Source organism: Streptomyces sp. NPDC005728, from assembly GCF_040630895.1.
Classification (GTDB): Bacteria; Actinomycetota; Actinomycetes; order Streptomycetales; family Streptomycetaceae; genus Streptomyces.
The window spans coordinates 1-55,995 of record NZ_JBEXYL010000056.1 but is presented as its reverse complement, the minus strand read 5'-3'; the positions used below and the strand labels follow the sequence as shown (position 1 = coordinate 55,995).

Genomic DNA, 55,995 nt, shown 5'->3' with positions numbered 1-55,995 from the left:
CGAACCCCACCCCGCACCCCCGCACGACAATCCTGAGGAGCGACCATGATCGCCCGTTCCGTCACCAAGACCGTGAGCATCGACCGCCCCGTCGCCGAGGTCTTCGCCTTCCTGGCCGACCCGGCCAACTGGTCGAAGTGGGCCGTCGTCAACATCCAGTCGATCGAGTCCACCGACGACCCCGACTGGTGGGCCATGTCGACCCCGGTGGGCCCGGCGAGGCTCCGCCTGCGCCCCGACGCCGAGTTGGGCGTCCTGGACCACGACTACGTGGACGACACCGCGTCCTGGCGTGTCCCCGCCCGCGTCGTCCCCAACGGCGACGGCGCCGAGTTCATGATCACCTTCTGTCAGCCGCCGACGTTCGAGGACCGGTTCTTCGACGAGCAGACAGCCCTGGTCGACACCGAGCTGTCCGCCCTCAAGGAGATCCTCGAAACGCAGGCGTGACGCTGTGGGGGGAGTGCCGACGGTCACCAATAGTGTCGTCGGCCGGCGACCGCGTGCCCCATGGACCCCATGATCCACAGGACCGCGCCGACCACCAGGAGGATGACTCCGATGGTCCACAGGATCGAAATGCCGGTCAGGAAGCCGATGATGAGCAGAATGACGCCGATGGCGATCATGGTTTGCCTCCCGCTGGTAGCAGAGTTCTTGGCGTCCGAGTGCCCCGAACCGGCGGGATATCCCATGCGCGGCTCCGAAACTTCGCGGTCACCCCAGCGGCCGGTCAACGGCTGCGGCCGTCCGGCCGCGGAACGAGCCGCAGCGCGTGCAGGGCGGTGCCGAGGTCGGCGAGTGCCGCGGGGTCGGTGAGCGAGCGCCCCGTCAGCTTCTCGACCCGCCGGAGCCGGTAGCGCACCGTGTTCGGGTGGATGAAGAGCCGGTTCGCCGTCTCGGCGGCGACGCCACCTGCCGTGAACCAGCGCCCGAGCGTCTGCAGGAGCCGCGCCCGCTCGGCCGCCGGCAGTTCCAGCACCGGCCCCAGCACGACCTCGACCAGGCGTGCCGCCTCGGCAGGAGCGGCGGCCACCAGCATGGCGAGCGGGCTGTCGTCGAAGCGGGCCACACCCGGCCCGTCGCCCGGCAGTCCGGCCAGCGCCAGCCGGGCGAACCGCAACGCCTCGGGGGTGTCGCGCAACGAGTCGAACCGCGGGCTGATCCCCACCCGCGCCGAACGGTGCCGCAGCGCCCGGCGGATCACCGTCTCGGCATCGGGGTGGGTCAGCGAGAGCAGCCCGATCTGCTGGTCGGGCAGCAGCCGCCAGGCCGACGGCACACCGGTCTGCCGCAGGGCGGCCTCGATGCCGGGCAGCGGATCTCCGCCCGGATCCGGCACGGAGGCGGCCACGACCGCGTACGGTCCCCGCTCCGGCAGGCCGAGTTGCCGCGCTGTCTCCCACAGGGTCGTCCGGTCCGCGAGCGCGCCGGTGAACAGCGCCTCCACCAGCGCCGAGCGGCGCGCCTCGCGCCGCAGGGCCAGCTCGGCGCTGGCCTCGCGGTAGGCCGCCGCGACGGCCTCCGCGTACCGGCCGAACTGCGCCCAGATCTCCGACGAACCCGCCACCAGGAGGGCGTCGGTGACTTCCGGATGCCGCTGGGCCTCGTCGACCATCTGCGCCCAGAGGTACTCGAAGCCGATCCGGTAGGCGTGCAGGGTGTCCGCGAGCGGCACACCCTGCTCGGCCCGGAGACGACCGGTCCGCTCCGCCGGCCGCACATCGGGTTCCGCGTCGAGCGCGAACCGCCCGAGCAACTGGTCGGCGTTGGCCGTGCAGGACTCCCGCAGCGACGCGAACGGGATCAGCGAGTCGTCGGCGTACGACTCGACCTCCGCGCGGATGCGCAGGGCCATCCGCTCACCCAGTTCCGGCAGGCGTACCCGCAAGGCCGCGCTCACCTCGGACAGACTCATCTGTGCAGCGTACGACGTGGACTTTGTCTCCCAGAACAATCCGCGTGCCGGTGAGCTGTCCGTCCGGCCATGGACGGCCCACAACACGGACGCCACGATGCCGTGAGCGTCGGCGGGGACGGCCGGCGCAGCGAGCATGCACGCAAGGAGGCATCATGGCCAATCTGGCGGAATTCCTGGCGGAGACGGCGGGCCGGCACCCCGAGAGCACCGCATTGCGGCTGGGGACGGCGACCACCACCTACGCCGAGCTGGACCGGCTGAGCGCCCAGGCCGCCGCCCTGCTGCGCACCGAGGGCCTGCGGGCCGGCGACAGGGTCGCGCTGATGCTGCCGAACGTGCCCGAGTTCGTCGTCCTGTACTACGGCATCCTGCGCGCCGGCGGGATCGTGGTGCCGATGAACCCGCTGCTCAAGACGCGGGAGACCGAGTACCACCTGCGGGACTCCGGCAGCGTGCTGCTCTTCGAGTGGCACCAGGCGCCCGGGGAGGGTGCCCAGGGCGCGGCCGCGGCCGGGGTACGGCACATGGCCGTCGAACCGGCCGCCTTCTCCGCCGAACTGGCCCGGCTGGACCCGCACGACGAGATCGCCACCGTCGCCGGTGACGACGTGGCCGTCCTGCTCTACACCTCCGGCACCACCGGCCGGCCCAAGGGCGCCGCGCTGACCCACGCGGGACTTCGCCACAACACCGAGGTCAACGTCGTCCATGTGCAGCGGATGACGCCCGAGGACGTCATCGTGGGCTGCCTGCCGCTGTTCCACATCTTCGGACAGACCTGCACCATGAACGTGGCCGTGCGCAGCGGCGCCGCGCTCACCCTCGTTCCCCGGTTCGATCCGCAGACCGTGCTCGACGCCATCGCCCGCGACCGCGCGACCGTCTTCGAGGGCGTGCCCACCATGTACGCGGCCCTGCTCCAGCACCCGGGCGCGGCCGAGGCCGACGTGTCGACCCTGCGCATGTGCGTCTCGGGCGGCGCGTCCCTGCCGGTGGAGATCCTGCACGGATTCGAGCGCCGCTTCGGCTGCATGGTGCTGGAAGGCTTCGGCATGTCCGAGACCAGCCCGGTCGTCTCCTTCAACCACCCCGACCGCCCGCGCAAGGCCGGATCCATCGGCACGCCCATCCGTGACGTCGAGGTGCGGCTGGTCGACGACCACGGCCGGGACGTGGTCGCGGGCGAGGTCGGCGAACTCGCCGTGCGCGGACCGAATGTGATGAAGGGCTACTGGAACCGCCCCGAGGAGACCGCGGCCGCCATTCCCGACGGCTGGCTGCGCACCGGCGACCTGGGCCGCCAGGACGAGGACGGCTACCTGTACATCGTCGACCGCAAGAAGGACCTCATCATCCGCGGCGGCTACAACGTCTATCCGCGTGAGATCGAGGAGGTCCTGCACGAGCACCCCGCCGTCGCCCTCGCGGCGGTCCTCGGCGTGCCCGACGAACGGCTCGGCGAGGAGGTGGCGGCGGCGGTCGTCCTGCGTCCGGGAACCGAGGCGAGCTCCACGGAACTCCAGGAGTACGTGCGGGAGCGGGTGGCGGCCTACAAGTACCCGCGCCAGGTGTGGCTGGTGGACGCCCTGCCCATGGGCCCGAGCGGGAAGATCCTGAAGCGGGAGATCTCGGCTCCCGCGCACTGAGCGTGCGCCACGCCGTGGTGCTCGCCGGACCGAGGCGGCCCACCGGCTCGCAGCGCCCTCATGACGGGGGAGGGGGCTGGTTCCCGGGCGCGCCGGTTGCGAAGATGTGCCCATGACCATGTCCCACGGCCCCCGCCGGCCCACCATCGCCGATGTGGCCCAGGCGGCGGGGGTCTCGCGGACCACGGTCTCCCATGCCCTCAACGGCATCGGCAAGGTCGATCCGCGGACCCGCGAGCGCATCAGGACGGTCGCCGCCGAACTGGGCTACCGGCCCAACCTGCGCGCCCAGCGCCTGCGCCGGGGCGAGGCCAGGGCGATCGCGCTGGTCTCCTCCATGCCCTTCGCGGTGGCAGGCGGCCCCTCGCGGCTCGGCTTCTACATGGAGGTGGCCGCCGCCGCGGCCGAGCGTGCGCTCGTCCACGAGTACGCGCTGGTGCTGATCCCGCCCGTGCAGTCCGGATCACCTCTGTACTCCGTCGACGTCGACGGCGCGATCGTCGTCGAACCCGAGGCGGACGACCCGGCCGTGGCCCAGCTGCGGGAGCGCGGGCTGCCCTATGTCGCGCTGGGCCGGCCCACCGCACCCGACGACGACGCCCCGTACGTCGACCTGCACGGGGGCCGTGTCGCCGAACTGCTCCTGGAACACCTGCGGGACCAGGGGGCCCGGCGCCCGGCGCTCGTCGTCGGCGAGGGCGCCCGCCACTCCTCGCTCGACGCCCGCGCGGCCTACGAACGGGCGGCGGTCGCCCACGGCTGGACGCCGCTCGTCGCCACCGCGCCCGAGGCCGGAGGCGAGCAGGCGGGGTACGACCGGTGCGCCGCGCTGCTGGCACAGCACCCCGGCATCGACGCGCTGTGCGTGCTCGTCGACGCCTTCGCTGTCGGCGCGGTACGTGCGCTGCGGGAGGCGGGCCGGCGCATCCCCGACGACGTGATGGTCGTCACCCGCTACGACGGCCTGCGCGCCCGGACCTGCGAACCACCGCTCACCGCGGTCGATCTGCGCCTGGACCGGGCCGCAGCGGACGCGGTGGAGTTGTTGCTGGCACGGCTCGCCGGCCGACCGGCGCCGGCGGCCACGGGAGCCACCTCACCGGCGGAGCCCGGGCGCAGGGTGCCCGCCCCCGAGCCCCGGCTCGTCCTGCGCGCCTCGTCCCTGCGCCGTCCGCCGACGACAACGGATACCGTCGACGGGCAGCGGACGGGCGCGGAATCCGTCAACGGTCCGCGGACAACCGCCGACTGAGACCGCCGGCACCCGCGGCCCCGGTCCCCGACACCGCGTCAGGCACCCGTCATCAGCACCACCCCCGACACCAGCGCGAAGACCAGGACGAAACCGCGCATCCTCCGCGCGTCGACGCGCCGGTGCACCAGGCGGCTCAGCCACGCCCCCGCCGCCAGGGCAGGCAGGAGCAGCACCGCCCGGCCGGCCTCCGCCGCCTCTCCCCGGCCGGTGCCGAACAGCAGGGCGAGCGAGGCGACTTCGCCGACGAGGAAGCAGACGGCGACCGTGGCGCGCAGCTCGTCCGGCGGCCGGTGCTGGTAGACGAGGGCGAGCGGCGGGCCGCCCACCCCGGTCGCCGTCTCCGTCAGCCCCGTGAGGACTCCCGCGCCCAGATAGGCACCGCGGCCCGGCGTGAAGGCGGGCGCGACGAGACTCACCAGCGCCGCCAGCACCGTCGACGCACCGACGACGACCCCGAGATCCCCGGCGGGGATCACCCACAGCAGGGCCAGCCCCGCCGGTGTCGCCGCAAGCCGCGCCGCCGTGATCCACCCGGCACCCCGCACATCGAGGCTGTGCCGCTCCCGCCAGGCGACGTACAGATTGAGCGGGATCATCGCGGTCAGGACGAACACGGGCAGCAGCCCCGGATCGAGCAGCCCCGCGACAGGAGCCACGATCAACGCGAACCCGAGGCCGCTGGTGCCCTGCACGAACGCGGCCGCCGCCACGGTCAGCGCCAGCACCGTCAGCGCGGCGCCGCTCATCGCCCACCGTCCCCGGCCGGAGCCGCGCCCCGCTCGCCCGGCCACCCCGCCGCACGGCTGCGCGCCACCACCGACGTCGGATGGGCCCGGGTCACCTGGGCCCGCCGTACCACGTGCGGGGCCAGCTCCGCGGCCTGCCGGACCAGCGCCGGCCCGTCCCAGTCCAGCGGCTGCCCCTGCCACAACCGGAGCCGCCCGGCGACGAACACGGCGCCGATCTGGTCCCGGTTGCCCCGTCTGACCAGCTCCCACGGCCGGTCCCAGGACGGTTGCATCTCCGGCCCGGTCACGTCCACCAGCAGGAAGTCGGCCGCGGCACCGGCCGCCACCCGTCCGGTGAGCCGCCCCAGACCGGCCGCGTCCGCGCCGCCCGCGGTGGCCCGGTCCAGCCAGGTCCAGCCGGCACCGCACGAGGAGTCGCCGATGGCCAGGCCGTGCCCGAGCCGCTGCGCGAACTCCGCCGCGTCGGCGAGCCGGAAGCCGTCGCCCCGGGTCGCGTCGGTGCCCAGCCCGAAGCGGACGCCGCGCTCGGCGAACGTCGTGGCCGGGGCGACCGCGTTGCCCTTCCAGGCACTGGCGACCGGGTTGTAGCTCACCGCCGCACCACTGTCGGCGAGCAGCGTGACCTCGGAAGGAGTGAGCAGCGTCGCGTGCGCGGCCAGCAACTGCGGGCCCAGCGCGCCCACATGGTGCAGATACTCCAGGGGCCGCAGCCCGTGCCGTTCCAGAGAGCGTTCGACGGCGACGAGGTGTTCGTTCACATGGATCTGTACGACGGTGCCCGCCTCGGCGGCGAGGCGCGCGGTGGCCGCCAGGGTGCGTGCGGTCGCGGCCTCCGGCACCGACACGGCCAGCGACGGGTGGACGAGGTCGTCGCCGCCGTAGCGCGCCAGATGCTTCTCGGCGGCGGCGAGCACGGCATGCGGGTCGGCGTCCTCGCCGGTTCCGTCGGAGGAGTCGTTGCAGACGATCCCCAGCACACAGCGGACTCCCGCATCACGCGCCGCCGAGGCCACCACGTCCACGTCGACCGGGGCACGGGTGCCCGCCTCGGCGACCGTCGTGAACCCGCCCCGCAGCGACTCCCACGCGGCCAGTTTCGCGGCCACGTAGGCCGATTCCTCGTCGAGCGCGTCTTCCAGCGGCACCCACACCCGGCGGAAGATCTCCGACGGCTCCCCGAAGGCGAGAGCGCCGCCGAAACTCTGCGTCAGATGGTGGTGGGTGTCGACGAAACCGGGCATCAGCACGTGTCCGGGCAGCGGGACGGGCGTCAGCGACGGGTGCGTGCGCACGATGCGCTCGGCGGGGCCGACATCGAGGAACACGCCGTCCCGCACCACTACCGCGTGCAGGCCCATGGGCCCCTCGGGGGTCAGTGTCTCGTCGGGGACCAGCAGCAGCGCCTCGTCGCGGAGTCGGTCGGGGGACAGGTCGGTCATGGTGCTCCGGGTGTCGGTCGGGCAGAGGGGCCGGCGGGGGAGGCCGGTCATGCGCGGGCCGCCGAAGAAGGCTCCTCGGCGGTCGGCACCCCGACGCCCGGAGTGCGCCGCCCCACGTGGTGGAAGAGGAAGTTGAGGACGGCCGCGACGAGAGCGCCCACGGCCACCCCGCTCTCCAGCAGGATCCGCACGCCGGACGGGAAGCCGGTGTACGCACCGGGAACGAGGATCGGAAGCAGGCCGAGCGCGAGCGCGACCGCGCACGTCACCATGGACGTGTGGTTCTCCAGCTGGGCCCGGCCCAGCATCTGCACGCCCAGTACGGTGATCACCGCGAAGACGACCATCGCGGCGCCCCCGACCACGGCCGACGGCATCACACTGATCGCCCGCGCGACGGGGGGGAGGAAGCCCAGCACGACGAGGACGACGCCGGCGGCCGCGGTGACGTACCTGCTGCGTACTCCGGTGACCCGTACGATGCCGATGTTCTCGCCGCTCGTGACCATCAGAGGCAGCCCGAGGAAGCCGCCGAGCAGCGACGTCAGGGCGTCCCCGCGTACCGTGCGCGGCACGTCGGACCGGATGTCGATGTCCTTGCCCACCGCCTCGGCGTTGATGACGGTCTGCCCCGTCGCCTCCGCCATGGACGCCAGGCTGTACAGCATCAGCGGCAGCGCGGCGAGGACGTCGAAGACCGGCGCGCCGAAGGGCAGCGGCCTCGGCACCCCGACCAGTTGACCGGTCAGCAGCCCCACCGGACGGACCTGGCCGACGGCGAAGGCCAGGGCCGTGCCCGCGATCAGGCCCAGCAGGACGGCGAGTTGCCGCAGGACCCCGCGCAACAGCCGGGTGAAGGCGACGATCAGGCCGATCGTGGCGAACGCCAGCCCCAGCCGCACCGGATCGCCGAACCCCGGTGTGCCGGGCTGACCGGTGACCAGCAGCGCTCCGACCCGCACCAGATTCACCCCGACGATCACGATCATCGTGCCGATGACCAGGGGCGGGAAGAACCTGAGCAACCGTGAGAACAGCGGCAGCACCAGGAAGGTGAAGGCCGCGGTCAGGATCACCGCGCCGGTGGCCGTCGGCAGTCCGTGCTGCTGCGCGATGGCCATGAACAGGATCAGCGGCGCACCGCCGGGCAGCATCACGAACGGCAGCCGCGGCCCGAACTTCCAGGGGCCGAGGGACTGCACGAGCGAGCCGATCCCCGACAGCAGCAGCGCCGCCGAGAGCAGGTCGACGGTGAGGTGCGGACTCAGCCGGAGGGTGGCGCTCATCAGGAAGATCGCGGAGATCGGCGTCGCCGCCATGACGAGGACGTGCTGGACGCCGAAGAGAAGGATCCGTCCGAGGGGGCGGGACTCGTCGACGGGATGTACGGGACTGGACACGCGCGGGCTCCGATCGGCTCGCTCGGCTCAGGCCTCGACGATCCGGCCGTGGACGGCGGCCAAATCGATTTGGCCATATCGATTTGGCCGTCAGTATGGCGGTGCGGAACGAGGGTTGGTCAAGAGTCCGGACGGAGTCAGCCGGACACGGCTCCCGTTCGCCCGGTCGGCACGGCGACCTCCTCTCGCGTGGTGGCCGGGCGTCCGAACAGCACCGCCGCAGCGCCCAGCCCGATTCCGGTCCCGAGCAGCTGGGCCGCGACGAACGGCACGAGAGAGGCGGGGGCGATCCCGGCAGCGGTGTCGGTGACGGTACGGCCGATGGTCATCGCGGGGTTGGCGAAGGAGGTGGAGGAGGTGAACCAGTAGGCCGATCCGATGTACGAGGCCACGGCGACCGGGGTCAGCCGGGCGCGGCCGGTGCGCTCCAGACCGAGGACGAGGAGGATCAGCCCTGCGGTGGCGACGACCTCGCCCAGCCACAGGTGTCCGGCATTCCGCTCGTGGGTGGAGAGCCTCACCAGCGGCCTCGCGAACATGGCGTCGGCCAGGACGGCGCCGCCGAGCGCGCCGGCCACCTGCGCCGGTATGTACGCGGCGACCTCCCGCAGGGCCGGTCCGGTGCCGTGGCGGCGGCCGACGTACCAAGCGGACAGCGTGACGGCGGGGTTGAGGTGCCCGCCGGACACCGGTCCCAGCAGCGTGAGCAGCACGCCCAGGCCGAAGACCGCGGCGAGCGAGCAGGCCAGCAGCTGCACACCGGCGTCGTGCGACAGCCGGGTGGCCTGGACCCCGGAGCCGACGGCCACGGCCACGAGGAGCCCGGTCCCGACGGCCTCGGCGGCGACCCGGCGGGCGAGGGTGCCGGTCATGCGGCGGGCGCTTGCTTCGTCATGAGAGGCAGTCTCGGATCCGCCACGGGTCCAAGGACACTGGAGGAACACCCCATCTTGTCCGGGATTTCCCGTCGGTCGCACGGAGGCCTCGCGCCTTCCGGCGGGCGGGAGCAGGGCGGCGGGGGCCGCTTCGGGATGCGGACCCCGAACGGCTCCCGGAGGATGAGGACCGATGAGGTGCCACCAGGTCTCCCCTGTTCGGCGCGAGAGGAGAGGCGATGGCAACGGTGTCCCGACCAGCGGCGGTCCGCGACCGGTGCCCAGGCATCTCGGTGACGTGAAAGGTGACCCGACGCGGCAACAGGTCCGCATCGCGCTCGTCCTGTTCGCGCTGACGGTCACGGCCGGCGCCGTCGACGCCGTCACCTTTCTCGCCCTCGGGCACGCCTTCGCCGCACTCGCGACGGGCAACGTCCTGCTGCTCGGGTTCGGGGCGGCCCGGGCGGCAACCCCGGTCGCCCGCCCCGCCGAGGCCCTGGCCGCCTTCACGGTCGGGATCGCGGCCGCCCACTGCGTCATCACCCGACTGGAGCGCCGCGGACGACGCTGGTTCGTGCGCGCCCTCGTCGTGGAGGCGGGAACGATGCTGCTCGCCGGACTGGTCGTCATCGGTACGAGCGGGACACGGGCGCCGGCCGAACCGGTCACGGCCGTGGCCGTCGTGCTGCTCGCGGCGGCAATGGGGTGGCGCAACCGTGTGATGCTGGAGGCCCGCATCCCGGACATGCCCACCACCATCATGCAGGTCACCCTGGTCAAGGCGGTCATGGACGTCCTGCCGCCACGCCCGGCCGGCGCCGCCGAACCCGTGCTGCCGCGGGCGCGACGTCTTGCCACCGTCCTCGGCATCTTCGTCGGTGGACTCGCCGGAGCCCTGCTCCTCCGGCTCGGTCCCGGACCCGCCCTGGTGTGCATCGCGGGTCTGTCGGGCTGCGCTGCGGTCTTCTACGCGCGCGATCCCCGTCTCCACCCCCTGCCCGCGGGGCACGCCGAAAAGGAACCGTGAGCCGGGGAACCGGCTGCCGGTGCGGAGGCCTCACGGACGGGGGGTCAGGACGTCCTGCAGGAGGGCGCCGTAGCGGGTGATGAGTTCCTTGCGGTCGGTCCGCAGCAGGACCTCGTCCCGCGCCACCCACAGGGCGTACAGCAGTCCGCCGGACATCGAGGCCGCAAGCCGTGCGCGCAGGTCGGCGTCGGGACCGGACAGACGGCCCCGCAAGGGCTCGATGAACAGGTGCTCGTGAGTCTCCCGGAGGCGGTCGAGGATCTGCGCCTCGTTGCTGCCGTGCACCAGCGCCAGGAAGATGCCCCGGGCGGATCCGTCGAGATCGAGGAGGAGTTCGGCGAGTCGTTCTCCCAGCTGCTCCAACGGGACGTCGAGCAGGGGTGCGTCATCGATGGTCAGGTGCATCGTCTCCAGGAACAGCAGCTCTTTGCTCTTGAAGTGACGGATCACCAGCGCCGGGTCGGTCCCGGCGTCCGCTGCGATCCGGCGGACGGTGGTCCGGGCGAACCCCTGGTCCCGGAACAACCGGGCGGCGGCGGTGTGGATGGCATCGCGGGTGGTGGAACCGGGTCCGGTCTGCAGCATGCGGCACAGCATAGGTGGCTCTCTGCCCGGCTTCGGGGACAGTCAGCGTTTCAAGAAGTTCGGTCAACAATGTTGACTCGATGGTCCGGCGCCCGCACATTACCTAGCAGTAGAACCCCGCGGTAATCCCGCGACCGGTCCTTCACGGCCGTCGACGTGCGCCTTCGCGCCCAATCCCCGCCGGCCGGCACGTCCCCCTGCTCGAGCCGCCGCATTCTCGCGCACCAGCGCGCCCGCGGGCATCGCCCTGCCCGCCTGCCTTGTGTACCCGCCCCGAGAAGAGAGAGCACCATGCCTCTGCATGCCCTGAGTCGTGTCATGACCGCGACAGCCGCCACCGTCGGTGCGCTGGCCCTCAGTTTCACCGGAACCACCGCCCACGCCACCGCACCCCTCGACTACGCCGCCCTGGGGGACAGTTACAGCGCCGCCTCGGGTGTTCTCCCCGTCGACCTGAGCAACCTGCTCTGCCTGCGCTCCACCGCCAACTACCCCCACGTCATCGCCTCCCGCACGCAGGCCCGTCTGACGGACGTCACCTGCGGAGCCGCCCAGACCAAGGACTTCACCGCGGCCCAGTACCCCGGCGTCGCGCCTCAGACGGACGCGGTCACCGCCGGCACCGACCTGGTGACGCTGACGATCGGCGGCAACGACAACGGCACCTTCATCAACGCCATGCTCGCCTGCGGCACCGCGGGCATCTTCAGCGGCGGCAGGGGCAGCCCCTGCAAGGACACGTACGGCACCTCCTTCGACGACGCGATCGACACGAACACCTACCCCGCGCTCAAAGCGGCTCTGCGCAGTGTCCGCGCCAAGGCGCCCGACGCCCGCGTGGCGGTGCTCGGTTACCCCTGGATCACGCCTGCCACGGCCGACCCGTCGTGCTTCGCGAAGCTGCCGATCGCGTCGGGCGACGTGCCGTACCTGCGCGCCCTGCAGGTGCACCTCAACGCCGTCGTCGAGCGTGCCGCCGGGGAGACCGGGGCCACCTACGTGGACTTCGCCCGGGTCTCCGAGGGCCACGATGCGTGCCAGGCCGCCGGCACCCGCTGGATCGAGCCGCTTCTCTTCGGGCAGAACATCGTCCCGGTCCACCCCAACGCCCTCGGCGAGCAGCGCATGGCCGAGCGCACGATGTCGGTACTCGGCCTCGGCTGACCGCGCACCTTCGTGAGGGACCGGGGATGCCGGTCACCTCGGCCAGGCCATCACACGACACGCGTGATGGCCTGCTGCCCTACGGCTCAACGGCTCGACTGCTGCGCCGCCACGATCGACTTCACGGTCTGGTCGGCACCGGCCAGCCGTTGCACCCGCTCGGCGAAGCCGGGGAACTGCGAAGCGATCTTGGTGAGGAACTTCAGCTCCACGGGCGCCACATTGATCTCGGCGACATCGCGCTCGATCGCCCGCGTCACGCCCTTGACGACCCGCTCCGGCGCGACGGTACGCACGCCGCCGGGCGTCGGCGAACCGGTGTTCGCGAACATGCCCAACTCGCGCACGAAGCCCGGCTGGACGATCGAGACGCCGACGCCTGTGCCGTGCAGATCCTGGCGGAAGGCCAGCGAGAAGCCGCGCAGCCCGAACTTCGTGGCGGTGTACAGCGACGACGACTTGGTGGCCGCCATCCCCGACAGCGACCCGACGAAGCAGATGTGCCCGCGCCCGGCACCCACCATGGCGGGAGCGAGCAGCCGCGCGAGCATCGCGGGCGCGCGCAGGTTCACCGCGAGCGCGCGATCGATCTGGGCCGGGGTGTAGTCGAGCACGTCGCCGCTGGAGGGCAGCGCCGCATTCGCGAGCAGGATGTCCGTACCGGCCGCTTCCTGGGCGAGGCGCTGCACATCGTCGGCGTCGCCGAGGTCGGCCAGGATCGTGCGCGCACCGTAGCGGTCGGCGAGGGGTTCCAGCGCCTCGCGTCGCCGTCCGGTGAGAACGAGTTTCGCACCGCGCGCGGACATCTCGGCAGCGAGCGCGCCGCCGATCCCGCCCGTGACTCCGGTCAGCAGAACAGTTGCCCCAGCAATGTGCACGGCCATCCTCCAGTCCTGTTCGTTCGAACGAACAATAGGGAGGGCGAGGGGTCCTGTCCACCTGGGCTTCGGACTCCGTGCCGAGTCCGAGCGGCCGAGCGCTGATGGAAGAATGAACGGCATGCCGAACGCCGCCCTCCCCGCCTCGACCTCGACGCGCCAGCGCATCATCACGGCCGTCCTCCAGATCATCGGCGAGGACGGGGTCGCCGCGGTCACCAACCGGCGGATCGCCAGGGAAGCCGGCGTGTCACTGGGCTCGGTCACGTACCACTTCGAGACCCAGCACGACCTGTTGCGGGAAAGCCTGCTGTACTTCGTGCGCGAGGAGGCGCGGTACTTCACCGAACTGGCCGACCAGTGCCAGACGGAGGACATCGACGTCGAGGACGCGGCGTCCCTGGCCGGTCAGGTAGCGTGCGGCACGGCACTCGACAGCGCCCATCTCGCACCCTTCGAGCTGTACCTGCACGCCGGGCGCGACGAGCGGCTGCGAGAGGCGGCGGCGGAGGCGTTCAGGGCCTACGACCGGCTCGCCGCCCAGATCCTCACAGCGCTGGGCGTGCCGGACGCGGAACGCCTTGCGGCCACCACGGTTGCCCTGGTGATGGGTCTGCAACTGCGCCGACTGGCCACCGGCAGCCCCGCGGAGGACCTGGTCGACGCCCTCCTGCTGCTCGCGCGAGGGGCGGGTGGCGACCACCGGTCGCCCTGAGAGCGACGGGAGGCCCGCATCCCTGGGCCCCACCGGCACGCCCTGTTCCGAAGGCGATCGGTGTCACCGGTCGCCGATCAGAATGTGCCGCCGGGCCCATGCGCTGGTGGAGTCGGCGATGGCCCGAGGTTCGTCCTCGTCACTGACCCCCCTTCCGTCGACGCACTCGCCAACAGGTCGGCGTGCCCGCAGTGACGGGCGTACTCCTCGATCCTGTACCCCGTCAGTTGCCGACCCGTGATCCCCTCTTACCCCGGACGCTCGCTCAGATCCGGGTGCTCGGCCAGTGCGGCGTGGGCCGCGGCCTGCTCGCGCTCCGGAGCGGAGCACGCAGCGTCGACCTCGGACCGCTCGGCGACAGCTCCGTCGAAGTCCGCGTCACGCTCGCGGTACAGCTTCGGCAGCGGATCACCGTCGCTGAACCAGTTGCGCCAGTCCCGGTCCACCTCGGCGAGGTGCCGAAGCAGGCCGAGCAGCGGCCGGCTGACTCCCCCGATCGGCTGCGCTCGGCGCGAATGTGGTCTCAAGGGCGTGCACGGTGAATGCATGAACACTGCCTTGTGCATCGCCTGTGCGACAGGGGCCGGAACCGCCGCATCCGCCGCGGCCGTTCGCCCGCCCCCCACGTCGTTCGCCTGTGCCGCTGACGGATAGGCGGCGACAACTCCTGGCCGACCCGCCGAGGCGGATGCGGCTCGTGGCGTCGTCGTCCCCACCAGCCGTAGATCGGGAGAGACGTCATGACAGGTGCGCCGGACAGGCGTCGAGCGGCCACGTTACGAGCGACCAGCCTCCTTCTCCTGGCCTTCACGGCAGTGGCCGCGGCGCTGCTGCAGCCGAAACCCGCTGTCGCGCACCGCGCGGCAGTCACAGGAGGCACAGAAGCACACTCCAGTGGGCACATGCCGATGCCCCACGGGTTGCGGCGCGAGGTCGTTCCCATAGCGGCGACGGAGCCCGCCGCTCCCACGCTGGCGCGTGACGGCTGGAGCGCCACCGCCACCGCCGGGGCGACCGACGCGAGCGGCCACCGCGCCCGGAAACCTCTGCCGCACAGCATCACCATCGACATGCACCACACCGCCGTCGTCTCGGGCGTGGTCTACCAACCGCGTCAGGACGGCAGCCCCAACGGCCGGATCGGCGAATACACCATCTCCCTGAGCGACGACGGCATGGCATGGGGAAAGCCCGTGGCCACGGGAACCCTGGCCGACGACGCGACCACCAAGACGCTGCGGTTCGCCTCCGCCCGTGCCCGCTACGTGCGGTTGACCGCCACCTCCGAGGCCGGCGACCGCGGACCGTGGACCTCGGCAGCGGAGATCAACCTGCTCGGGGACCCGGGCGCGCCCGTATCCGGTGTCGACCTGCCACGCGACGGATGGACCGCCACCGCCAGCAGCGAAGAGGCCCAAGCGAAGGACGACCGCGCCCAGAAGGCCCTGGACGGCGACTCCGGCACCATGTGGCACACCAAGTGGTCCGGTGCTGCCCCACCCCTGCCGCACAGCATCACCATCGACATGCACCACACCGCCGTCGTCTCGGGCCTCACCTACGAGCCACGTCTGGACGACAGCGCCAACGGTCGGATAGGCCAGTACTCGATCACGACCAGCCTGGACGGCGCCACCTTCGGGCAACCGGTGGCGACCGGGGCCTGGAAGGACGACGACACCGTCAAGGGCGCAACGTTCAGCCAACCCGTCAGTACCCGCTACGTCCGTCTGACCGCCACCACCGAGGCCGGCGGGAGGGGGCCCTGGTCCTCGGCCGCCGAACTGCGCCTGAGCGGCCCGGCCAACCCCGCTGAACACGGTAGGTGGAGCCCGGTGATCGGCTTCCCACTGGTGCCGGCGGCCACCGCTGTACTGCCCGACAACAAACTCCTGGCCTGGTCCGCCTACGCCCCCGACCGCTACACCGGGGGCAGTGGCTACACCCAGACCGCGATCATGGACCTGACCACCGGCAAGGTCACCCAGCGCCGCGTCGACAACACCAAGCACGACATGTTCTGTCCCGGTGTCGTGATCCTCGCCGACGGCCGTGTGCTGGTGACCGGCGGCAGCAATGCCGAGCGCGCCAGCATCTACGATCCCGCCACCGACGAGTGGACCTCCACCAGCGACATGAACATCGCACGCGGCTACCAGGCCATGACACTGCTCCCCAACGGGGACGCGTTCGTCATCGGCGGTTCGTGGGGCCGCGACAACGCCGCGAACAAGGGCGGCGAGGTCTGGTCGGCCGCCACCGGCACATGGCGCACACTGCCCGGCGTACCGGTCACCCCCATCTTGACCGCCGACCCGGCAGGCCCCTTCCGGGCGGACAACCACGCATGGCTGTACGCCACGTCGGACGGACGTGTCCTGCAGCTCGGCCCCAGCAAGCAGCTCAACTGGATATCCACCGACGGGGACGGCAGCATCACCCCGGCCGGCACCCGCGCCGACAGCGTCGACGCGATGAACGGCAACGCCGTTGCCTACGACGTGGACAAGCTCCTCACCCTGGGCGGCGCCTCCGCATACGAGAACGCGATCGCCACCAACCGCGCCTACACCGTCGACGTGAACGGACATGGCGGCAACCCTGTCAGCGCCCGCACCGGCGACATGGCCTACGCCCGCTCCTTCGTCAACAGCGTCGTCATGCCCGACGGAAAGGTCGCGGTCTTCGGCGGGCAGTCCTATGCCAAGCCCTTCAGCGACGGCCACTCCGCCCTGGCCCCCGAGATCTGGGACCCAGCGACCGGAGACTTCACACCCATGGCAACCATGGCCGTCCCCCGCAACTACCACAGCGTCGCCAATCTGCTCCCCGACGGGCGCATCTTCACCGGAGGAGGCGGCCTGTGCGGCGACTGCGACACCAACCACGCCGACGGAGCGATCTTCACCCCGCCCTACCTGCTCAACCCCGACGGCACCGAAAAGCCCCGCCCCCACTTCATCGGCGACATGCCCGCCAAGGTCACGCACGGGCAGCACCTGAAGGTGAGGACCGACGTGCCTCCCGGCACATTCGCTCTGGTCCGAGCCGGAGCGTCGACCCACTCCGTGGACAACGACCAACGCCGAATACCTCTGACGCCCCACAAGACCGGAGCCGACAGTTACGAACTCGACATCCCGGCCGACCCAGGCGTGGCGCTCCCCGGGACGTACCTGCTCTTCGCGCTCGACGAACAGGGTGTTCCCAGCAAAGCCGCCATCCTCGTCATCGACTCCGCCGGCACTCGCTGAAACACCTCTGCCTACGCGTGAGTGTTCGCGAGCGGCATCTCTCACCTGGCGGCGAAACGGCCCACGCGCAGACCGTCGACGACCTCCACCCTGGTCTCCTCCACCGACTGGGCGGTCGAGTCGATGACGTGCCCCTCGAGCGGACCCAGGTTCTCGAACGCTCCGTAGAGACCGACGATCGGCTCGACGTCCTTGAGCTGCCTGTCTTCGCGCTGTGAGGCCCGTGAGAGGGTCACCTCCAGGCTGGGGCGCAGGACGACGTACGACAGGTCCAGTTCACGTTTTCCGCATGCGGCGCGGAAGGCGTCGAGGAGCCAGGGGCCGAGGATGCCGTCCAGAACGACGTCGTACCCGCCGTCCGCGTACGCGCATGCCGCATCGATCATGACTTTCTGGACGACCTCGTTCTGGCGCCGGGCTTCCGGCAGATAGGGCAGGACGAAGCCCGAGCGGATCCACGTGTAAAGGCTGTCGGTGTGCAAGTGGACGGTGGGTCGTCCGGCACTCGAGGCGAGCGCGTCGGCAACCGTGGATTTTCCGGACCCGGGCGGTCCGCCGAGGAGTGTGAGACAGCCCGGTCGTGCGCTGACGACAACATCTCGGGTCGACAATTCAGGGCTCCGCATTCCCTTGAAGGGCAGGTGACAACGGCGGAGCGTAGCCAGGGGAAAGGGAGGAAATCCAAGCGGCGGAGCAAAGAAATTGCGTCAAGCGCGCGCGACATGAAATCCGTCACGGCCGAGATGCGTCAGGTCGGGGTGCGTTCGCGGCCCGCCGTCTCTGCTGGGCGGACTCCCCGCCACGCTTCAGTTGAACGCGTTCAAAATTCCTGCCACGATATGTCTCGCCATGCGGAGGCGGAACGAGAGGACCACGGTCATGACGAGCTCACTTCTCATGCCGCGAGGCCGTGTTCGGGCGGGCGCGGCCGGCGGGGGGCCGGCTGCGGGGAGCACGGCTCCGACGCAGATCCTCGACTGGCGGCATCCGTACGTTGCCTCGTTGCTCCAACGGATCGGCATGACGGTGCGCTCGGGGGACACCGCGGATCCCGCCCACCGGACAGCGGTCCTGCGTAAGGCCCACCGGTGGATCGCCGCAACCGTGCGGCCGGTGTACTCGGTGCAGGACGAGCGCCCCGTGTCGGAGGTGCTGCGGCGCGGCCGGGGCTCGTGCAGCCAGCGCCTGGCCGTACTGGAGTCCGTCGCGCGGGCATCCGGGGTGGCCACGAGGGTGCGTGGCCTGCTGGTGGACGGGCAGTTCTGGTATCCGCGTTTCCCTCGGCTGCATCGGATGATCCCGCACCAAGTGGTGCTCGCATGGCCGGAGTTCCGCCTCGAGGGCCTGTCGCCGACCGACCACCCCACCGCACCCTGGTTGACGGTCTCGGAACTCTTCGGAGGCCTGGACGAGTTGAGTGAAGGTCACGGCGGCGGCTTCACCAACGCCGGCGCGGAGACGCTCTTCGAGGCGTTGTCGAGGACGGCGATCGACTGGGACGGTGCGACGGTCTGCCCGGCCGCCGGCGCCGCCGCGTGCGATCTCTCGGCCCATGTCCTGGCGGACCTCGGCCACTTCGACTCGCGCGACGAACTCTTCGCCCGGCACGGCCAGACCCTGTGCGGGATGGCGAGGCTGCTGGCCGAGCCCGTCCTGGGCCGTCGCTCGGCGGGTGCCTGACCAGGTTCGGTCGATCGGTTCGGGGCCGGACGGCGAGGGCGGTCGCGGTGACGGCGTCGAGGAAGGCGGCAGTCCCTGCACGGGCCGGGCCTGCCCGGACGATGGGCGCCCATGCTGATCCGCTGCGCGATGAGCAAGCGCTTAGTAAGATGGGTGGCGGGCAGACCGAGTGACATGGAGGGACAGTCGTATGGCGATGTCGGAAGCCGAGGCGTTCTACGAGCGGGAGGCCGGCGGCCGGTTCCTCCCCACTGCCTACACCCGGGGGCCCTGGGACGCCGCTTCCCAGCACGCGGGTCCGCCGGCCGCGCTGCTCGGGCTGGCCGTCGAGCAGCGGCCGGGCGGACGGCCGGACATGCGGGTCGCCCGGCTCACGTACGAGATCATGCGGCCTGTCCCGATACGGCCGCTGACCGTGGCCACCCGCGTGCTGCGTGCCGGGCGTACGGTCGAGCTGGTGGAGGTGGGTCTGACACCCGACGGTGGCGAGGAAGTGATGCGGGCGACGGCTCTGCTGATGAAGACGGCGCCGGACTCGGTACCGGAGGTGTCGCCGGGCCGACAGGTGCTCGGACCTGCGACCGTACCGTCGAAAGGGTTCTTCCCGGTCCCCTGGGACCAGGGCTACCACACCGCCATGGACATACGCTTCGCCGCCGGTTCGTTCCTCGAGTCAGGCCCGGCCACGGCGTGGATGCGCATGAGGATCCCCCTGGTCGCCGGCGAGGAGATCACGCCGCTCAGCCGGGTGCTGACGGCTGCCGACTCGGGCAACGGCGTCAGCTCCGAGCTGGATTTCCACCGTTACGTCTTCATCAACGCCGACCTCACCGTCAGCCTGCACCGCCACCCCGAGGGCGAGTGGGTCTGCCTGGACGCGCGGACGATGGTGGACGGCGCGGGCATCGGCCTCGCCGAGTCCGCCCTGCACGACGAGAAGGGCCCGCTCGGCCGCAGTACCCAGACCCTGTACGTGGCGGCGCGCGGCTGAGGCAGCAGCCACGACCGACCCACGCGCGGTCTGCCGGACACCTTCAGTGAGGCCAGGGTGCCGCCGCGTTCCGCACCAGCTCATCGGGCGGGCGAAGGGGAGTCGTCGCAGACCAGGCCCGAGTGGCAGGCGTCCCGGTAGGAGGACTCGTAGACGCGTTCACCAGCGGCCTTCGCGCCCGTCATGACCCCGCAGATCGCCACGGCCATCACGAGCTGACTGACGGCGACCGCACGGACCCGGCGTACTCCGGCCACGACAGCACAGACCACGGCGGCTACCGGCACGAGCGCAGCCTTCTGCAGGTAGGGGCCCGGCGGGTCGCCGTAGTGCTGCGGGTCCCACGACCAGTAGGACCCGGCCCAGGACAGCCAGACCAGCGTAAGGGCTGCCAGCTCGACGGCGGCCAAGGCCGCGGCCACGCCCCGACCCGTACGTTCGGCTTCTGCATTCACCCGAGGACTGTCACCCCGGCAGGCGCGCGGTGTCATGAGTACCCGTACTCAGGCGGACCGTCGGTCGGCCGGGAACGGGATGCCGCACCGATTTCTCAGTGACCGGTAGCGGAACGTATCAGCTCGGTCGCCTGGCGGCCGACGATCTCCCACGCGGCGGCGGGGAGTTCACCCAGCCCCGTCCTCTGCAGTGCGCGCAGCGTGTCGTCGGGGTCGGCGCCGGTGTCGTACAGGGTGCTCCCGCCGATCACGTCGTAGCCGTCGCGTACGGCGACCTGGAGACGGTTCTGTTCGCCGTCGTCGGTGTGCACGGCCGAGGCGACGGCGAGCGGGGGCCTGCCGCCGGGTTCGGCCGGCAGTTTGCGGTAGGCGCTGGCGACGGGCTCACGCCAGTGGATGCTCAGCAGGAGCGGCCGCTTGGCCACCACCTCGGCCAGATCGGTCTCCTGGACGCCCTCGGGTCCCAGCACCGACGCACGTGCTTCCAGGACGAGGGCCGCCGGCAGCAGACAGCGCAGCGTGCTGCCGACGAGGTTGCCGCCGACCGTCGCCGTCCGGCGTACGGCGCCGGTCCCCACCGTGGCGGCGGCCAGGCGCAGCACGTCCGGTACCCGGTCGTCGATCCGGTTCAGTACCACCGCGGCGCCGAGCGTCCCGCGCTCGACGACATTGGCCTCCGGAAGGCTGCGCAACGACATCGCCTGGGCGGGGAAGCCGTCGCGTTGCCACTCGGCCCACAGCAGGGTGGCTCCGCCGATCGGCACGGCTCCCTCGGTAAGGCACTCCTGTGCCTCGGACACGGACGTGGGCAGTCGCAACAGCATCAACGCCGACCCGCTTTCTTGGGAGGGGAGTTGGGCGACAGGGGGCGGCGAACCGGCCACCCCGTCGACGGGCATGGCGCATTCTTGTCGCATGGAGAGGGGCGCATCCAGGGCTCACACGAGCATGGCGGGAGCCCCCCTCAAGCCCCCGCAGACCGGGGGCTGTCCCTCTGCAGCCGGCCGTGCCAACTAAGCTCCCGCGCATGAGTGGAGCGGGTGCCGACAACGGCGGTAGACGGGTTGTCGACGGGCGGTTCGAGCTGGAAGCACGGCTCGGCGGTGGCGGGATGGGCATGGTCTGGCGGGCGCGGGACCTCGTGCTGCAGCGGAGCGTGGCGGTCAAGGAGGTCCGGCCGCCCGATCCCGGTCTCGCCGAGTACGACCCGGAGGCCGCGCGGATGCTGCGGGAGCGGGTCCTGCGGGAAGCGCAGGCGCTGGCCCGCATCGATCACCCCAATGTGGTGACCATCCACCATGTGGTCGACGAAGGTCCGGGAAGCTACCCCTGGATCGTCATGGAACTCGTCACCGGCGGCTCCCTGGCCGACCGGCTCGCGCGCGGGCCGATGGACCCGGGCGACGCGGCGCGCATCGGACGTGAGGTGCTGGCCGCGCTGTGCGCCGCGCACGCGGCCGGGATCCAGCACCGCGACGTGAAGCCGGCCAACGTCCTGCTGCGTCCCGACGGCCGTCCGGTGCTGACGGACTTCGGGATTGCGGCGATCCGTGAGGCGACCACGCTCACGGCCACGGGATCGGTCATCGGCACACCCGACTACATGGCGCCGGAACGCGTCTCCGGCCACGACGGCGGTCCCGCCTCCGACCTGTGGTCGCTGGCGATGATGCTCTACGCGGCGGTGGAGGGCCACCACCCGCTGCGCCGGGGCACGACCCTCGCGACGCTGGCCGCTGTGCTCAGCGACGAGATCCCGCCGCCGGTCAAGGCCGGTCCGCTGCGGGACGTCCTGACGCGCGTCCTCGTCCGGGACCCGGCGGCCCGCCCCGACGCCCAGGAGCTGGAGCGGATGCTGGACGGCGTTGCCCGCGGGGCCGAGACGCCCAGCTCGTACCAGCTGCCGCCACCGCCGGTGCCGCAGACTCCGGGGCCCGCAGCCGCGTCCACGGGGTTCGGCCCCGCGCCCTCGATGCCCGCGGGGCCGTACGGCACACCGCCCGCCCCGACGACGTTCCCGGGGCCGCAGGACGCGCGTCCCGCATCCCGCACCGTCCCCGTGCGGCCGGGCCGTGGCCGACGCCGGGCGCTGATCGTCCTGCCGGTGGCGGGAGTGGCGCTCGCCGGGGTTCTCGTCTGGACGCTGCTGCCGGACGGGGGCTCGGGCACCTCCGGATCCTCCGGACACGGCCGTTCCACCGCCAAGCCGCCGTCGACCGGTGGCTCGGCCGCCACCGACGTCACGCCCTCGGCGAAGGGTCCGACCGGCAGGACGAACCTGCTGACTCCGGACGGCGTCCGCACCGCGATCAGCGCGTTCAAGGAAAAGACCGGCCGCAGCCGCTTCGCATCGCTCACGGTGTACCCGGGATACGTCTCAGCCGACCTGATGGTGAAGGGCAGTGCCACCAACTACGACTCGTACACCTATCGGCCCGGCGAGGAGATCGAGAAGGGGATCATCAGTGGTTCGCTGACAGGCGGGAAGACGTCGGTCGGCCTGGACGACTTCGACTGGGACAAGATCCCGTCCCTGCTGGCCGAAGGCCAGCGGAAGCTGAACGTCGACGATGTGGACTCCCGCTACCTGCTGTTGAACCTGCCGGACACCACCTTCGACAGCCCCGTGGGGATGTCCGTCTACCTCAGCAATTCCCACGGCCAGAGCGGCTACCTCCAGGCGAACCCGCAGGGCAAGGTCCTCAAGGTCATGCCGTACGGCGGCTGACGGGCCGCATCGCCTCCGGCGCGCTCGGCGGTCGGAGGCGATGCGGACCCGGGGTCAGTCGAGGACGAGGGGATCGGGCAGGGAGGCCGAGCGGTGCATGCGCAGGAGGGTGTGGACGACTCCTGAGAGTCCCGACATGAGGCTCGGGGAGAACGCCTCGCGGGCCAGGCCGCCGACCGGACCGCGCTGTTCGAGGCCCGTGAGGATCTCACCGTCCAGCGCGGAGGTGTCGCCGGAGTCCATCAGCGTGAGGAACTGCCAGAGGCCGAGGTCGCCGTGGCACAGCGTGTGGCTCCAGCCGAACCCCTCGGCCGCACAGGCCCGTGCGGCGCGCCGCGCCATGTCGAGCCGGGCCGGATCGCCGGTGCGCTCGTGCAGGTCGAGCATGCCGAGACCGATCCCGGCGCTGCCGTGACACCAACTGGTGAAGAAGTCCTCCTCGGCGCCGATGCGGACGTCGAGCCAGTTGCCGTGTCCGGGCTGCCAGAGGGACTCCTGGAAGGCGAAGGCGCGCTCGGCGAGACGGTTCCAGTCGCGCCGTTCGGCCGCGGAGCCGGCGTCGCTCAGGGCGAGCCGGGTCAGCGCCCAGCCGATGCCGGTGGCGCCGTGCGCGAAGCCGCCGATGCCCTCCGGGTTGAGCCGGGTCGGCCAGCGGACACCGTCCGCGTCGACCGTGCCCAGCCAGGCCAGCCTGCGGCCGATGTGCGCGGCGGCGGCCAGCCAGCGGTCCTGCCCGGTCGCCCGGGCCAGGTTGAGCAGCGGGACCACTCCACCGGCGGCCCCGTTGAGGAGATCGACCTCGACGTCGTCCTCGATCAGCGGGCCCTCCAGCAATACCGCCCTCTCGGCGGCCCGCTCCAGCAACCGGTCCTCACCGAGCACCCGGTGCAACGCCAGCCACGTCCACACCTGCGACGCGGCACCGCTGAACGCCCCCGGTGACGGAGTCGGCGTCCGGTCCTCGGTACTGATCAGCACGCGCAGCGCGCCCTCCAGCGTCCCGGCGACGCCGGACACCTCGTCCGCCCGCCCGGCCCGGACCTCGGCCTGGTACTCCGCCAGCGTCAGGACGACCCCGCCCTGACCGGTGTAGAGGTCGGCGGGCAGCACCCGGATGGACCACCCGGCGGGAGTGAAGACCGGGCTGATCCAGGTGACCGTCCCGTCCTCGCCGCGCACCGCCCCGTTGCACAGCCGCCGCACCATCTGCGCGGCCAGCGCCCGGCGGCGCCGCTCCCGGTCGCGGGCGTGCGGGTCGCTGGCGGCGGCCTGCACCCGCGCCGGCAGCGAACGCTCGTTCAGGTACGCGCCCACCAGCGCGTCCTGGATCACCGACTCCTCCAGCGCGAGGTCCGTGGTGCGCCAGTCCTCGACCGTGTTCCGTACGACGGCCGCGTCCACCGTGAAACCGGACATCGGCACGTCGCCGGCCAGCAGGTCCGTGATCTCGCCGTCGATGGCCGCGCGGTCCGTCGGCGCACCGGGCAGCACCTCGGCGTTGCGCCGCAGGATGTCCCGGGCCCGCTCGACGGCCGCCGCCTCGTCGTGCAAGGAGGCCGGGTGCCACAGCATCCGGCCGATGTCGACGTACGCCTGCGTCGGCCGCAGGATCCGCCGTGCCTGCGCGCCTTCGAAGCGGCCCAGCAACCGGTACGGGTCCACGTCGGGGCGGCGCAGGTGCGCGGTCATCTCGCGGAAGCCGGCCAGGATCCGGTCCCAGTACGTGCTCAGCACCGGGGTGCGGCTGGGGTGGTTGCCGGCCGTGGGCATCGCCACCAGGTCCACCTGGAAGCGGGCCGCCGCGGTGCCACCGTCCGCGATCACCGGGTTCGGGATCAGCGGCTGCTGGCCCGGCAGCGCGCCGACTCCGGAGATGTCCACTCCGCCGAGCTGGAAGCCGGTGCCCCGCACGGGCAGCAGACCGGTGCGCAGCACCGTACGGCGGATGGCGGCGGCCGCCACGTCCACCGCGTCGCCCCGGCCGCTGGGCGGGAAGGGTGCGGGGCAGTCGAAGAGCGTCTCGGCGTCCACGATCACCGGCACCGGGCCCGCGGCGATCATGTTCTCGGCGTGCATGTCGGTGCCGCCCGTGAAGCGGAGAACGGCCAGCCAGTGCCCCACGTTGCGGTAGAACGAGGCGAGTTCGAGGTCGCTCGCGCAGTACCGGTGGTGGACGAACTCGGCCCAGCCGTAGCCCTCGCGCGCCAGCGTCCGCGGCACCCGGATCCGTTCTTCCGGTGCCGGGGCACCGGGGAAGTCCGAGAACAGTTCGTCCAGCAGCGCTCCCAGAGCCACGTCCGCCTCGGACGGCCGGGGCTTGTACATGACGCTTCCGCCGTCGCAGTCGACCCGGCTGACCGTCAGGCCGCCCCGGTGACTGTCGCCCGCCCCGAACGTCACGGCACGTATCCGCCCTGCGGGTCCCCCGAGCAGCGGACGCAGAAGTTCCCGGTCCGCGGCGAGCCGTTCCGCGCAACCGGCCGTGGCCGCCACCGACATCCGCGCCACCCCAGCGACCCGGGGGCCGACACTCGGATACCGGGCGGCCAGCTTGTCGAGATAGCCCTCCTCACCGGCCTGCTCGACGAACGCGGCCCAGGTTCTCGTGTCCGCCGCGCTCTCCGTCTCCGGACCGGCGCCCCCTGCCATGCGCAGCGCATGCAGTTCGAGGAGGAACAGGCGGGAGAGCTTGGCGTGCAACGACGTGTGCAGAGCGGTGTGTCCGGCCTCCAGCAGTACCTCCCGTTCCTCCCGGCCCAGGGCGGTCACGGCCGCAAGGCGCCGGGCCAGGTCCGCCCGCCAAGGACGGGCGATGTTTCGTACGGGCCGGCCGAACCACTCCGTCTCCTCTCCGCCGTCCGATGCCGATCCGCTCACCATCCGCCCTCCCTGTTCCGCCGCACGTTCCGAGGCCTGCCGGGTGCCGTCACAGGACGGCGCGGGGAACTGCGCGGGCGGCGCAGACGTGTCGCGGCGTGCCGCGCAGCTCCCCTGGGGTGCGACCGGTCAGCAGCACCAGCTGCCGCGCGACCCGCTCGGGCTGGAACAGAAGCCGTACAGGGAGTCGCTCGGGTCGGTGAGCGCGGCCTCTGCGGCGGCGCCGCCGACGTAGAGCGGCCCGGCGGGGTTGAGCCGGCCGTAGGCGCTCTCGGCGCCCGTCAGCCAGGCCTCGAGCACTGCGGTGGTCTGGACACTCGTCTGAGACATCAGCGGCCTCCGAAGGCGGGAAAAGGGGGCGGATTGCCCAGCCCTGAGTATCGCGAGGTTCGAACACCCGTCAGATGTCGGATCCAGCCACAGTCCAGTGGGAATACTGATGCCTCCTGTAGGAAACTGAGGCGGTACTACGTGCCCTCCGTCCCCTCACAACATGACGTGTTTGACCTGTGTGTAGTCGAGTAGGCCGGTGAGGGACAGGTCGCTGCCGTAGCCGGAGTGACGCACTCCGCCGTGCGGCATCTCCGAGACTGTCGTGCCATGGGTGTTGACCCAGACGATGCCCGTGTGCAGTGCCCGGCTCGCGCGCATGGCCCGGTCGTGGTCCCGGGTCCAGACGCTGGCCGCCAGCCCTTGGGGAACGGAGTTCGCCATGCGGTAGGCCGCGGCCTCCTCGGTGAACGCCTGGACGGTGACGACCGGGCCGAACACCTCGCTTCTGACGATCTCGTCCTCCTGCCGGGCCCCGGCCACCACCGTGGCCTGATGGAAGTAGCCCGGCCGGGCGAGGGCCGTGCCACCCGTGACCACCTCGGCATGGGCCGGCAGGCGTCCCAACAGGCCACGCACCGAGGCGAGTTGGGAGGCATTGGCCAGCGGGCCGAAGTCGGTGTGCTCGTCGTCCGGTGTACCGGGCACGCGCTGTGCGGCCCGGCGTGCGAAGGCGTCCAGGAAGGTGTCGTGGATCCGCCGGTGGACCAGGATCCTGGTGGGGGCCGTGCAGTCCTGCCCGGCGTTGTAGAAGGCCAGCGACGACAACTGCTCGACCGCGTCGGCGAGATCGGCGTCCTCATGGACCAGGACCGGTGCGTTGCCACCGAGTTCGAGGTGCAGCCGCTTGAGGTCGGCGGCCACCGCGGCGGAGATCTCCTGACCGGCGCGGACACTTCCGGTGACGGCGACCATCCGGACCAGGGGGTGGGCAACGAGGGAGCGCCCGGTGTCGCGGTCGCCGCACACGACGTTGAGCACGCCGGACGGGAGGTGCTCGGCGGCCAGCCGGGCCAGGAGTGTGGCCGAGGAGGGCGTGGTGTCGGACGGTTTCAGGACGACGGTGTTGCCGGCGGCCAGCGCGGGGGCGACCTTCCAGACGGCCATCATCAGCGGATAGTTCCACGGGGTGATCTGGGCGCAGACACCGATCGGCTCGCGGCGCAGGACGGAGGTGCGGCCCGGCGTGTACTCGGTGGCCGCGGCGCCCGGCAGGTTCCGGGCGGCCCCGGCGAAGTACCGCAACACGTCCACGATCGCGGGCAGTTCGTCCGCCAGGAAGAGGGCGCGCGGCTTGCCCGTGTCGGTCACCTCGGCGCGCGCCAGCGCGTCCGCCTCCCGCTCCAGGGCGTCGGCGATGCGCAGCAGCGCGGCCTGCCGGTGGGCCGGTGTCGTCACCGACCAGCCGTGGAAGGCCGCCTCGGCAGCGCGGCAGGCGGCGTCCACGTCCTCGGGGCCCGAGAGCGGTGCCGTGCCGTGCTGGTCTCCGGTGGCCGGGTCGATCAGTCGCAGGGTGGCCAGGGAGAGGGCCGGCACGTCCTTGCCCCCGATGTGGTTCAGGACGGTGGTCAGCTGGGCGGTGTCAGCCACGGCGCAGCGCCTCCTCGGCGGCGGCGCGCCCGGTGCGGACGGCGCCCTCCATGTATCCGGCGACCCACTGGTCGGAGCCGCAGACGTAGAACGGCGGTTCGTGCGTGCCGTGCAGCGGGCCGACCGCCATGACCTCGCCCCGCGGCCACTGGGTGACGTAGCCCCGGGTCCACGGGTCGGTGCCCCACAGGCGCAGGTGGCAGGCGGTCGGCCGAAGTGCCTCGTCACCGAACATGCCGGCCATCTCGGCGAGCAGCTCGGGGGTGCGCCGATGGGGTGGGGTGCCGAGGAGGACGCCGTAGCGCTCGGGCGGGATCAGCGCCGACAGGATGCCCTCGCTCTGCGGCCAGGTGCTGCCCAGGACCCCCTCGGCCTCGGACAGACCGTTCAGATCGTCGTCCCGCCAGAACGGACGGTCGTACACGGCGGCGAACTTCGCGGCTGTCGCGTGGCGCTGGCGGTGCAGAGAGCCGAGCCGGGCCTCGCTCACGCCGCTGACGGCGACATCCCGCAGCGGGCCCACAGGCAGTGCGCTCACCACGGCGGCTGCGGTGAGGACTTCGCCGGTGACGAGGCGAACGGCGCAGCGGCCGGGGCGTACGTCCAAGGCGGCGACGGGCGAGCCGAGCCGGACGCGGGGACCCAGCTCGCGGCCCATGACCTCGGCGAGCGTCGCCGATCCCGCCGCGAGGCGCAGCCCTTCCCAGTCGTCGTAGTCGTAGTCCCCGTGGCCCGAGCCGGGGACCGCCGCGGTCTTGCGCAGGGCGGCCAGCAGCGAGATCCGCTCGTAGGAGCCGCCTGCCAGGGCGAGTTGACCGATGTCCCACAGGCGCACCACGGCGGGCGTGGCGTGGCGGGAGCGCAGCCAGTCGGCCACGGACAGGCCGTCCAGGGCGGCCGCGTCCGGATGCGACCAGGGGTCGTCGGGGTCCACGCCGGCGGCCAGGGCGGTGAACTCCGCGCCCAGCCGCTCGTGCAGCAGCGCGTCCCCGGGACCGAACCAGTGCGGCGGATCACCGGCCGAGCGGCCCTCGGGCGTGGCACGGGTGATCCGGCCGGGCTCGGCGACATAGCTGGGGACCAGGTCGAGGCCGAGTTCCTTCGCCAGCCGAAGGTAGGCGGTGTGGCCGTGGCCGACGACCTCGCCGCCCAGCTGGACGGTACGGCCGTCGGGTGTCCGGGTCTGCTCGACCCGGCCGCCGACGCGGTCCCGGGCCTCCAGGACGAGCACGTCGGTGCCGGCGGCGGCCAGGTCCCGGGCTGCGGCGAGCCCGGCGAGACCGGCGCCGAGCACGATCACGTCGTGATGCATGAGCTTCGCTTTCGTCGTGGAGTGGGGTCAGGCCAGGACCAGGCAGTGTTCGGGCCGCCAGCCGAACTCCACCGTCTCGCCGCCGCTCCAGCGGTCCTCCATGCGGGCACGGGCCGTGTTCTGCTCCAGGACGGACAGCGTGACGCCGGGGGCGAGTTCGATCAGGTAGGTCGTGGTCGGGCCGCTGTAGACGGTTTCGCGGAGGACACCGCTCAGCATCGACATGCCCGGTTCGAAGTCCGAGAGCCAGATCTTCTCCGGGCGCACGGACACGCTGACGGCCGTGCCGTCCGCGATGCCGGTACGGGGGCCGACGGGCAGGGCGGGTCCCTTCTCCAGGGCCACCTCACCGCCTCGGTAGGTGCCCGTCATCAGGTTGGAGGTGCCCATGAAGGAGGCGACGAAGCGGGTGGCGGGGTGTTCGTAGATGTCCTCGGGGGTGCCGCACTGCTCGATGCGCCCCTCGTTCATCACGGCGATCCGGTCGGACATGGTCAGCGCCTCGTCCTGGTCGTGGGTGACGAAGACGAAGGTGATGCCGACCTCGCGCTGGATCTGTTTCAGCTCCACCTGCATCTGCCGGCGCAGCTTCAGGTCGAGGGCGGCGAGGGGCTCGTCGAGGAGCAGCACGGCCGGACGGTTGACCAGCGCGCGGGCGAGCGCGACGCGCTGGCGCTGGCCGCCGGAGAGGGTACGTGGTGTGCGGTCGGTGAGGCCGGCGAGCTGGACCAGCTCCAGCATCTCGCCGACGCGCCGGCGGATCTCGGCCTTGGCGACGCCCTTGCGTCTGAGGCCGAAGGCCACGTTGTCGGCGACGCTCAGGTGGTCGAACAGCGCGTAACTCTGGAAGACCGTGTTGACGTTGCGCCTGTTCGGCGGCAACGCGGTCACGTCCTCACCGGCGAGCAGAACCGATCCCTCGGTGGGGTCGCTGAACCCGCCGATCATGCGCAGCGAGGTGGTCTTGCCGCAGCCGGAGGGGCCGAGCAGGGAGAAGAAGTGGCCGGCCTCGATGTCGAGGTCGAGGTGGTCGACGGCGTAGGAGTCCGCGAACTGCTTGGAGACACCGTCGAGCCGGACGGCGGGGGTCGCGTCCATGGGGATCACTCTCCGGAGAGGAGGTCGAGGCCGCCGCGGCGGCCGAAGAGGCGCGGGATGAACAGGGCCAGGGCGATCAGGGCGATGGATCCCGCGAGCATCAGCGTGCCGACCGCGTTGATGGTGGGCTGCACCCCGAAGCGGATCGCCGAGTAGATCCGTACCGACAGCGGCTGGGGGTCGACGCCGGTGGTGAAGTAGGCGAGGACGAAGTCGTCGAAGACAAGGGCGAAGATCAGTACGGCGGAGGCGAGCACGGCGGGCAGCAGGGCCGGCAGGGTCACCAGGCGGACCGCCTGCCAGCGGGTGGCGCCGAGGTCCATCGCGGCCTCCTCCACCTCCGGGTTCAGCGCGGCGACCCGGGACCGGAGGATGACCGTGACGTAGGAGATGGAGAAGGTGATCTCGGCGAGCATCACCGTGCCGGTGGACAGGGCCACGCCCAGGCCCTTGAAGAGCAGCATCGACGCGACGCCCGTGACGATCTCCGGCGTGATCAACGGCACCAGCATGATCAGTCCGGCCAGCGAGCCGAGCCGGGTGCGGCAACGGACCAGGCCGAGCGCGAGCGCCACCCCGAGGACGACCGAACCGGCCATCGCCACCAGGGAGATCCGCAGGCTGGTGCCCAGGGAGGCGATCAGGACGTCGTCGTGGGCGAAGGCGCGGTACCAGCGCAGGCTGAACCCGCCGAACACGGTCAGGGACTTCTTGGAGTTGAAGGAGAACAGGGTGACGACGGCGATGGGCAGGTAGAGCAGGGCGAAGAAGACCGCGGTGACGGCGATCAGGATGCGGGGCCGGCGGTCGGCGCGTCCGCGCCGGGTGCGGGTCCGGGGGGCCGGACGGGCCGGGGCGGTGGCGGAGGGCAGTTTCAGCAGGGTCATCGGCGGGCCTCCGCCTCGTCCTTACGGGTGCGCCGCAGATAGCCGAACATCCCGATCAGCAGGACCAGCATCAGCAGCATCGTGAGTGCGGAGCCCAGCGGCCAGTTCTGGCCCTGGAAGAACTTGTCCTGGATGAGGTTGCCGATCATGATCTGGTCCGGGCCTCCCATGAACTGTGCGCTGACGAAGTCGCCCATGGCGGGCAGGAAGACGAGTACGAGCCCGGCTGCCGCACCCTGCCGGGTGGCGGGCAGGGTGACGAAGAAGAACGTGCGGACCGGGCCGCCGTACAGATCGCGGCCGGCCTCGATGAGGGAGACGTCCAGCCGTTCCAGGGCCGCGTACAGCGGGATGATCATGAAGACGACGAAGCCGTAGACGAGTCCCGCGACCACGCCGACGCCGGTGTTGAGGATCTTCGTGTTCCCGTCGGCCAGACCCACGGCGCGCAGCGCGCGCAGCACGGGCCCGTCGTCGGAGAGGACCACCGACCAGCCGTACATCCGTACCAGGTAGTTGGCGAAGAACGGCACCACGATCGCGGCGATCAGTGCATGTTTGTACCGCCCGCCGTGCAGGGCGATGGTGTACGCCACCGGGTAGGCGATCAGCAGGCAGATCACGCAGGTCAGCAGGGCGTAGCCGAGGGAGCGGGCCAGGACCTCGGTGTAGGCGGGGTCGGCGAGGGCGCGCACGCCGGACAGGTCGAAGCCGAAGCGCGGGTTGCCGAGGTCGTCGGTGGTGCCCACCGCGAGGACGGCCACGAGCACCAGCGAGGCGATCAGGAAGCCGGTCATCCACAGGGTGCCGGGCAGCATGAGCCAGACCCACATCCGGTTTCCGGTGGTGTCCCGGCGGCGGCTGGAGTGGCGGAGCAGTGCCATGGGTCAGCCCGCCTTCACATGGGTCCAGGCGGTGTCGCGGGCGTCCTCCGCCGCGCGGCCGCCGTTGCGGAAGAACAGGTCCGCCTTCAGGTCCTCCTCGGTGACCAGGCACTCGGGGAAGGGCTTGACCAGCTCGGCGTAGACCTTCTCGGAACCGGCCACCGGCATCGGGTAGCCGATGTACTCGATGTTCTTCTTCACGTTCTCGGGACGCAGCATGTAGTCGATGAACAGCATCGCCGTGCCGGGGTGGGGAGCGTTCCAGGGGATGGCGTAGCAGTCGGAGTTGATCGGCGTGCCCTCTTTGGGGGCCTCGAAGCCGAACACCGAGGGGTCCTTGGCCTGGTTGAGCATGGCGGCCATGTCGCCGCTCCACGCCTGTGTCATGACCGCGTTGCCGTTGAGGAGGTTGTTGTAGCTGTCGCTGGAGAAGCCGCGCAGGCGCGGGCGAAGCGTGCTCAGCAGGGAGGTGATGCGGTCGAGGTCACCGGTGTTGCCGGTGCTGACGTCCAGGCCGAGTTCGAGGGCGCCCATCCCCAGGACCTCGTCGCGGTCGTCCAGCAGGAAGACCTTGCCCCTGGCCCTGTCGCTCCACAGGTCCTTCCAGGACCCGGTCAGCTCGCCGATCCGGTCGCGCCGCCAGCCGATGCCGGTCTTGTACGCGGTGAAGGGGACGGTGTGCGCGGAGCCGGGGTCGTACCAGGGGTCGGCGAAGTAGGCGTACGTGCCGAACACGGCGTGCGAGTGGTGGAGCTGGGAGTGGTCGATACGGCGCAGCCGGCCGCCGCGGACCAGGCGCTGGGCCCATTTGGCGGTGGGGAAGACGATGTCGTAGCGGTTGCCGGCGTTGAGCTTGGCGACCATGCCTTCCATCGAGTCGAAGTTCGACTGGATGACCTTGACGCCGTACTCCTTCTCGAAGCCCTTGAAAACGGACGGGTCGACGAAGTCGGCCCAGTTGAAGTAGACGAGATCGCCGTCGACGCGCGCCCGGACCGGGGCGAGCTGCTTGGCGTCGGGCGTTTTCGCGGGCATGAACCCGCAGCCACCGGCCGCGGCGCTCAGCAGGCCGCAGGCGCCTGCCCGCAGCACGGCGCGTCGGGACGGTGGTGGTACCTCGGGGGACATGGAACGTCCTCTCCGTCGAGGAACGGCACAACTCCAGGGCGGGACCGGCTGGTCGGCTCACGGAGGCCCTGACTCCGTAGGGAAGACCGGTTTGGGGAGGGTGCGTGCGTCAGCGGGTGCGGGATAAGCCCGACGGGCGGCGTGCGGCGGCGTGCGGGTGCGGCCTTGACGCCGTGGGGGAGGACGTCACCGTGTGTCACCCTCCAGGTCGTCCCGGACCCGGCGGGCGAACCAGCCGACCGCGGCCTCGCGCTGCGACAGCGGACCCGGCTCGAAACCGGGCGTACGCAGGCCGGACTGTACGCGCTCCACCAGTTCGGCGTCCTCGTCGTTGGTGACCCAGCCGATGTGGATGTTCAGCCGCCGGGCCAGCCTCGTCCGGACGCTCTCCCCGTGCCGGGTGTAGAAGCCGCCGGGAATCGCCGCCCGGTCCTGGGCGGTGGGGAGGGCGGTCCACGCGAGCACGTGGTCAGGGTAGAAGTCGATGAGCGTGTTCGGATAGATCACGGCGTAGCGCCACACGCGCCGGTCGGCCTCGGCCAGTCCCGGCATCGGGGTCGCCAGCCGCTGGTAGAGGCGCTCGGTCCAGTTCGAGGAGGGCTTGTCGCGCAGCGGGGACTCGAAGAGGACGTAGTTCTCCTGCACGTCCACCGTGTACGCCTGGTAGTCGAGCAGACGCATCAGCGCGGGGTGCGCCACGGGGACGTGGTAGCCCTCCAGATAGTTGTCGACGATCACCTTCCAGTTGGCGTTCTGCTCCTCGCCGCCCGCCAGGTCGTGGATGCGGTGCTTGCCGACGGGCACCAGGCCGGGGTCGGCGTAGCGGCCGACGGCCTCGGCGAGCCCGGCGCAGCTCTCCGCGAGCGGCGTCGCCTCCATGTCGAGGTTGACGAAGACGAAGCCGAGGAAGGACTCCACGTTGACGGGGTGCAGCCCGAGCCGGGGCTTGTCCAGGCAGGGGATCCGGCGCGCCTCGGGAGCCCCGACGAGGCGCCCGTCGAGCTTGTAGGTCCAGCCGTGGTACGGGCAGCGGATCGCCTTGCCGGCCGGCTCGGGCGCGGTGACGAGGCGGGTTCCGCGGTGCCTGCAGACGTTGAGGTGGGCGGCGAGGCTGCCGTCCTCGGTACGGACGACCAGCACCTCCCGGCCGGCGGCGGTGGCGGTCAGTCGAGCGCCGGGGCCGGGGAGGTCGGATTCATGGCAGACGAGCTGCCAGGACCTGGCGAAGATGCGATCCGTCTCGGCCTCGGCGATGGCCCGATCGGTGTAGTAGCGCGCGGGCAGCGCTTCCCCGGGGTGCTCGGGGGGCGGCTCCGGCGGGGCAGGGGAGACGTCGGCTGCCCGGGTGGTCGAGGGGTGCATGGGGTCCTCCTCCGCGCCGCGGCGGCGGCGATGGGCGGTGAGGCCATGTCCGGATCGTGCGGCAGGTGCGGCTTCCGGACCTGCCGCGATCCGGCTGACTGATTGGTTAGTCAGAGTGGGACCGGGGCGGGACCAAGTCAAGACTTGTGGGCTGACTAATTAGTTAGTTAGTGTCGAGGCAGGCGGATGGCCCGGGCCCGCAGACGGCCCCAGGCGCACTCCGCAACCCCGCGGACCACCGTCCGCGCCACACCTGGGCGTCGGGATCCGGACGCCCTGGTCCCCGGGCGATGCACGGCTCCCGCCGGGCACCTCGCACCGGTCCGGCCGTGCGCTCGCACCGGTCCGGACACCCTCCGTCCACGCCGTGCACGGCCCCGGCCGGGCACCCCGTACAGCTCCCCGCCCCTCTCCTCACGGCGCCGGAGCAACCCCGTCCACGTCATTGCCGCGCCCACCCCGTCTCCGGGACCACCCGGAAGCGGTGCGACCCCGGAGGCACGCATGAGCGCTCGCCGAAGTCTGGTATGGCTCGGCCTCACGCCGGAGCCCGAACAGGAACTGCCCGCCGCGGTGGCCGCCCTGCGGACCCCCGTGGACGACCGCCCGCCCACGGTTCTGGTCGCCGCCGAGCGGAACCGTGTGGAGCGGCTGGTGCTGCGCGGCACGCAACGCGGCTGGCTGCGCTATCTCGGCGAGGTCACCGATCTGGTCGTAGAGGCCGCGGCGGGCTCCGCGACCGCCGACCCGCGGGCGGCGCTGGTGGCCGGCGAGGTCGTCCTCGATCACCACCGCATGCTGATCGGCCTGCCGGGCGCGGGCTATGCCCGTACGGCCACGCAGCGGCGGGATCTGGAAGGGGCGCTGACGCGGCTGAGAGCCCGCCACGGCACCGATCTCTCCGGACACTCCAGTCACTCTGGCCACTCCGAGCCCAGGAGCACCGCATGACCGGTGTCATCTCCCTCCTCCCCGACGGACGGCCCGGCCTCCTCGCCCCGCTGCTGTCCGGCGCCTGGCTGTCCGGTGGCAGCGAGGACCTCGCCCGCTACCTGGCCGAAGGCGGCTATACGCCGCTGCCCGCGCCCGACCGGTTGCTCGACCGGATCGCCGCCTCGGGCCTGCGCGGCCGCGGCGGGGCCGGATTCCCCGCCGCCGTCAAGATCCGCGCCGTCCGGGACGCACCGGGCACCCCCGTCGTCGTCGCCAACGGCGAGGAGGGCGAGCCCGGATCCGTGAAGGACCGCTGGCTCCTGCGGCACCGGCCGCACGTGGTCCTGGACGGTCTCCGGCTGGCCGCGGCCATGACAGGGGCCGAACGCGGCTGCGTGTACCTCTCCGACGCTCGCGCCGAGCGGGCCGTGCGCCGGGCGCTCGCCGAGCGTCCCCCCGGGCCCCGCGTCGACGTCGTCGGGACGGAGCACACGTACGTCGCGGGGGAGGAGACGGCGGTCGTACGACGCATCGACGGCGGTCCTGCCCTGCCGACGGCGAAACCTCCGCGCCCCTTCGAGAGCGGTGTCGGCGGCGCGCCCACCCTCGTCGCCAATGTGGAGACGCTGGCCCGTATCGCGCTGACGCACGCGCGTCCCGAGGCCGCGGACGCCGTCGCCGGCACCCACCTGCTGACCCTCTCGGGTGCCGGTGGTGCGGCCGCGCTGGTCGAGGCACCCGTCGGCACGCACCTGAAGGTCCTCGCCGACCTGTGCGGGCACGGGAGAGCCGAGGCAGTCCTCATGGGCGGCCTGTTCGGCGGACTGCACGGCTCGGGCTGGACGGACCTCCCGCTCGACCACGACCGCCTGAACGCGGCCGGCGGAGCCCTCGGCTGCGGGGCGCTGCACTTCCTGCACCCGGAGGACTGCCCGGTCGCCGTGGCCGGCGAGGCCGCCGCCTACCTCGCGGCGCAGAGCGCCCGGCAGTGTGGAGTGTGCGTCGCCGGCACCGGGGCGCTGGCCGGAACCCTCACGGCCGTCGCACGCGGCACGGCGCACCACGACACGACCGACCAGCTGCACCGCTGGTCACGGCAGCTGCCCGGCCGCGGGGCCTGCGGCCTGCTCGACGCCGCCGCCCGCATCGTCGCCACCCTCCTCGCCCACTTCCCCGACCGCGTCGACGCCCACCGCGGCTCCGCCTGCTCCGCGTGCGCGGCCCCCGCACCCGAGGACGGACGCCGGTTCAGCGTGCCGGTGCCCTGAACCCGTCCCGGCCTCTTCCCCGGACCCCCACCGAGTTCCCCGCACCCCCACCGAGCCGCCCGAGCCCGGCGCACCGAAAGGACCGCACCATGAAACTCCTGCTGGACTCCACCCGCTGCCAGGGCTACGGCCTCTGCCAGGAACCCGCGCCCGAGCTGGTCGACCTCGACGAGTGGGGCTACGCGCAGGTGCGCGGGAACGAGGTTCCGGCGGGTGGCGAGGACGCCGCCGTTGCCGCTGTCGCCGCCTGCCCCAACTCCGCGCTGCGGCTGGTGAAGTGACATGGGACGCGAACTGTCGGCCCTCTTCGACCCCGTCTCCGTCGCCGTCGTCGGAGCCAGCGACGACCCCGCCAAATACGGCCACGCCATCGCCGCCCAGGCCGTGCGCGCAAACGGCCGCCGCCCCGTGCACCTGGTCAACCGGCGCGGCGGCACAGTGCTCGGCCGCAGAGCCGCCCCCAGCCTGAGCGCGATCGGCGAGCCCGTCGACCTGGCGGTGGTCTCCGTGCCCGCCGCAGGCTTCGAGGACGCCGTCGACGAGGCCCTGCGGTGCGGGGCCCGGGCGATCGTCGCGATCACCGCCGGCTTCGCGGAGACCGGCGAGGCGGGGCGGACCCGCCAGCAGGCCGTCGCCGAACGCGTACGTGCCGCCGGCGCCGTGATGGTCGGGCCCAACTGTCTGGGGATCGCCGACAACACCACCGACCTCTTCCTCGCCTCCGACACCTTCACTCCCGGTGGCGTCGCACTCCTCAGCCAGAGCGGCAACCTCGCCCTCGAACTCCAGCTCCGCTTCGCCCCCCACGGCCTCGGCTTCTCCCGGTTCGTCTCGCTCGGCAACCAGGCCGACGTCACCCTCGTCGACCTGCTCGCCGACTGCGCCCGGCACGAGGGCACCCGGGCCATCGCGGTCTATGCGGAGGACTTCGCCGACGGACGCGCCTTCGCCGAGGCGGCCGCCGAGGCCGGGAAGCCCGTGGTGCTGCTCACCGCCGGACGCGGCGACGCCTCCGCGCGCAGTGCCCAGTCACACACCGGGGCACTGACCACCTCGGCCGACGTGGTGACCGCGGCCTGCCGCGACGCCGGTGTGGAACTGGTCGCCACCCCCCGCGAACTCACCGTCGTCCTTGCCGCGTTGAACGGTTCACGCCGAGCGTCCGGTCGCCGGGTCGCCGTCCTCACCGACGGCGGCGGCCACGGCGTCGTCGCCGCCGACGCCGTCGAGGCGGCCGGTCTGACCGTGCCCGAACTCGGGGAACCGACGCGGCAGCACCTGCGGGACACCCTCTGGGAACAGTCGGCCGTCGCCAACCCGGTGGACCTCGCCGGGATGGGGGAGCAGGACCCCGGCTCGTACGCGGAGACCGTCGACGCGCTGCTTGCGGCCGAGGAGGTCGACGCCGTTCTGATGACCGGCTACTTCGGCGGCTACGCGGCCTCCGACGGCGGGCTCGGCGGGGGAGGTACGGTGCTCGCGGACGGGGAGCAGGAGGCGGCGCGCCTCATCGCCGCCCGGCACCGCGCCACCGCGAAGCCGATCGTGGTGCAGTCCATGTATCCCGGCTCTCCGAGCTGCCGTACCCTCGCCGGGGCCGGCATCCCGGTCTTCGGCGCCACCGAGGACGCCGCCCGCGCCCTCGCGGCGACCGCGCCCGGCGCGCAGCGCCCGAGCGTCACACCGCTTCCCCCGCCGGCATCCCCGCTGCGCGAAAGCGGCTACCTGGAGACCCGCAGAGCCCTCGAAGAAGCCGGACTCGCCTTCCCCGCCGCGCGCGAGGTCCATGACGAGGCCGAACTGCTCGCCACAGCCGAGGAGTTCACCGGACCCTACGTCCTCAAAGCGCTCCACCTGCTGCACAAGTCCGACGCGGGCGGTGTGGCGCTGGGCCTGGCCGGACCCGGTGAACTGCTCGCCGCCTTCCGCGAGATGCACGCCCGGCTGGGCGCCCCCTCCTACTCGGTGGAGGCCATGGCGGACCTGACCGACGGCATCGAACTGATCGTCGGGGTCAACCGGGACCCGCGCTTCGGCCCGGTCGCCATGGTGGGCCTCGGCGGAGTGCTGGCCGAGGCACTGCACGACGTCGCCTTCACCCTGGCCCCCGTCCGCGCCGACCGCGCTCTGGACCTCCTGCGCGGACTGCGTACCGCCGCCCTGCTCGACGGCGTGCGCGGCCGCCCGCCCGTCGACGTCGCCGCGGCCGCAGCCGCCGTCGAGACGATCACGGCGTTCGCCGCCGCGCATCCGGAGATCGCCGAGATCGAGGTCAATCCCCTGCTCGTGAGCCCGCGCGGCGTCCTCGCCCTCGATTCCCGAGCCGTGCTCGCCTGAGCGGCACCGCCCCGGCCGGATCACCCGCCGATCCCTTGGACTCACCCACGGGTCGCCCGGCATCGCTCGCCCGCCTCGCCCCTTTCGCCCCATCCGCCCCGCCGACCGAAGAGGCCCCCATGGACATGCGCTACACCCCCGAGCAGGCCGACCTGAAGCGCCGCGCCGCCGACTACGCACGCCTGCTCATGCGGTACGAGGACCAGTCCGAGCAGGCCGGTGGCCCCCTGCCCCAGGAGCTCGTGACCGAACTGACCCGGGCCGCCATGGACGCCGGCGTCTACGCCATCAACATGCCCGCCGAGTGGGGCGGCGCCGGACTGAGCCTCCTCGACCAGGTCATCGTGGAGGAGGAGTTCGGCAAGGTCACCAACTGCCTCTGGGACATCCCCTGGCGGCCCGCCAACGTCCTCGCCCACGGCGACGAGCGGCAACGCGAGAAGTACCTGATGCCCGTGATCCGCGGGGAGAGGTTCGACGCGTTCGCCGTCACCGAGCCGGGCGCCGGCTCAGACCCGTCCTCCGGTACCTCCACGGCCACCCGCACCGACGGCGGCTGGCTGCTCAACGGGGAGAAGTGGTTCGTCACCTGCGGGGACATCGCCGACTTCCTGCTGGTGCAGGCGGATGCCGGCCCCGACCTGCTGCCCACGCTGTTCTTCGTGGACAAGGCCGCCCCCGGGGTCGAGATGACGCGGCTGCCGCACTTCATGCACTCCGCCGTCAACGGGCACCCCGAATTCACCTTCACCAATGTCTTCGTGGCCGACGAGGACGTCCTCGGCGGGGTCGGCAACGGGTACGAGCTGACCAAGGAATGGTTCACCGACGAGCGCCTGATGATCGCGGCACGCACCGTCGGCGCGGCCGAGCGCGCCCTGCAACTCGCCCGTGACTGGGCCGTGGAGCGCGAGCAGTTCGGCGCCCCGATCGCCTCGTACCAGCTGATCCAGGGCATGCTCGCCGACTGCGCCGTGGACATCGCCGTCAACCGGGCCTACACCCACCAGGTCGCCTGGGAGGCCGACCAGCCGCACACCGACCGCAAGACACTGCACGCCAAGGCCTCCACCGCCAAGCTCGCCGCCAGCGAGGCCGCCGGCCGGGTCGCCGACCGCTGTCTGCAGATCTTCGGCGGGCGCGGCTACGACCGCACGTATCCCGTCGAGCGCATGTACCGCGAGCTGCGCGTCGACCGGATCTGGGAAGGCACCTCCGAGATCCAGCGACTGATCATCGCCAACGAGCTGATCAAGCGCGGCACCCGCGCCCTGGCCCTGCCCACGCACTGACACCGCCCACCCCCGATCACCGCACAGCGAGGACTTCCATGGACTTCCGCCTCACCCCGCGCCAGGAGCAGCTCAAGGCCGACGCGCGCGCCCTGACCGACGTCATCACCGCCTACGAGATCCAGTGCGAGGAGGAGAACGGCCTGCCCGCGAGCGCCCACGCCAAGATCCGCGACGCCGTCCTGGACGCGGGGCTCCAGGCCGTCAACATGCCGGCCGAATGGGGCGGCGCCGGACTCACCATCGCCGAGCAGGCCACCGTGCAGGAGGAACTGGGACGGCTCACCGGCGCCCTGTGGGACATGGTGTGGCGCCCCGCCAACGCCCTCCGTTTCTGCACCCCCGAGCAGCGCGAGCGCTTCCTCGTCCCGGTCATCAGGGGGGAGCGCCGCGACTGCTACGCCGTCACCGAGCCGGGTGCGGGCTCGGACCCGCAGAACCTGGCCACCACGGCCACCAAGAACGACCGAGGCTGGGTGCTCGACGGCGAGAAGTGGTTCGTGACGGTCGGCGACCACGCCGACTTCATGATCGTGCTTGCCGCGGCGGGCCCCGAGCGCGCACCGACGCTGTTCCTGGTCGACAAGGACACCCCCGGTATCGAGATGACGCGCGTGCCGCGCTTCATGCACACCTTCGTCTACGAGCACCCCGAGTTCACCTTCACCGACGTCCAGGTGGGGGAGGACGCCGTGCTCGGCGGCATCGGCGAGGGATACGACATCACGCGCTCGTGGTTCACCGAGGAGCGCCTGATGATCGCGGCACGCACGACGGGCGCGGCCGAACGTGCCCTGGAGCTGGCCCGTGACTGGGCCGTGGAGCGGGAACAGTTCGGCGCCCCGATCGCGTCGTACCAGCTGATCCAGGGCATGCTCGCCGACTGCGCCGTGGACATCGCCGTCAACCGGGCCTACACCCACCAGGTCGCCTGGGAGATCGACCAGGCCTCGGCCGAGGACCGCAAGACACTTCACGCCAAGGCCGCCATCGCCAAGCTCTCGGCGAGCGAGGCCTCGGGCCGGGTGATCGACCGCTGCCTGCAGATCCACGGCGGCCGAGGCTACGACCGTGCGTACGCCGTCGAGCGGCTCTACCGCGAGCTGCGCGTGGACCGGATCTGGGAGGGGACTTCCGAGATCCAGCGGTTGATCATCGCCAACGAGCTGATCAGGCGCGGCACGGGAGTCCTGGACCTGCCCGTCGCCTGAACGCTCCCGGGGCCGGGGCCGCCACGCGCCCCGGCCCCGTGGGCACGGCCTCGGCCGGCCGGGCACCGGACGGCGTCGACACGGAACGCCGCACATCAGGGAACGCCACACATCGGAGAGGAAGAGGGAATGACCGACATCGAGCGCGTCGGGGTCGTCGGATGCGGCCTGATGGGCGCGGGCATCGCCGAGGTCTGCGCACGCGCCGACGTGCCGGTCACGGTCGTGGAACGCGATGCGCAGGCGGCCCGTGCGGGCCTGCGGCACATCACCCGCTCGCTCGACCGGGCCGCAGCGCACGGCAGACTCGACGCCGAACGACGCGAGGCCGCCGCGGCCGTGATCACCGTCGTCGACCAGATCGAGGCCCTGCACGACCACGACCTGGTGATCGAGGCGGTACCGGAGGACGAGGGACTCAAACTCGACGTCTTCACCCGCCTCGACTCCGTGGTCACCGGCGACCACACCATCCTCGCGACCAACACCTCCTCCATCCCGGTCATCCGGCTCGCCACCGCGACGACCCGCCCCGATCGCGTCGTCGGCGTGCACTTCTTCAACCCCGTCCCGGTGCTGCGGCTCGTGGAACTCGTCCCCTCGCTGCTCACCTCGCCCACCACCGCGGCACGGGCGGAGACCTTCGTGACCGGCGTCCTCGGCAAGGAGGTCGTCCGGACCCGGGACAAGGCCGGATTCATCGTCAACGCCCTGCTGGTTCCGTACCTCCTGGCCGCCGTCCGCATGGTGGAGTCGGGCAGCGCGACCGCGGAGGACATCGACCGCGGGATGGTCCTCGGCTGCGCACACCCGCTCGGCCCGTTGGCCCTGACGGACCTGATCGGCCTGGACACCACCCGCGCCATCGCCGAATCGCTGTACGCCGAGTTCCGCGAACCGCAATACTCACCGCCACCCCTGCTGTCCCGGATGGTGGAGGCCGGCCTGCTCGGGCGGAAGTCCGGGCGGGGTTTCCACGGGTACGACGGACAGCCACACCACGAGGCGGCGGCACCGGCGACACGGGCGAGGCCGCGGTGAGGGAAAATGGTCATGGCGTACGACCACCGAGCGAGGGGAGCCGCAGCGTGTCCACGAAGGTGCGCACGGCAGACACACGCGAGCGCATCCTGACCGCGGCCTGCGAGGTCATCGCCGAGATCGGCTTCGAGAAGATCCGCATGCGCATGGTCGCCGAGCGGGCCGGCGTGTCCACGGCGCTGCTGCACTACCACTTCGACACGCGCGAGAAGCTGTTCACCGAGGCGATGACCCACTCCTTCGCCAACACCGCCGTCGACGTCGAACGCGACGCGGAGACCGCTCCGGCTGCGGTCATCCTGGCCCGCATCCTGCGCAGCCTGCTGCCGACCGATCCCGAACTGCGCCAGGACTGGCGGCTGTGGCAGGAACTGTGGGCCCGGGCCCTGCGCGACGAGACCACCCGGGTCTTCGCCGTGGACCTGTACGCGCAGCTGCACGCCTGGGTGGCCGACGCGGTGCGGCGCGGTATCGCTTCGGGCGAGTTCACCCCGACCGACGTGGACGATCTCAGCACGCTCGTCCTGTCCCTGAGCGACGGCTACGGCATCCGCCTGATGCTGCGTGACCCGACGGTCACTCTGGACGGCGCCCTCACCTCCATCTGGCGCCAGGTGTCCGCCGCGTTGGGGCTCTCGGGCTCCGTGCCGACGGAGTGACGTCCGGGACCGGTCCGTTCGACGGCGCAGGACCCGGAAGTTGCTGGTGCCACGCCTAGCCTGGCTGGGCGGAGCCCTCCCACAGGCCGGGCACCCGGTCTCTGCCGGTGTGCATCTGGGTCGCCAGGGTCCGCAGGGCCCCGGCGAACGCGGCCGGGTTGCGCAGGAACTCCATGTGGATGCCCGGAAATTCGGCCCAGGGTGCCCCGATCCGGCGGGCGATCTCGATCGAGGGCCGGGCGTAGTAGGTGCCCCGGTCCTCCGCGCCGGCCCCCAGCACGATCGGGAAGGGCGCTGCCCTGAGGGCGGCCTCGTCGGGCCGGAACGCCGCGAAGCCCGGCCACTCGGACGCGAACAGGTGCTCCTGATTGCCGAGGAAGCGCCGCCACAGATCGTCGGGCCAGCGGTAGGTGCCCTCACCGCGCACCGTCTGCGCGAATCGGAGGCCGGCCGCGGGGCCGCCGCCTTCGGCGTACCGTGCCGCCAGCTCCGGGAAGAAGCCGCGCGCCGGGTCGCCGTCGGGCAGGACGCCGACCGCCGGTGGTTCGTGGGCGACCAGACCCGACACCGCCTCGGGATACGACGCGGCCAGCGTGAGCCCGATGATCGCGCCCCCGCTGTTCCCGAACACCAGCCCGCGGCCACCGGCCAGCCCGTCGAGCAGGTCCCGGGCGTCGGCAGCCTGCCGCGACAGGTCCATGGGCCGGCCGTTGCGCCCGGTGCTGCGGGAGTTGCCCCGCCGGTCGTAGCTGATCACCGTGAATGCGTCGGCCAGCTCGTCGGCGATCGCGGAGTAGTACCCGGCATCGCCGCCGGCCCCGCTGATGAGCAGCAGGGCCGGTCCGCTGCCGCGGATCTCGTAGTACAGCCCGGCGCCATCGGTCTCGAACATGCCACTGCGCATACACGCACTCCGTTCATGTACTCCCATGGCGCACATGCGGTCTCGCTCCCTACTGTAGGGGGGCGACGCCTCAGCGGGCCCTGACCTCTTCGACGTCCAGGCCGCGGTCGATGCCGTGGGCGATGACCTTTTGCCCGGGTTCGGCGTGCAGGCGCTCGCCGTCGAGCCGGACCTCGACCTGGTCGGGTTCGAACGACACGAGACCGCCGATGCGGTCGACCTCCCGGTAGGCGTCGCGGTACGACCACGCCGCGCGGTGCGCGTCGCCGATGTCGAAGTAGTCGCACAGACCCTTGTAGGGACAGAAGGTCTGTCCTTCGACGGGGCGCAGCCGGGTCTCGTCGATGTCGGCGCGCGGGACGTACCAGCGGGGGGCGAATCCGGACTCGTAGAGCACGACGGGGTGTTCGGAACGGGCGATCACGGTGTCACCGAGGCGGACCTCCAGGCTGCGCGACGTCGTGCGGATGTCGATGCGGTGGTAGGGGTCGGCGGCGTGTCCGAGGATGCGGTCGTCCTCCTCGTAGAAGGCGTCCATCGCGCGCCATGCGAAGGCGATACGCCCCCGGAGTTCGGCGGCGTGCCCGGGCGGTGCGGTGAACTCCCAGGCGGCGCGCTCGGTGGTGCGGTCGCCGGCGTGCACCGCGTACCAGGCCGTGTCGCCGAGGTCCTTGTGCTGGGTGACCCTGCCGCTCGCGACCAGGGCCTGCTCGTCCACGTCCGCTCTGGGGAAGTAGGCGACGGGGTAGCGGCCCGGCTCGTGGAGCAGGACGACGTTCTCGCTGTCGGCGATCCATGCGTCGTTGAACCGCACGCGCATGCGGCGGCGCAGCCTCTCGGCGAACAGCAGGCGCTCGGGCAGGGGTTCGGGAGTGAGGAAGTGCCCGATCGCGCCGGAGGCGAGGGGGCCTTGCTGCCAGGACAGTCCCATGACGGAGTCCTTCCGGGTACGGGGCCGCGCCGAAGGCGCCCTCTGGCCCTGGAGGTCAGGCGAGGACGCGCGCGAGGAAGTCGCGGATGTGCTCGCTGATGGTCTCGAGGTGGCTCTCCAGGGCGAAGTGCCCGGAGCTGAGCAGGTGGATCTCGGCATCGGGCAGGTCCTTGCCGAACGCCCTGGCGCCGTCCGGGCCGAAGATCTCGTCACCTGCACCCCAGACCGCCAGCAGCGGGACCTGGGAGTCGCGGAAGTACTGGTGGACCCGCGGGTAGAGGTCGACGTTGGTGGGATAGTCGCGGAAGAGCTTGAGCTGGATCTCGTCGTTGCCGGGCCGGTCCAGCAGGGCCTGGTCGTGGACCCAGTTGTCGGGGCTGACCAGGCTCGGGTCCTCGACTCCGTTCACGTACTGCCAGCGGGTGGACTCGAGGGTCAGGGCGCCACGCATGGCTGCTTCCGTGTCCGGCCCGGGGGCCGTGGTGTAGGCGAAGACGCCGTCCCAGAAGGGCTTGACGAAGCCCTCCTCGTAGGCATTGCCGTTCTGCGTGATGATCGCGGTGATGCTGTCCGGGTCCTGCAGCGCGAGCCGCCAGCCGATGGGGGCGCCGTAGTCCTGCACGTACATCGCGAACCGGTCGACGCCCAGATGCCGGAGCAGCCCGGAGGTGATCTCGGTGAGGGCGTCGAACGTGTAGGGGAAGTCCTGCAGGGCGGGCATCGCGGACTGGCCGAACCCGATGTGATCGGGGGCGATCACGTGGTAGCGGTCGGCGAGGGCCGAGATGAGGTGGCGGAACATGTGCGAGCTGGTCGGGAAGCCGTGGAGGAGGACCAGGGCGGGTGCCGTCGGGTCGCCGGCCTCCCGGTAGAAGACCTCAAGGCCGTCGACGGTGGCGGTGCGGTGGTGGACTGCGGTGACCATTTTTCTAACCTCTCTCGATTTGTTCGGTGGTTACAGATACAGTCGAGCACGCATGAGCTAACCTGTCAATGGCATTTTAGAGGTTAGATTGACCGAGTGCCTGCAGCCACGCCGGGCAGGTCGATACGGTCAGGAGGTGTGATGGAGGTCGATCGCGGACAGCAGGACGTCCTACTGGAGCTGCTCAACAGCACACCGGTCGTCGACGGCGTCGTGCGGGACCGGCTCGCGGATCCGGACGGCGCCAGGTCCTGGCAACAGGCCCATGGCGGCACAGGCACCGTCGGTGAGCACCGGCACCTCGTACAGGCACGCGATGCCCTGCAGGACGTCGTGCGCGGCACCCGGTCGGCCACCTCCCTCGCCCCGTTCCTGAAAGGCGTCGTATCCCGCCCGCACATCTCGCCCGCGGGCGTGTCGTGGGTGCTGGACGCCCCTGCGGAGCGCCGGACGGCGGTGGACGCGGTCATGGCGTGGAGTGCGCTGCAGGAGACGATGCCCGGCCGGCTGCGGCCGTGCGAGAACCCGGAGTGCCGGCGTTTCCTCCTCGACCGCAGCAAGGCCAACAAGGCCCGCTGGTGCTCGATGGCCGTCTGCGGCAACCGCATGAAGGCGCGGCGCCACTACCAGCGCACACGCGGCGCCGCAGCAGAGTGATGCGACGCCGGCGGTGCTCCGGAGTGGCGTGACGGCAGTGGCGCATCCGAGTGGCGGGCGTCAACCGCGCTTCCGAGTGGCGCGACGTCAGCGGTGCATCCGAGTCGCGCGACGTCCGCGGCGCCCCGACCCGCGCCGAGCGGGCGGCGGCACCCGCACGAGAGACTGATATCGGCCCCGGCGCGCGGATCACGGCGCCACGAGAGGCTGCTCCGGACGGCCACCCCGCAGGAGGTCCGCCATGGCGACGCTGCTGTCCGTCAACGTAGGAATGCCCAAGGACATGCCCTGGCAGGGGAGGACCGTCCACACCGGAGCCTGGAAGTCGCCCGTTCAGGGCTCCCGGATGGTGCGGCGACTGAACATCGACGGCGACGGGCAAGGAGACCTGGCCGGGCACGGCGGCGAGATCCGCGCCGTGCTCGTCTACCAGCTCCAGTCCTACCAGTACTGGCAGAAGCACCTCGGTCGCGACGACCTGACCTTCGGGATGTTCGGGGAGAACCTCACCGTCGACGGGCTGCCCGACCGCGAAGTGTGCATCGGTGACCGGTACCGCATCGGCGAAGCCGAGTTCGAGGTCACCCAGCCGCGCGTCACCTGCTACCGCGTCGGCATGCGCCTGGGCGAGCCCACCATGGCCTCCCTGCTGGTCGCCCACCACCGCCCCGGCTTCTACCTGCGTGTCCTCACCGAGGGGCACCTCCAGGCAGGCGACGAGATCACCCTGACCCGGAAGGGTCCCGAGGAACTCAGCGTCGCCGACACGGACGCACTGCTCTACCTCCCGGACCGTGACCCCGAGAAGCTGCGCAGAGCCCTGGACATCCCCGCCCTCAGCCCGGGATGGCAGCAGTCCTTCCGTGAACTCGCCGCCGCCCGGGAGCCCGGACAGGAACCGGGATGGCCGGGCGACCGGACCCGTACCCGCCGGCCGAGTACTCGGCATCCAGGGGAAGAGGCGGGATGGACGGGCTTCAGGGCCATGCGCGTCGCCCGTATCGTCCATGAGACGCCCACCGTCTCATCGATCTACCTCGGCACCACCGACGGCACCCCGCTGCCCGAGGCCCGCCCCGGCCAGTACCTCTCCCTCCGCCTCGCCGTCGGTGACACCGCCCCGACGGTGCGCAGTTACTCGCTGTCCTCCGCACCCGCCGACGACACCTACCGCATCAGCGTCAAGCGCGAGCCCCACGGGACGGTCAGCGGCTACATCCATGCCGTGCTCCATGCCGGCGACCTCGTGGACGTCGCCGCCCCCCGCGGAACGTTCGTCCTCGAAGCAGGCACCCGCCCGATCGTTCTCGCCTCGGCAGGGATCGGCGCCACTCCCGTGCTGGCCATGCTCCATCGCCTCGCCGCCACACAGGACCCACGCCCCGTCTGGTGGATCCACACCGCCCGCGACCGGGCCCACCACGCCTTCGCGGACGAGAGTCGCGCGCTCCTGGCTCGACTCCCCGACGGGCACCAGCACATCTACTACACCGCCGAGTCCGCCCCGCATCCCGACGAGCCCCACATCACCCAGGGGCGTCCGACCGCCTCGGCGCTCGCCGCCCTGGGGATTCCCGCCGACGCCGACGCGTACCTCTGCGGACCGTCCGCCTTCATGGACGACCTCGGGGGCCATCTGCGCGATCACGGCCTGAGCCCTGAGCGGATCCACAGGGAGGAGTTCAGCGCCCTGTCCGCGATCAATCCCGGTGTCACGCCCACCGCCACGGTCCGGCCGCACCAGCCCCCGGGGCCCACGGGCACCGGTCCCCTCATCACCTTCGCCCGCAGCGGCATCACGACCCGTTGGTCACCCGCTCACGCTTCACTCCTCGATCTCGCCGAGGCGTGCGACATCCCCACCCGCTGGTCCTGTCGCACCGGCGTCTGCCACACCTGCCTCACGCATCTCGTGTCGGGCGACATCACCTACACCACGCCGCCCCTCGAACTCCCCGAGGCCGGCACCGTCCTCGTCTGCTGCAGCGAACCGACCACCGAGGTCGTCCTCGACCTCTAGCCGACCGGCACGTGTACGGCTGACGGCCCCCTGATCGCACAGCTCCCGTCCGAGGCGTACGTCGCGCCTGCCGACGTGATGTGCCAGGGCGCGCGAGCGTGGTGACGATGCCGTACGCATATGTATCCGGCCAATCTGCAGAGAGCGCCCGCCCACGGATGCTGTCCGGCTCTTGTCGCCCCTGCCCGCCGTGCCAGGTGTTGTGTGCGCGTGCGACAGGCTCCTCCACCAGCGTGGGAAGCTTGCTGCCGCCGCGTCCGGCCGGGGTTCGAGGATGTCGAGCGGCCCGGTGGGAACAGCGGGCTTGGGGGGTCCGAAATCGCCCGCAGGGAAAGATTTTGACGCCTGCTCAGATTATCTGCTGATCAGACCCGGGAAGGTTACCCGCGTCAACGACACGTGATCTTCACCGGAGGCATCCGGAACCGGCACGTGTCACGTCCGCCCCGAAAGGAGGTGCAGTGATGAAGCTTCTCTTCGCCATCCGCAACAAGGTCGCGGCAAGCAAGAGCCTCAAGGCGAACGCCTGGTACCTCTGGTACTGATCCCGCATTCTCTGCCGCGCAGGTGGATGACATCGTTGTCCGGTTTCCCGTCCGAACCGAGGCGGGGCCGGGCGGCGGTGCCCCCGCCGAGCGCTCCCCTCGACCGGTCACCCGGCCACCCCTGTCGCTTCGGAGAAACCCATGCCGCCGTCATCCGCAGCGCCTGTGCGCACCACCGAGTTCGCCCCGCGCCTTGCCGCCCTCATGAACGGCCACATCGGCCAGGACGTGTTCCGGCTGGAACCCGACACGATCGGTGTCGCCGGGCCCGCGATCGCCGACCGCATCCTCGCCGCGCGCCGGGCGACGGAGGCCGAGCGCCCCACCTTCAAGCCCCTGCACGGGCGCTCGATAGCGAAGAACGAGGCCTCGTCGGTGACCCGCACCCTCGGGAACGACGTGCGCGAAGCGCTCCTGAAGCCCGTACCCGACGCCGTGGATCTGTCCGGTTCCTGGCCACTGACCGGGCACCTCTTCCTGCGCGATCTCATCCTGGGCCAGGACCCCCGCCGGCTGCGCATGCTCATGAGCCGCAACCTGGAACTGACCCCGAAGCTCACCTGGTCGGTGATCACGATCGGTGCCGCGCTGCCCGGCTGGCCCCGCCCGCGCCGGCACCTCACCGGTCTCGCGCAACGGGCGGCGCAGGCCACCGGCTACCAGGAACGCCGGTACGCGATGGGCATGTACCGCAGGGCGGCGGCGCCGGTGTGCTTCACCGTCTCCACGCTCGTGGCCAACGCCCTCTGGCTCGGCTCGCCCTTCGACGACAGCACCTCGAACCGCACCATCATCCACGAGTCCCTGCGGCTGCTGCCGCCCTCGTGGAACATCCTGCGCAACGCTTCGCCCGAGTACCCCGCCGTCGACGACCGCATAGGCGAGAACGACGACGTCCTGCTGCTGCCCCTGCTGTCCCATCGTGATCCGTCCCTGTGGGACGACGCCGACGCCTTCCGTCCGGAGCGCTGGGACGACCTCGACCCCGAAACGGCTCCCGGGTATCTGCCGTTCGGTCACGTTTCGGAACGCTGCTGGGGCAGGCACATGGTCATGCCGCTCGCCGAGCTGCTCCTGGACCTGGTCCGGGGGTCCGGGCTCGTGGTCGATCCGGACCAGAGGGTCGGCAAGGTTCCGCTCCTCGGCCTGCTGGGCGTGGACGACGTACGTCTGACCAGGCCGGCCCGAGGACGCGTGCACAGTCCACCTAACCCCGGGTAAGACGTGTAAACCATAACGATCTTGGCGCAAACCTTGTGTGAATCCTGAGGGCCTCTAGCCTCCCGGCATGGCATTTCTTTCAAGTCGCCGCAGAAGGTCACGCCTTGCCCCGGAACTCGACGATCAGGACTTGGGCAGACTGCTGAAGTCCCTGGTGGCGACGACGAGGACCGGCACGATCGCGACGACGGACCTGTGCGTGGCGCAGATTTCCCGTCTCCTGGACCAGGACCCGGGCGACTGGGACCGCCGGACCCACCGCATGGGTGTCCTGGCGGACTACATGGCCGATTCCCGTCTGCCGCGATCCTGGGCCGCGCGTGAACCGCGCAACGCGAGCGCGCTGGTGCTGTCCGCCTGGACACAGGTGGCGTGGGCCCGCGCGCAGGGGCGTCCGCACGACACGGCCGACGCCACGGAGAACTGTCTGCTGGCCGCCGAACTGGCCCCGGAAGACCCCACTCCCTGGGTGGTCCTCCTGGGGGTGGCACGCATGCAACGCTGGGAGCAGCCCCAGGTGTTCGGCGTGTGGAACGAGGTGCTCGCCCGCGATCGCTGGAACCGCGAGGCCTACCTGAGCATGCTGGGTTACCTCACCCCGGAGGAAGCGGGCTCGCGTATCCAGGTCCTGGAGTTCGTGGACGCCCTGTGCGCGCGCATGCCCGCCAACGCGCCCTGCGCGGCGACCGAACTCACGGCCCAGGTCCTCCAGTACCACGCCGTCCTCGACCGGGGCGGATTCGAAGCGCTGGTGGCCCGCAACCACTGGTCCCAGGCGATGGCCGCCCAGGCCCTGGACCGCGTGGCCTCGACCTGGGCGCAGCCGGGTTTCCTCCGCCATGCCAGGGCACGTGCCGACCTCAACCTCCTCGCGTACGCGCTGATGGCCGCCGACCGGCGCCGGGATGCCCGCCCCGTCTTCGAGGCGCTCGGCGGCACGATCACCGCATGGCCCTGGCAGGCCGGCGGCGACCCGCTGACGGAGTTCGACCAGGCGCAGCGGAGAGCAGGCGCCGGGTCGTGACCTTGTTGCCGGGCCGGCGCCGCATCCTGCGCGCGGCAGATCGGAACGAGCTGTTCGTCTCGCGCGGCGAGACGGGCGAGACAGGCGGGGACGTCGACGAAGCTGAACCGGCGCGACCGGACTCCAGCGGATGTACGCGACCGGTCCTCACTGGATGTACTTGAGGGTCCACTGCCGGCTCGGCAGGCCCTGGTTGTCCCAGATCTCGACGCGTGCTTCCTGCTGCCCGCCCCCGGGTCCGTGCTCCGGTTCCAGGACCCGGCCGAAGAGGTTGGAGATGGGCCCTGCGCCCGCGTGGTCCGCCGGGTGGACGTACCAGAGCTGGTCGGGGTTGGAGAAGGTGTTGTCGCAGGTCGACACCCAGGTCGACCAGCCGTTCGGGCCCTGCGCCCAGCCCGCGAAGCACTCGCCGTTCCGGCGGCTCACCAGGTGGTGGCGACCGCGGCCGTCGGAGACCAGGTCCCAGAGCAGGAACGCCTCGTCGGAGCAGTCCCACAGCCGGACGCGGTCGTCACCGTACGGGAAGCCCATGCAGCGGCCGACGCCCTGGTTTCTCACCTGGAAGGGCCCCACCGCGCGCGGGGCGGCGACCGCCGGGGCCGCGTCTTCCGGGACGTTCGGTTCGGCGGCTACGACGCCGGGTGCGAGGGCCGTTGCGAAGGTCGCGACAAGGGCGACGGCGAGCACGGCAACGCACTTGCGCAGTTTCACGTGTTCCCCCCTGTTCGACGGACCCGAGGTCCGTCAGCGCTCGCCATGTTCTCGCGCGGCGGGTCGTCCGCCGGGGAGGCGGCCGGCCAACTCCCCTGAGGGGTGGAGCGGGAGCCGCCGCCCGAGCGCACGCGCGCCAGGGCGGCCGAAAGCACTCCGGCGCATGAGCGATCAGCCTCTGACCACGCAGAAGGGATGCCCCGCCAGATCGGTGAAGACCCGCCACCTGTCCCCGCCCGGCTGGTGATCCGGCTTGCCCGCGCCCAGCTCCAGCAGTCGTTCCTCGGCCTCGTCCAGGTCCTCCACCGCGAAGTCGAGGTGGAACTGCTGAGGAGCGGTCTGGTCGGGCCAGCGCGGAGCCCGGTAGTCGTCGACCCGCCGAAAGCCGATGAACAGGCCGTCCTCACGGGTGAGGCCGGCGAATTCGGCGTCGGACTTCGGGTGGGGCTCGAGGCCGGTGGCCTGCTGATAGAACGCCGCAAGGGCCGGGGGATCGGGGCAGTCGAGCGTGATCGCGGTCAGCCTCATCCGCAGGGGCATGGAATCTCCGGACCGGTCGATGGACTTTCCCGACACCCTAGGGGCAGCCGCCCCTGCCCTCGACCTCGACGGTCGGATCCGACTCCGCCACATTCGGCCTGCATTGGCATGGACCTGACGCGGCGGGATGGCTAGGCTCTGCCCCGCCACGGATGAGAGCGCTCTCAGGAATCGGCTGTTCCACCCCACCCCTGGAACGACGAAGGGCAACGCCCATGAGACGCAAGAGACTTACCCATGCAGTCCTCGCCTCGTTGCTGGTCCTCGGGGGACTGAGCGCGGCAGGGACGTTCCCCGCTTCGGCGACCGGACCCGCCGCCGAGTCCACCTCCCACGCCTCTTCCCCCGAGCCTGCCTCCGACGGACTCGTGACCGCCCTGCAGCGGGATCTCGACCTGACCCGGAAGCAGGCGGAAGTGCGCCTCGCGGCCGAGCGGTCCGCCGCCGCTCTCGCTCCCAAGGTGCGCCGTACGGCCGGCGAGGCCTACGCGGGCTCCTGGTTCGACGCCGCCGGCGGGCACCTGACGGTGGCCCTCACGCCGGCTGTCCCGACGGCCGTACGCCGGGCGGTCGAGGCGGCAGGGGCCGACGTCCGGTCCGTCGCACACAGTGCTCGGCAACTGAACGCGGTCAAGGCGCGCATCGACCGGCTGTCCGCCCCCTCGGGGGTGAGCGGCTGGCACATCGACCCGAAGGTCAACACGGTCGTCGTCGACATCGTGCGGAACGCACGGGACGACAACGATGTCCGACGTTTCGTGTCACGGGCGCGCCAAGCGGGTCCCGTCACCGTCGAGACCGTCTCCGCGGCGCCGCGGACCTTCGCCGCGGGCACGGTGGGCGGTGACCCGTACTACACGGGCAACGTCCGCTGCTCCATAGGCTTCTCGGTGTACGGCGGCTTCGTCACCGCCGGGCACTGCGGGCAGCCCGGCGCCGGGGTCAGCGGCTGGGACGGCTCCTACATCGGCACCTTCCAGGGCTCGTCGTTCCCGGACAGCGACTATGCCTGGGTCAGCGTGGGCAGCGGCTGGTGGACGGTGCCGGTCGTGCTGGGCTGGGGCACGGTGCCCGACCAGCTCGTGCGCGGCTCGGCCGTGGCGCCCGTCGGCTCCTCCGTCTGCCGCTCCGGATCGACCTCGCACTGGCACTGCGGCACGGTGCTGGCCACGAACGAGACCGTCAACTACAGCCAGGGCGCGGTGCACGAGCTGACGAAGACGAGCGTCTGCGCCGAGCCCGGCGACTCCGGCGGCTCCTTCATCACCGGAGACCAGGCGCAGGGCGTCACGTCCGGCGGCTGGGGCGACTGCACCAGCGGCGGCGAGACCTGGTTCCAGCCCGTCAACGAGATCCTCAACCGCTACGGCCTGACCCTGCACACGTACTGACCGCACGCGGTCGCACCGGGGTTCCGTGCGCACTGCCACGGACCCCCCCCGCGTGGCGTGCCTTTCCGGCTATGGAGCAGACACCGTGCTGAGACTCCTGTCGATGGTGAGCCGAGCCGAGCCGCGGCTGCGTCTGTCTGCTCAGTGTTGTTGCACGCCGAAGACCCGACGACGTGCGGCACGACCTGGCCAACCACCGCCCACGGTGCCGTCGGCTTGCCGCCTCAAGCCGTCCCGGTGGTTCCGCCAGCGGCGTCATGGCCATGGGCTTCAGCCCTGGGACCTGCCAGCATGAGCAAGCTCGATCCGATCCTCGTACTTTGGAGGTTTGATGCGTGCAGGCGTCGTGGTCGCCGCGCACCCCGGTGTGGAGGATCTCGCCGTGCAGGCCGAGGAGTTGGGCTTGCGCAGCTTCTGGGTCAACGACACCCCGATGGTCCACGGTGACCCCTTCGTCGCCTTGAGCCTGTATGCGAAGGCCACCCGTCGCATTCGGCTCGGTATCGGCGTGACCTCACCGGCGTTGCGCTCGGCCCCGGCCGCAGCGAGCGGGTTCGCCAGCCTCAATGCCCTGGCACCGGGCCGGATCATCTGCGGGGTCGGCACCGGAAACACCGCTCGGCGCACTCTGGGCAACCAGTCGACCACGGCGGCTGCGCTGGAGAACTTCACCGCGGCACTGCAGGATCTGTGTGCCGGACGCCCGACCGAATACCACGAAGGAGACCGGGTCCGCGACATCTGGTTCCTGCACACCGGGGCGCACGTGAATACCACCGATCCGATCGAGTTCGTCGTGGCCGCGCTGCACGGACCCAAAGCCGCCGCCGTCGCCGGCCGCTGCGGCGCCGGCCTCATCTCCTTCGGCCTGCTCGACCCCACCGCCTGGCACGCGCTGTACGACGCCCGCCGTCACGCCGCCCACGGCACGCTCCACGACCCCGACTCCTACGCGGACTCCTACGTGGTCACCGCGCTCCACCTGCTGCGCGGCAACGAGGACTCCGACAGCGACGCGGCCCGGGACACGACAGGTCACCGCGTGCTGTCGCTGCTGGACTTCGCCGCCGACACCCCCGGCCTTCGCCGGGCAACTCGGCCCCGACCAACGCGAGGCGGTGCGACAACTCCTCGATCGGCGTGGCACCACCGCTACCGCGCCGGACCGGTACACCAAGCTCTACCCCAACTACCTGGTATGCATCGCACCGCAGGACCGGGACCTGGTCCTGCCCTCGCTGATGAACAGCGTGGCCCTCGTCGGCACCCGCGACGACCTCCGCACCCGCATCACCGCCCTGGAACAGGCAGGCGTCGATGAGCTCCTCATCCAACCGGTGATCGACCCGCCCACCGAGACGGCCCAACTCGCCGAACTCCTCACCTGAGCGCCCGCTTGTGGAGGGACGGCCCCTGAGAGTCCGGTATGCGGTCGCTTCCGCCAAAGCGCCCGGGCACCGTCAGCGAGTGCGGTGCCAGGGCGGCAGCCGGCTGTTGCGTCGGTCAGCGGGCTCGGACGGATGCTCCGTAGGTGTCGCTCTGGCGGAGCACCGCCGCGGCCCGCGACGGTGCCGGCCCTACCTGGATGAGGCACCACTCGGTGACCTCGTCCGGGGCGAGGTCGATGGCGGTGTCCCGGCCGCGGGCGTGGATGCGCAGCCGGTAGTCGCCGGGCCCGTCGAAGGAGAGCACCGGCAGTTCCTCGTCCAGGTCGTCCATCAGGCCGCGCACCATCAGTTCTCCTGACACCGAGTGCAGGGACACTTCGAAGATCTTGATCTTCGTCTTGTTGGTGAGGCGGTCAGGTACTTCGTGGTGCCGTGCTTGACCGGCAGGTGCTTGGTGTTCTGGGCGTACTCGATGTGCTTGGCGAGCTCCGGGTAGTCGCCGCGCTTGGCATAGATCATCTCCGGGATGTACGGCATGACGCAGCCGATCTTGGAGGTGCCGGGCAGAGCGTTGTCGCCCCGCACGGGCCGGCCCGCCGCCCCCAGCAGCATGCCGGCGGTCCCCGCTGAGGCGCTGTTCTCCCGTATCCGGACGCGTCAGGCGGTGTGACATGCCCGGATAGGACACCGACAAGAATCCGCGGCCACTTCTAGCGAAGATCACCATCACCGGTCGGGCCCCGCTCACCGAGGATGTGAGCAGGGCC

At 71.5% G+C, this 55,995-nt stretch carries 52 protein-coding genes and 2 pseudogenes (1 of these 54 only partly in view); 26 read left to right on the top strand and 28 right to left on the bottom strand.

The annotated features are described in order from the left end of the window. Positions 1-49, top strand: the 3' end of a protein-coding gene (locus tag ABZ471_RS30810) for a MarR family transcriptional regulator (protein ID WP_359070948.1). 416 nt of this gene lie to the left of the window's left edge; the window shows 49 of its 465 coding nt (coding positions 417-465); its start codon lies off the left edge, out of view; the stop codon is at positions 47-49. After that, on the top strand, positions 46-450 hold the full coding sequence (locus ABZ471_RS30805) for an SRPBCC family protein (protein ID WP_359070947.1): 405 nt from the start codon (positions 46-48) through the stop codon (positions 448-450). The genes ABZ471_RS30810 and ABZ471_RS30805 overlap by 4 nt, the downstream gene beginning before the upstream one ends. Before the next feature lie 23 nt (positions 451-473). Here ABZ471_RS30805 and ABZ471_RS30800 read toward each other — a convergent pair whose 3' ends face one another. Both ABZ471_RS30800 and ABZ471_RS30795 read right to left on the bottom strand, forming a co-directional pair. Beyond that, positions 474-629: a DUF6131 family protein gene (locus ABZ471_RS30800; RefSeq protein WP_359070946.1), complete on the bottom strand. Its 156-nt coding sequence runs from the start codon at positions 627-629 to the stop codon at positions 474-476. A gap of 104 nt (positions 630-733) precedes the next feature. Beyond that, on the bottom strand, positions 734-1,918 hold the full coding sequence (locus ABZ471_RS30795) for a helix-turn-helix domain-containing protein (RefSeq protein WP_359070944.1): 1,185 nt from the start codon (positions 1,916-1,918) through the stop codon (positions 734-736). A gap of 155 nt (positions 1,919-2,073) precedes the next feature. Here ABZ471_RS30795 and ABZ471_RS30790 point away from each other — a divergent pair, with 155 nt between their 5' ends. Both ABZ471_RS30790 and ABZ471_RS30785 read left to right on the top strand, forming a co-directional pair. Beyond that, positions 2,074-3,567 (top strand): long-chain fatty acid--CoA ligase, encoded by a 1,494-nt coding sequence (locus ABZ471_RS30790; RefSeq protein WP_359070943.1) that lies wholly within the window; start codon positions 2,074-2,076, stop codon positions 3,565-3,567. Positions 3,568-3,679: 112 nt separating this feature from the next. Continuing rightward, on the top strand, positions 3,680-4,819 hold the full coding sequence (locus ABZ471_RS30785) for a LacI family DNA-binding transcriptional regulator (protein WP_359070941.1): 1,140 nt from the start codon (positions 3,680-3,682) through the stop codon (positions 4,817-4,819). Positions 4,820-4,857: 38 nt separating this feature from the next. Here the strand turns inward: ABZ471_RS30785 and ABZ471_RS30780 are convergent, their stop codons facing one another. The 4 genes from ABZ471_RS30780 to ABZ471_RS30765 all read right to left on the bottom strand — a co-directional run bounded on the left by ABZ471_RS30780 (position 4,858) and on the right by ABZ471_RS30765 (position 9,282). Then, a complete protein-coding gene (locus ABZ471_RS30780) occupies positions 4,858-5,568 on the bottom strand; it encodes a sulfite exporter TauE/SafE family protein (protein WP_359070939.1) in 711 nt (236 codons plus the stop codon). Continuing rightward, positions 5,565-7,010 carry an amidohydrolase family protein gene (locus ABZ471_RS30775; RefSeq protein ID WP_359070938.1) on the bottom strand — a complete coding sequence of 482 codons (1,446 nt, stop codon included), beginning with the start codon at positions 7,008-7,010 and terminating at the stop codon, positions 5,565-5,567. Before ABZ471_RS30775 ends, ABZ471_RS30780 begins: the two co-directional genes overlap by 4 nt. 47 nt (positions 7,011-7,057) lie before the next feature. Then, positions 7,058-8,410, bottom strand: a complete 1,353-nt coding sequence (locus ABZ471_RS30770; RefSeq protein ID WP_359070936.1) for a solute carrier family 23 protein — start codon at positions 8,408-8,410, stop codon at positions 7,058-7,060. 137 nt (positions 8,411-8,547) lie between these two features. After that, positions 8,548-9,282, bottom strand: a complete 735-nt coding sequence (locus ABZ471_RS30765) for an aquaporin (protein ID WP_359070935.1) — start codon at positions 9,280-9,282, stop codon at positions 8,548-8,550. A gap of 301 nt (positions 9,283-9,583) precedes the next feature. Between ABZ471_RS30765 and ABZ471_RS30760 the strand changes: the two genes are divergently transcribed. Then, a complete protein-coding gene (locus tag ABZ471_RS30760) occupies positions 9,584-10,312 on the top strand; it encodes a YoaK family protein (RefSeq protein ID WP_359070933.1) in 729 nt (242 codons plus the stop codon). 30 nt (positions 10,313-10,342) lie between these two features. Here ABZ471_RS30760 and ABZ471_RS30755 read toward each other — a convergent pair whose 3' ends face one another. Next, positions 10,343-10,897 (bottom strand): TetR family transcriptional regulator, encoded by a 555-nt coding sequence (locus ABZ471_RS30755; protein ID WP_359070931.1) that lies wholly within the window; start codon positions 10,895-10,897, stop codon positions 10,343-10,345. 291 nt (positions 10,898-11,188) lie between these two features. On the opposite strand from ABZ471_RS30755, the gene ABZ471_RS30750 reads away from it, so the two are divergent. Beyond that, the gene (locus ABZ471_RS30750; protein ID WP_359070929.1) at positions 11,189-12,061 is read left to right on the top strand and encodes an SGNH/GDSL hydrolase family protein; all 873 of its coding nucleotides are present in this window, start codon (positions 11,189-11,191) and stop codon (positions 12,059-12,061) included. A gap of 86 nt (positions 12,062-12,147) precedes the next feature. On the opposite strand, the gene ABZ471_RS30745 is transcribed toward ABZ471_RS30750, so the two are convergent. Continuing rightward, positions 12,148-12,939, bottom strand: a complete 792-nt coding sequence (locus tag ABZ471_RS30745; RefSeq protein WP_359070960.1) for an SDR family NAD(P)-dependent oxidoreductase — start codon at positions 12,937-12,939, stop codon at positions 12,148-12,150. Positions 12,940-13,060: 121 nt separating this feature from the next. Between ABZ471_RS30745 and ABZ471_RS30740 the strand changes: the two genes are divergently transcribed. Continuing rightward, a complete protein-coding gene (locus ABZ471_RS30740; RefSeq protein WP_359070928.1) occupies positions 13,061-13,654 on the top strand; it encodes a TetR family transcriptional regulator in 594 nt (197 codons plus the stop codon). Between the two features lie 150 nt (positions 13,655-13,804). Here ABZ471_RS30740 and ABZ471_RS30735 read toward each other — a convergent pair. Beyond that, positions 13,805-14,169, bottom strand: a pseudogene (locus ABZ471_RS30735) (DUF664 domain-containing protein); the annotation flags it as partial. 387 nt (positions 14,170-14,556) lie between these two features. Here ABZ471_RS30735 and ABZ471_RS30730 point away from each other — a divergent pair. Beyond that, positions 14,557-16,908, top strand: a complete 2,352-nt coding sequence (locus tag ABZ471_RS30730) for a discoidin domain-containing protein (protein WP_359070927.1) — start codon at positions 14,557-14,559, stop codon at positions 16,906-16,908. Positions 16,909-16,949: 41 nt separating this feature from the next. Here the strand turns inward: ABZ471_RS30730 and ABZ471_RS30725 are convergent, their stop codons facing one another. Further along, positions 16,950-17,534 carry an AAA family ATPase gene (locus tag ABZ471_RS30725; RefSeq protein WP_359070925.1) on the bottom strand — a complete coding sequence of 195 codons (585 nt, stop codon included), beginning with the start codon at positions 17,532-17,534 and terminating at the stop codon, positions 16,950-16,952. Positions 17,535-17,787: 253 nt separating this feature from the next. Here ABZ471_RS30725 and ABZ471_RS30720 point away from each other — a divergent pair, with 253 nt between their 5' ends. Further along, positions 17,788-18,588, top strand: a complete 801-nt coding sequence (locus tag ABZ471_RS30720; protein ID WP_359070924.1) for a transglutaminase domain-containing protein — start codon at positions 17,788-17,790, stop codon at positions 18,586-18,588. A gap of 190 nt (positions 18,589-18,778) precedes the next feature. Next, positions 18,779-19,579 carry a thioesterase family protein gene (locus ABZ471_RS30715; protein WP_359070923.1) on the top strand — a complete coding sequence of 267 codons (801 nt, stop codon included), beginning with the start codon at positions 18,779-18,781 and terminating at the stop codon, positions 19,577-19,579. 80 nt (positions 19,580-19,659) lie between these two features. On the opposite strand, the gene ABZ471_RS30710 is transcribed toward ABZ471_RS30715, so the two are convergent. Both ABZ471_RS30710 and ABZ471_RS30705 read right to left on the bottom strand, forming a co-directional pair. Then, complete coding sequence (locus ABZ471_RS30710) at positions 19,660-20,001, bottom strand: DUF6234 family protein (RefSeq protein WP_359070922.1); 342 nt, start codon at positions 19,999-20,001, stop codon at positions 19,660-19,662. 128 nt (positions 20,002-20,129) lie between these two features. Next, entirely contained in the window at positions 20,130-20,858 is a 729-nt protein-coding gene (locus tag ABZ471_RS30705) for an FAD binding domain-containing protein (RefSeq protein ID WP_359070959.1), read from the bottom strand. 203 nt (positions 20,859-21,061) lie between these two features. Between ABZ471_RS30705 and ABZ471_RS30700 the strand changes: the two genes are divergently transcribed. Further along, positions 21,062-22,762 (top strand): serine/threonine-protein kinase, encoded by a 1,701-nt coding sequence (locus tag ABZ471_RS30700; protein ID WP_359070921.1) that lies wholly within the window; start codon positions 21,062-21,064, stop codon positions 22,760-22,762. Between the two features lie 54 nt (positions 22,763-22,816). Here ABZ471_RS30700 and ABZ471_RS30695 read toward each other — a convergent pair whose 3' ends face one another. The 9 genes from ABZ471_RS30695 to ABZ471_RS30655 form a co-directional block, all read right to left on the bottom strand. Next, on the bottom strand, positions 22,817-25,642 hold the full coding sequence (locus tag ABZ471_RS30695) for a type 2 lanthipeptide synthetase LanM family protein (RefSeq protein WP_359070919.1): 2,826 nt from the start codon (positions 25,640-25,642) through the stop codon (positions 22,817-22,819). A gap of 126 nt (positions 25,643-25,768) precedes the next feature. Continuing rightward, entirely contained in the window at positions 25,769-25,969 is a 201-nt protein-coding gene (locus ABZ471_RS30690) for a DUF6229 family protein (protein ID WP_359070917.1), read from the bottom strand. A gap of 156 nt (positions 25,970-26,125) precedes the next feature. Next, complete coding sequence (locus tag ABZ471_RS30685) at positions 26,126-27,559, bottom strand: aminobutyraldehyde dehydrogenase (RefSeq protein ID WP_359070915.1); 1,434 nt, start codon at positions 27,557-27,559, stop codon at positions 26,126-26,128. After that, a complete protein-coding gene (locus ABZ471_RS30680) occupies positions 27,552-28,871 on the bottom strand; it encodes an NAD(P)/FAD-dependent oxidoreductase (protein ID WP_359070914.1) in 1,320 nt (439 codons plus the stop codon). The genes ABZ471_RS30685 and ABZ471_RS30680 overlap by 8 nt, the downstream gene beginning before the upstream one ends. A gap of 27 nt (positions 28,872-28,898) precedes the next feature. Further along, positions 28,899-29,969 (bottom strand): ABC transporter ATP-binding protein, encoded by a 1,071-nt coding sequence (locus tag ABZ471_RS30675; protein ID WP_359070912.1) that lies wholly within the window; start codon positions 29,967-29,969, stop codon positions 28,899-28,901. Between the two features lie 5 nt (positions 29,970-29,974). Further along, positions 29,975-30,856 carry an ABC transporter permease gene (locus ABZ471_RS30670; RefSeq protein WP_359070911.1) on the bottom strand — a complete coding sequence of 294 codons (882 nt, stop codon included), beginning with the start codon at positions 30,854-30,856 and terminating at the stop codon, positions 29,975-29,977. After that, positions 30,853-31,740 (bottom strand): ABC transporter permease, encoded by an 888-nt coding sequence (locus ABZ471_RS30665; protein ID WP_359070909.1) that lies wholly within the window; start codon positions 31,738-31,740, stop codon positions 30,853-30,855. Before ABZ471_RS30665 ends, ABZ471_RS30670 begins: the two co-directional genes overlap by 4 nt. A gap of 3 nt (positions 31,741-31,743) precedes the next feature. Then, positions 31,744-32,868 (bottom strand): spermidine/putrescine ABC transporter substrate-binding protein, encoded by a 1,125-nt coding sequence (locus ABZ471_RS30660; RefSeq protein WP_359070908.1) that lies wholly within the window; start codon positions 32,866-32,868, stop codon positions 31,744-31,746. A 186-nt stretch (positions 32,869-33,054) separates the two neighbouring features. Further along, on the bottom strand, positions 33,055-34,230 hold the full coding sequence (locus ABZ471_RS30655; protein ID WP_359070906.1) for an aromatic ring-hydroxylating dioxygenase subunit alpha: 1,176 nt from the start codon (positions 34,228-34,230) through the stop codon (positions 33,055-33,057). Between the two features lie 504 nt (positions 34,231-34,734). On the opposite strand from ABZ471_RS30655, the gene ABZ471_RS30650 reads away from it, so the two are divergent. The 8 genes from ABZ471_RS30650 (at position 34,735) to ABZ471_RS30615 (ending at position 42,971) form a co-directional block, all read left to right on the top strand. Then, positions 34,735-35,181, top strand: a complete 447-nt coding sequence (locus ABZ471_RS30650) for a hypothetical protein (RefSeq protein WP_359070904.1) — start codon at positions 34,735-34,737, stop codon at positions 35,179-35,181. After that, on the top strand, positions 35,178-36,431 hold the full coding sequence (locus tag ABZ471_RS30645; RefSeq protein ID WP_359070903.1) for an NADH-ubiquinone oxidoreductase-F iron-sulfur binding region domain-containing protein: 1,254 nt from the start codon (positions 35,178-35,180) through the stop codon (positions 36,429-36,431). The genes ABZ471_RS30650 and ABZ471_RS30645 overlap by 4 nt, the downstream gene beginning before the upstream one ends. Before the next feature lie 89 nt (positions 36,432-36,520). Next, complete coding sequence (locus ABZ471_RS30640; RefSeq protein ID WP_359070902.1) at positions 36,521-36,712, top strand: ferredoxin; 192 nt, start codon at positions 36,521-36,523, stop codon at positions 36,710-36,712. A 1-nt stretch (position 36,713) separates the two neighbouring features. Beyond that, entirely contained in the window at positions 36,714-38,768 is a 2,055-nt protein-coding gene (locus ABZ471_RS30635; RefSeq protein ID WP_359070901.1) for an acetate--CoA ligase family protein, read from the top strand. A gap of 119 nt (positions 38,769-38,887) precedes the next feature. Then, positions 38,888-40,060: an acyl-CoA dehydrogenase family protein gene (locus ABZ471_RS30630; RefSeq protein WP_359070900.1), complete on the top strand. Its 1,173-nt coding sequence runs from the start codon at positions 38,888-38,890 to the stop codon at positions 40,058-40,060. A 38-nt stretch (positions 40,061-40,098) separates the two neighbouring features. Next, on the top strand, positions 40,099-41,271 hold the full coding sequence (locus ABZ471_RS30625) for an acyl-CoA dehydrogenase family protein (RefSeq protein ID WP_359070898.1): 1,173 nt from the start codon (positions 40,099-40,101) through the stop codon (positions 41,269-41,271). Positions 41,272-41,400: 129 nt separating this feature from the next. Then, complete coding sequence (locus tag ABZ471_RS30620; RefSeq protein ID WP_359070897.1) at positions 41,401-42,312, top strand: 3-hydroxybutyryl-CoA dehydrogenase; 912 nt, start codon at positions 41,401-41,403, stop codon at positions 42,310-42,312. A 47-nt stretch (positions 42,313-42,359) separates the two neighbouring features. Continuing rightward, entirely contained in the window at positions 42,360-42,971 is a 612-nt protein-coding gene (locus ABZ471_RS30615; protein WP_359070895.1) for a TetR/AcrR family transcriptional regulator, read from the top strand. Between the two features lie 55 nt (positions 42,972-43,026). On the opposite strand, the gene ABZ471_RS30610 is transcribed toward ABZ471_RS30615, so the two are convergent. The 3 genes from ABZ471_RS30610 to ABZ471_RS30600 all read right to left on the bottom strand — a co-directional run bounded on the left by ABZ471_RS30610 (position 43,027) and on the right by ABZ471_RS30600 (position 45,731). Then, positions 43,027-43,863: an alpha/beta fold hydrolase gene (locus tag ABZ471_RS30610; protein WP_359070893.1), complete on the bottom strand. Its 837-nt coding sequence runs from the start codon at positions 43,861-43,863 to the stop codon at positions 43,027-43,029. Positions 43,864-43,945: 82 nt separating this feature from the next. Beyond that, entirely contained in the window at positions 43,946-44,806 is an 861-nt protein-coding gene (locus ABZ471_RS30605) for a DUF427 domain-containing protein (protein WP_359070892.1), read from the bottom strand. 55 nt (positions 44,807-44,861) lie between these two features. Next, positions 44,862-45,731, bottom strand: coding sequence for an alpha/beta hydrolase (locus ABZ471_RS30600; RefSeq protein ID WP_359070890.1), 870 nt, complete (start codon positions 45,729-45,731; stop codon positions 44,862-44,864). A 141-nt stretch (positions 45,732-45,872) separates the two neighbouring features. On the opposite strand from ABZ471_RS30600, the gene ABZ471_RS30595 reads away from it, so the two are divergent. From ABZ471_RS30595 to ABZ471_RS30575, 5 genes are all read left to right on the top strand, one after another. Continuing rightward, entirely contained in the window at positions 45,873-46,388 is a 516-nt protein-coding gene (locus tag ABZ471_RS30595) for a CGNR zinc finger domain-containing protein (protein WP_359070889.1), read from the top strand. Positions 46,389-46,629: 241 nt separating this feature from the next. After that, positions 46,630-48,408 (top strand): MOSC and FAD-binding oxidoreductase domain-containing protein, encoded by a 1,779-nt coding sequence (locus tag ABZ471_RS30590; protein ID WP_359070888.1) that lies wholly within the window; start codon positions 46,630-46,632, stop codon positions 48,406-48,408. Positions 48,409-48,872: 464 nt separating this feature from the next. After that, positions 48,873-48,953 carry a tryptorubin family RiPP precursor gene (locus ABZ471_RS30585; RefSeq protein WP_359070958.1) on the top strand — a complete coding sequence of 27 codons (81 nt, stop codon included), beginning with the start codon at positions 48,873-48,875 and terminating at the stop codon, positions 48,951-48,953. Positions 48,954-49,094: 141 nt separating this feature from the next. Next, positions 49,095-50,174 carry a cytochrome P450 gene (locus tag ABZ471_RS30580; RefSeq protein ID WP_359070887.1) on the top strand — a complete coding sequence of 360 codons (1,080 nt, stop codon included), beginning with the start codon at positions 49,095-49,097 and terminating at the stop codon, positions 50,172-50,174. Positions 50,175-50,304: 130 nt separating this feature from the next. Next, a complete protein-coding gene (locus ABZ471_RS30575) occupies positions 50,305-51,198 on the top strand; it encodes a hypothetical protein (protein ID WP_359070885.1) in 894 nt (297 codons plus the stop codon). A 147-nt stretch (positions 51,199-51,345) separates the two neighbouring features. Here the strand turns inward: ABZ471_RS30575 and ABZ471_RS30570 are convergent, their stop codons facing one another. After that, complete coding sequence (locus ABZ471_RS30570) at positions 51,346-51,909, bottom strand: RICIN domain-containing protein (protein ID WP_359070884.1); 564 nt, start codon at positions 51,907-51,909, stop codon at positions 51,346-51,348. 171 nt (positions 51,910-52,080) lie between these two features. Continuing rightward, positions 52,081-52,449, bottom strand: coding sequence for a VOC family protein (locus tag ABZ471_RS30565; protein ID WP_359070882.1), 369 nt, complete (start codon positions 52,447-52,449; stop codon positions 52,081-52,083). A 215-nt stretch (positions 52,450-52,664) separates the two neighbouring features. Here ABZ471_RS30565 and ABZ471_RS30560 point away from each other — a divergent pair, with 215 nt between their 5' ends. Together ABZ471_RS30560 and ABZ471_RS30555 are read left to right on the top strand one after the other, a co-directional pair. Then, complete coding sequence (locus ABZ471_RS30560; RefSeq protein ID WP_359070880.1) at positions 52,665-53,840, top strand: S1 family peptidase; 1,176 nt, start codon at positions 52,665-52,667, stop codon at positions 53,838-53,840. 331 nt (positions 53,841-54,171) lie between these two features. Beyond that, positions 54,172-55,228 (top strand): annotated as a pseudogene (locus ABZ471_RS30555) (LLM class flavin-dependent oxidoreductase). A gap of 115 nt (positions 55,229-55,343) precedes the next feature. Here the strand turns inward: ABZ471_RS30555 and ABZ471_RS30550 are convergent. Next, positions 55,344-55,574: a hypothetical protein gene (locus ABZ471_RS30550; RefSeq protein ID WP_359070879.1), complete on the bottom strand. Its 231-nt coding sequence runs from the start codon at positions 55,572-55,574 to the stop codon at positions 55,344-55,346. Further along, on the bottom strand, positions 55,574-55,840 hold the full coding sequence (locus ABZ471_RS30545; RefSeq protein ID WP_359070878.1) for a hypothetical protein: 267 nt from the start codon (positions 55,838-55,840) through the stop codon (positions 55,574-55,576). Before ABZ471_RS30545 ends, ABZ471_RS30550 begins: the two co-directional genes overlap by 1 nt. Between the last annotated feature and the right edge of the window lie 155 nt (positions 55,841-55,995).

Coding starts and splice junctions, on each gene's coding strand:
- ABZ471_RS30635 (WP_359070901.1), top strand. CDS start 36,714: ATGGGACGCGAACTGTCGGCCCTCTTCGACCCCGTCTCCGTCGCCGTC.
- ABZ471_RS30795 (WP_359070944.1), bottom strand. CDS start 1,918: ATGAGTCTGTCCGAGGTGAGCGCGGCCTTGCGGGTACGCCTGCCGGAA.
- ABZ471_RS30740 (WP_359070928.1), top strand. CDS start 13,061: ATGCCGAACGCCGCCCTCCCCGCCTCGACCTCGACGCGCCAGCGCATC.
- ABZ471_RS30585 (WP_359070958.1), top strand. CDS start 48,873: ATGAAGCTTCTCTTCGCCATCCGCAACAAGGTCGCGGCAAGCAAGAGC.
- ABZ471_RS30550 (WP_359070879.1), bottom strand. CDS start 55,574: ATGGTGCGCGGCCTGATGGACGACCTGGACGAGGAACTGCCGGTGCTC.
- ABZ471_RS30765 (WP_359070935.1), bottom strand. CDS start 9,282: ATGACCGGCACCCTCGCCCGCCGGGTCGCCGCCGAGGCCGTCGGGACC.
- ABZ471_RS30725 (WP_359070925.1), bottom strand. CDS start 17,534: ATGCGGAGCCCTGAATTGTCGACCCGAGATGTTGTCGTCAGCGCACGA.
- ABZ471_RS30565 (WP_359070882.1), bottom strand. CDS start 52,449: ATGCCCCTGCGGATGAGGCTGACCGCGATCACGCTCGACTGCCCCGAT.
- ABZ471_RS30670 (WP_359070911.1), bottom strand. CDS start 30,856: ATGACCCTGCTGAAACTGCCCTCCGCCACCGCCCCGGCCCGTCCGGCC.
- ABZ471_RS30655 (WP_359070906.1), bottom strand. CDS start 34,230: ATGCACCCCTCGACCACCCGGGCAGCCGACGTCTCCCCTGCCCCGCCG.
- ABZ471_RS30630 (WP_359070900.1), top strand. CDS start 38,888: ATGGACATGCGCTACACCCCCGAGCAGGCCGACCTGAAGCGCCGCGCC.
- ABZ471_RS30675 (WP_359070912.1), bottom strand. CDS start 29,969: ATGGACGCGACCCCCGCCGTCCGGCTCGACGGTGTCTCCAAGCAGTTC.
- ABZ471_RS30700 (WP_359070921.1), top strand. CDS start 21,062: ATGAGTGGAGCGGGTGCCGACAACGGCGGTAGACGGGTTGTCGACGGG.
- ABZ471_RS30785 (WP_359070941.1), top strand. CDS start 3,680: ATGACCATGTCCCACGGCCCCCGCCGGCCCACCATCGCCGATGTGGCC.
- ABZ471_RS30545 (WP_359070878.1), bottom strand. CDS start 55,840: ATGCTGCTGGGGGCGGCGGGCCGGCCCGTGCGGGGCGACAACGCTCTG.
- ABZ471_RS30560 (WP_359070880.1), top strand. CDS start 52,665: ATGAGACGCAAGAGACTTACCCATGCAGTCCTCGCCTCGTTGCTGGTC.
- ABZ471_RS30690 (WP_359070917.1), bottom strand. CDS start 25,969: ATGTCTCAGACGAGTGTCCAGACCACCGCAGTGCTCGAGGCCTGGCTG.
- ABZ471_RS30665 (WP_359070909.1), bottom strand. CDS start 31,740: ATGGCACTGCTCCGCCACTCCAGCCGCCGCCGGGACACCACCGGAAAC.
- ABZ471_RS30580 (WP_359070887.1), top strand. CDS start 49,095: ATGCCGCCGTCATCCGCAGCGCCTGTGCGCACCACCGAGTTCGCCCCG.
- ABZ471_RS30645 (WP_359070903.1), top strand. CDS start 35,178: ATGACCGGTGTCATCTCCCTCCTCCCCGACGGACGGCCCGGCCTCCTC.
- ABZ471_RS30730 (WP_359070927.1), top strand. CDS start 14,557: ATGCCGATGCCCCACGGGTTGCGGCGCGAGGTCGTTCCCATAGCGGCG.
- ABZ471_RS30775 (WP_359070938.1), bottom strand. CDS start 7,010: ATGACCGACCTGTCCCCCGACCGACTCCGCGACGAGGCGCTGCTGCTG.
- ABZ471_RS30590 (WP_359070888.1), top strand. CDS start 46,630: ATGGCGACGCTGCTGTCCGTCAACGTAGGAATGCCCAAGGACATGCCC.
- ABZ471_RS30650 (WP_359070904.1), top strand. CDS start 34,735: ATGAGCGCTCGCCGAAGTCTGGTATGGCTCGGCCTCACGCCGGAGCCC.
- ABZ471_RS30720 (WP_359070924.1), top strand. CDS start 17,788: ATGACGAGCTCACTTCTCATGCCGCGAGGCCGTGTTCGGGCGGGCGCG.
- ABZ471_RS30610 (WP_359070893.1), bottom strand. CDS start 43,863: ATGTTCGAGACCGATGGCGCCGGGCTGTACTACGAGATCCGCGGCAGC.
- ABZ471_RS30705 (WP_359070959.1), bottom strand. CDS start 20,858: ATGCTGTTGCGACTGCCCACGTCCGTGTCCGAGGCACAGGAGTGCCTT.
- ABZ471_RS30640 (WP_359070902.1), top strand. CDS start 36,521: ATGAAACTCCTGCTGGACTCCACCCGCTGCCAGGGCTACGGCCTCTGC.
- ABZ471_RS30805 (WP_359070947.1), top strand. CDS start 46: ATGATCGCCCGTTCCGTCACCAAGACCGTGAGCATCGACCGCCCCGTC.
- ABZ471_RS30620 (WP_359070897.1), top strand. CDS start 41,401: ATGACCGACATCGAGCGCGTCGGGGTCGTCGGATGCGGCCTGATGGGC.
- ABZ471_RS30625 (WP_359070898.1), top strand. CDS start 40,099: ATGGACTTCCGCCTCACCCCGCGCCAGGAGCAGCTCAAGGCCGACGCG.
- ABZ471_RS30800 (WP_359070946.1), bottom strand. CDS start 629: ATGATCGCCATCGGCGTCATTCTGCTCATCATCGGCTTCCTGACCGGC.
- ABZ471_RS30790 (WP_359070943.1), top strand. CDS start 2,074: ATGGCCAATCTGGCGGAATTCCTGGCGGAGACGGCGGGCCGGCACCCC.
- ABZ471_RS30605 (WP_359070892.1), bottom strand. CDS start 44,806: ATGGGACTGTCCTGGCAGCAAGGCCCCCTCGCCTCCGGCGCGATCGGG.
- ABZ471_RS30595 (WP_359070889.1), top strand. CDS start 45,873: ATGGAGGTCGATCGCGGACAGCAGGACGTCCTACTGGAGCTGCTCAAC.
- ABZ471_RS30750 (WP_359070929.1), top strand. CDS start 11,189: ATGCCTCTGCATGCCCTGAGTCGTGTCATGACCGCGACAGCCGCCACC.
- ABZ471_RS30660 (WP_359070908.1), bottom strand. CDS start 32,868: ATGTCCCCCGAGGTACCACCACCGTCCCGACGCGCCGTGCTGCGGGCA.
- ABZ471_RS30600 (WP_359070890.1), bottom strand. CDS start 45,731: ATGGTCACCGCAGTCCACCACCGCACCGCCACCGTCGACGGCCTTGAG.
- ABZ471_RS30755 (WP_359070931.1), bottom strand. CDS start 10,897: ATGCTGCAGACCGGACCCGGTTCCACCACCCGCGATGCCATCCACACC.
- ABZ471_RS30680 (WP_359070914.1), bottom strand. CDS start 28,871: ATGCATCACGACGTGATCGTGCTCGGCGCCGGTCTCGCCGGGCTCGCC.
- ABZ471_RS30715 (WP_359070923.1), top strand. CDS start 18,779: ATGGCGATGTCGGAAGCCGAGGCGTTCTACGAGCGGGAGGCCGGCGGC.
- ABZ471_RS30695 (WP_359070919.1), bottom strand. CDS start 25,642: ATGGTGAGCGGATCGGCATCGGACGGCGGAGAGGAGACGGAGTGGTTC.
- ABZ471_RS30780 (WP_359070939.1), bottom strand. CDS start 5,568: ATGAGCGGCGCCGCGCTGACGGTGCTGGCGCTGACCGTGGCGGCGGCC.